Raw genomic sequence first — 57,407 nt, 5'->3', positions numbered from 1 at the left:
CTGCTGCAAGAGCACTGGTCGTACATGGACCGGTACGCGGCGGAGATGATCGCGCGTGGCCCAACCTTCGCCGACGACGGTGGCACGCCCACCGGCAGCCTGCACATCGTCGACCTGCCCGATCCGGCGGCCGCCCGCGCGTTCGCCTTCGACGAGCCCAACTACCAGGCCGGCGTGTACCGGGACGTGCTGCTGCGCCGCTGGCGCAACACGCTGGGCCGCACCATGTGGGACTTCGCCGGAGGCCGGACCGACGGCAACCGGTACCTGGTGCTCGGTCTCGGCGCGGGACAGGCCGTCGATCTCGCCGTGCCACCCGCCCGGGACGAGCTGATCGCGTACGGCCCGCTGCTGTCCGACGACGGTGCCACCTGGCTGGGTACGGCGGCGTTGCTCCGGGCGCCGGACCCGGCCGGGGCGCGCGCGGTCCTGACCGCGGACGGGTACGCCGAGATCGAGGTGCACAACTGGGCGTTCGGCGGCCGGCCGTCATGACCCACGGACGGCCCGGGTGGCCGTCGGGGACACATCTGCGGCGGAGTCGCACCGCCCCTGTGATAGACAGTCCGCGTGGTGGAGGTGAGCCAGTCCGGCGAGCGCAGTGTCGACGACGCGGTTCTCGACGCCGCCCGGGACTGCGTACTGGCCTACGGCGTACGCCGCACGACGATGACGGACGTGGCGCGCCGCGCCGGCGTGTCGCGGATGACCGTCTACCGGCGCTGGCCGGACGTGCAGTCCCTGATCGGCGACCTGATGAACCGGGAGTGGCATCAGGTGTTGATGGCCGCCGCGGACACCGAGACGGGTGGCACGGCTCGGTCCCGCCTGGTGTCGCGCGTGGTGGCGGTGGCACGGGAGCTACGGGACCATCCGCTGCTGTGCAAGATCCGCGACGTCGATCCGGAGGTGCTGCTCCCGTACCTTCTCGACCGGCGCGGCAACGGCCAGGACGAGATGCTCCAGTTCCTCGCGGCGGCGCTGGCCGGCGGTCACGAGGACCGCTCGATCCGGCCGGGCGAGCCCGAGCTCATGGCCCGCGCGGTCTTTCTGACCACGCAGTCCTTCGTGTTGTCCGTCCGCACGGTGGCCGACGACGTGCCGGTGGCCCGGTTCGACCGGGAGCTGGCCCTGTTGGTCGACGGCTACCTGCGACCGGACTAGCCCGCGATGACCCGCAGCGCCCGCGGGCGGATGCCCACGTGTACCTCGGCGGTCCGGCCCACGGGATCGCCGTCGCCGTACACGGTCATCGTGCGGTCGGCGCCGACGGTGACCGACGTACCCCGGTAGGAGAAGACGTGCCCGCGGCGTACGTGCCGACCGGTGCGCATCTGCCGCAGCGCCATCGGGAACAGCGCCTTCGGCCGGTGCCCGATCACCACGACGTCCAGGGTCCCGTCGTCGGGCTGCGCCGCCGGGGCGACCCACAGGCCGCCGCCGTAGTACCCGCAGTTGGCGACGACCACCGTGTAGGCATGCCTCTGCTCCGTCCGGCCGTCCACGGTGATGGTGTACCGGGTGCGCGGCCAGCGCAGCAGCGCCCGCAGCCCGGCGGTGGGATACACCAGCGCGGCGGGCAGACGTGAACGGTTGGCCAGTTCGTTGGCCGCCGCGTCGACACCGACGTAGACGCTGCCGACGATGGTCCGCCCCGCGACCTGGAGCACGTCGAGATGCCGTGGCTGGCCGTGCAGCAGCAGCTCGGCGACCGCCTCGGGGGAGTGCGGCAACCCGAGCTGCCGGGCGAAGTCGTTGCCGCGACCGGCGGGAATGACGCCGAGCAGACCGCCGGTGTCGGCGACCACGCCGGCGAGCAGCCGGATGGTGCCGTCACCCCCGGCGGCCACGACGACCTCACCGGAGTGCACCGCCGCCATGGCGCGCTGCCGGGCCTGCTCGGCTGTCTGCGTGTATTCGACCCGTAGGCGGGCGCCCGCGGCGCGGAGCAGATGGGCCACCGGCATCAGGCGGGACAGCCCTCGGCGCGCGGCGGGACCGAGGATCACCGCGAAGGACCGCACCTCAGGGCACCAGGATGCCGGGATTGAGGATGCCGGCCGGGTCCAGGTGCTGCTTGACGGCCCGGAGCAGGTCCACCGCGACGTCGCCGATCTCGGCGGCGTACCAGGCGCGGTGATCCGCGCCGACACCGTGGTGGTGGCTGATCGTGGCACCCGCGGCGGCGATCGCGTCGCTGGCCGCCGCCTTCGCCCGCCGCCACCGGTCGAGCGGATCCGGCCCGGGGGAGCAGATGACCGTGAAGTACAGCGACGCGCCGGTCTCGTAGACGTGGGACACGTGCGCCAGCACCAGCGCCCCGTCCGGCAGCGCATCGATGATCGCCTGCCGCACCCCGTCGTGCACGGCCGGCAGCGCCGACCAGTAGGCCGCCGTCTCCAGCGTCTCCGCGAACGCCCCCGCGTCGAGCAGCGCGTCCCGCAGATACGGGGCGTCGAAACGGTGCCGCGCCCACTGTCGACCCGGCTCCTCGCCCAGCGGCACCCCGCCGTGCGCGGTCAGCACGCCGGCGGCCGCGTCCACCGTGGGGCGTACGTCCGCGCCCTCGTACCCGGCGATCAATTGGCAGCCGCCGTCGGAGCGGCCGGATCCTGTCGCCCCGATCGCGGTCTCGACCTCGTCGGACAGTCGCAGCACCGTGGGCCTCGGCCCGTCCTGTGCCAGTCGCCGTACGGCGTGCAGGCCGTCGGCGAACGACGGGAACCGCCAGCCCTCGTAGTGCGACTCGGCCGGTAGGGGCCGGATGCGCACGGTCACGTCGGTGATGACGCCCAGCGTCCCCTCGCTGCCCAGGAACAGCTGCCGCAGATCGGGACCGGCGGCCGAGGCCGGGGCGCGGCCCACCCGGACGGTGCCTCGGGGCGTGGCGATCGTGAGCGCCATGACCATGTCGTCGAAGCGGCCGTAGCCGGCCGACGCCTGGCCCGACGACCGGGTGGCGGCGAAACCTCCGATGGTGGCGTACTCGAAGGACTGCGGCACATGGCCGAGGGTGAATCCGTGCTCGGCGAGCAGTTCGGCGGCCCTCGGGGCGCTGAGCCCCGCCTGCAGCGTGGCGGTCCGCGACAGCGGGTCGATCGCCACGACGTCGTCCAGCCGGCTCAGGTCGACGGCGACGTGGTGCGCCGCGGTCGGCGTCAGCCCGCCGACCACCGAGGTGCCACCACCGAACGGGACCACGGCCACCCCCGACCGGGAGCAGAGGTCGAGGATGGACATCACCTCGGCGTGGTCGGCCGGGCACAGCACGGCCTGTGGGGGCGCCGGCACCCGGCCCTGCCGGCGGCGTAGCAGATCCGGCGTCGACATGCCCGACGCGTGCCGTGCCCGGGCGGCCGGGGCGGTGAGCACGTGCTCGGCGCCCAGTGCCCGCCGCAGCGCGTCGAGGACCGCACCGTCCAACTCGCAGTCCGGTACGGCCGCTTCCGCCAGCGGCACGGCCGGCGGTGGGGGCGTCAGATCGAGGATCCGGGCCAGCAGGGTCGATGCGGTGTCCGGCAGCGCCCTCGCGTTCCTCGTGGTGCCCCAGCGGGCCCATCCGACGGTCGGCGCTTCCCCTCCCATATTCATGTGTGACAGAGTGACATTCAACGTCACTGCATCGCAAGGAGGCGTGTGAAAACCTCGCTGACCGTCTCCCGACGGGAACGTGACCTCGCCGAACTGGTGGCCGGCGCACCCGTCGACGTCCTGGTCGTCGGGCTCGGCGTCACCGGCGCCGGAGTGGCCCTCGACGCGGCGAGCCGCGGGCTGTCCGTGGTCGCCGTCGACGCCCACGACCTCGCCAACGGCACCTCCCGCTGGAGTTCCAAACTGGTCCACGGCGGTCTGCGCTATCTCGCACACGGCCGGGTGGGCGTCGCCTACGAGAGCGCCACCGAGCGTCACCTGCTGCTGACCCGCACCGCGCCGCACCTGACGCGCCCCCTGCCGATGCTGCTCCCGTCGACCGCGTACACCAGCCGGTGGCAGGCGAACGCCGCGGCGGCCGGCCTCCGCGCCGGGGACCTGCTGCGTACCTGCGCCGGAACCTCCCGACGGACCCTGCCCGGAACGCGCCGGCTCGGCTCGGCCGAGGCGGGCGCCATCGCGCCCGCACTGCGCGCGGAGGGCCTCCGCGGAGCACACCTGTCCTGGGACGGTCAGCTCTGCGACGACGCCCGACTCGTCGTCGGTCTGGCACGAGCGGCCGCAGCCCGTTCCGCGCGCATCCTGCCCCGGTGCCGGGCGGTCAGCCTGCACCGCGAGGGAGCCGTCATCGAGGACACCCTCACCGGGGCGCGCATGCACGTCGCCGCCCGCGCGGTCGTCAACGCCACCGGCGTGTGGGCCAGCAGCCTGACCCCACACGTACGCCTGCGCCCGTCCCGGGGCACCCACATCGTGCTGTCCGCCGCCCGGCTGGGCGGACTCTGGGCCGGCCTGACGATCCCGGTCCCCGGCGAGTTCACCCGCTACGTCTTCGCCCTGCCCCAGACCGACGGCCTGGTGTACGCGGGACTGACCGACGAACCGGTGGACGGACCCGTCCCCGACGTGCCGCAACCCACCGAAGCCGACATCGCGTTCCTGCTCGACGTCCTCAACAGCGTCCTCGACCAGCCGCTGCAACCCACCGACGTCCTCGGCGCGTACGCCGGGTTGCGACCGCTGCTGGACGACGCCGACAGCCGAACCGCCGACCTGTCCCGCCGCCACGCCGTCATCGACGACCCCGACGGCATCATCAGCGTCATCGGCGGCAAGCTCACCACCTACCGCCGCATGGCCGAGGACGCCGTCGACACCGCCATCCGCCAGCGTGGCCTCCGTGCCGGCCCCTGCCGCACCCGACGCCTCCCGCTACCCGGTGCCGCGAGCAGGGCCCAGCTGGCCCGTGTCCCCGCACCACGCCGGCTCACCCACCGGTACGGCACGGAGGCCGTCGACGTCCTGGCCGAGGCACCCGCCGAACTCCGCCAGCCGATCGGCCCCGACATCCCCGTCACCGGCGCCGAACTCCTCTGGGCCACCCGCCACGAACTCGCCCTCACCGTCGACGACCTGCTCGACAGGCGTACCCGGATCGGTCTCGTCCCGGCGCACCGCGAGGCCGCGCTGCCGACCGCGCGACACGTCCTCGCGCTGGCCGCCGAGGAGTGACCGGACCGTCCGGTCGTATCCGGGCCGAAACCGGGATTGCGGTGGTCGTTCCGGGGGATGCCCCGAGCGGAGCACGGGATGTCCTGAGGACGCGGAGGGGGTCGGCGTCGTGTTTGACGGGTTCGAGGAGTTCGACATTCCCACGTCGGGGGCGACGATCCACGGACGCCGCGGCGGAAGCGGCCCTCCGGTTCTCCTCCTGCACGGCATTCCCGAGACACACCTGATGTGGCACCGCGTGGCGCCGCGGCTCGCCGGGGACCACACCGTGGTCGTCACCGACCTGCGCGGCTGGGGCGACAGCGGCAAGCCGCCGAGCAGCGCCGATCACGAGCCGTACAGCATGCGGGCGATCGCCCGCGACCAGATCGAGGTCATGCGGAGTCTGGGCCACGAGCGGTTCAGCCTCGTCGGCCATGATCGCGGGGCCCGGTGCGCCTACCGTCTCGCGCTCGACGAACCGGATCTCGTCACCCGGCTCGCCGTCCTGGACGTCGTCCCGGTCGGCGACGTCTACAACCGTGCCGACCGGGCGTTCAGCCTCTCGTACTGGGTCTGGTCCTTTCTGGCGGCACCGGCGCCGGTGCCCGAGCGGTTCATCGACGCGGCGCCCGCCGTCCTCGTGGACTTCATGCTCGACACGTGGCCCGAGGTGAAGGACGCGTTCCCGGCCGAGGTGCGCGCCGCGTACGTCAGGCAGTTCAGCGATCCCGCTACCGTCCACGCGGTCTGCGAGGAGTTCCGCGCGGCCGCGACGGTGGACTACCAGCAGGACGAGGCGGACCGCGGCACGCGCAGGATCGAGTGCCCTCTGCTGTTCCTCTGGAGCCAGCGAGGTCAGGTCGCGAAGCTCTACGACGACCCGCTCGGGATATGGAGGCAGTGGGCCGACGACGTTCGTGGCGGGCCGGTCCCGGTGGGCCACTTCATCCCGGAAGAGGCGCCCGAGGAGACCACGCGGCAGCTCCTGGACTTCCTGAAGTAGCTCCCGGCGACGCCTGACAAGATGGCGGCATGCCTGGATCGCTCGTCCCGCTCACGCTCGGCACGTGGCCCACACCGGTCGAGCCGATGCCCCGGCTGGCCGCCGCGCTCGGGCTCGGCCGCGAAGACCTTCTCGTCAAGAGGGACGACCTCACCGGCCTCGCCGGCGGCGGCAACAAGATCCGTAAGTTGGAGTGGACCGTCGCCGAAGCGCTCGCGGACGACGCCGACACCCTCGTCACCACGGGTGGGCCGCAGAGCAACCACGCGCGACTCACCGCGGCGGCCGCCGCGCGTCTCGGTCTGCGCGCCGTGCTGGTGTTCCCGGGCGAACCGCCGGCGGCCCCGTCGGGCAATCTCGTCCTGGACGCGCTCCTCGGCGCCGAGATCGTCTTCACCGGCGTGCAGGGTCAGCCGGCGCTCGTGGACGCCGCCGCGGGGGTGTGCGAGCGGCTGCGGTCCGAAGGCGCCCGCCCCGCCCTCATCCCGTTCGGCGGGTCCAGCGCGTTGGCCACCCGCGGTTACGCGACCTGCGGCGAGGAGCTGATGGCCCAGGTGCCCGACCTGCGTACCGCTGTGGTCGCCCTCGGTTCCGGTGGCACGATGGCCGGGCTCGTCGCGAGCCTGGGCCCGGACCGCACGCTCGGTGTCGACGTCGGGGCGGTCGAGGACTCCCGGGAGCGCGTGGCGGCCTTCGCCGCCGCGCTCTCGCCGGAGGTACGCGCCGATGACCTGCGCGTCGACCGTGACCACATCGGGAACGGCTACGCGAGCCTCACCGACACGGTCCATGAGGCGCTCACACTCGTCGCCCGGCTCGAGGGGATCATCCTCGATCCCACGTACACCGGGCGCGCGATGGCGGGCCTCATCGCGGCGATCCGGCGAGGCGAGATCGCTCCGGGCGACCGGACGGTCTTCGTGCACACGGGCGGGCTTCCCGGGATGTTCGGGCACCCCGACGTTCCGGCGTTCGCCGAAAGGGTCCAGAAGCTCTGCTGAGGGGGGTGACCGGGTGGGCGCGCTGCGCCTCCTCGACGGCGGCACCGACCCGTCCAACCACCCACTGTCATGCTTCCACTACCCGTAGTGTCGTCATTCGGTGACGGTGAACGGGTAGGGCAGGGTGATCGATGACAGCGGATCGCGACGCCGGGTCGGCGGTTCCCGCGCGGAGGGATCCCGCACATCCGGCGTTCCTGGAGCTGTTCTTCGATCTGGTCTACGTCTTCGCGCTGATCTCCCTCGCCGACAAGCTGGCCGCCGACCTGACCTGGACGGGCGTCGCCGAAACGCTGGTGCTGCTGCTCGGCTTCACGTTCATCTGGGCGGTGACCGTATGGTCCGGTGACACCCTCGATCGGGCCCGGCCGGCAGTCCAGGTCAAGTTCATCGGCACGATGGCGGGAAGCCTGCTGCTGGCGGCCACGGTTCACGACGCGTTCGGCAGTCGGGGCCCGCTGTTCGCGATCACCTACGTGGCGATCCACCTCGGCTCCAGCGCCTACATCCTGTTGGTCGTGCGGGAGCCGTTCGCGCGGCGGAGGAGCCGGCGGGTCCTGTTCTGGGAGACCATCGCCGGGCTCGGGTGGATCGGTGGAGCCCTCCTCGACGGTACGGCCCGCCTGGCGCTCTGGGCGGTTGCGGTCGAGATCGAATGCCTCGCGGCCGCGTTCGGCTGGCCCGTGCCAGGCCTGGGCCGTTCGCACTCCGAGGAGTGGCGGTTGGCCGCGGAGAGGCTCTCCGAGCGGTACCGGCAGTTCGTCATCATCGCGCTCGGCGTGTCGATATTCGCGACGGCGGAGACGTTCAGCGAGAGCGACTACGCCGCCCCGCGGGTCTGGGCGCTCGTGGTCGTCTTCCTGATGGTGGTGCTGATGTGGCGCATCTACATCTACCGTGCCGGAGAACTGCTGACCGAGGCGATCGCCAAGTCGACGAGGCCGTCCCTGCTCGGCCAGTCCGGCGCGGTCACTCATGTGATCATGGTGGCCGGCATCGGAGGTGCGGCGGTCACCAGCAAACTTGTCATCGACCGTCCGTTAGGCGAGACCCCGACGTCCTGGGCCGCGATCATCCTCGGTGGGCCGGCGCTCTTCCTGCTCGGCCGTGGGGTGCTCGACTACACCGTGTTCGGCCGGGTGTCCAGGTCGCGGCTGGCGGGCCTGGTCCTGCTGGGTGGGGTGGCACCGGCGACGTACCTGCTGCCGCCGGTGGTCGTCGCCCTCCTCGCCACGAGCGTGCTGGCCCTGGTCGCCGTGGCGAACCTGCTGAGCACGCGGGTGCACCCCCGGACGGCGGCGCCCCCGGCGCTGCGCTGACCCGGTCCGGCCGTTCATCCGGCCGGCAGCGGAGCACTGGTCAGTCGCGAACGGGGGGCCACCGCCTCGACGATCAGTGTGAGCAGCAGGACCAGGTTCGCCACGATCATGATGGCCAGCGGTGACACCAATGGCATCGCGGGCGCGACGGCGCCCAGCACGACGATCCCCAGCACCCGTGGCCAGAGAATCCGACCGGTGGCCACGAAGTCGTACAGGCAGCCGCCGAGCAGGAACAGCGCGGGACCGCCCAGGGTCGCGACGATCAAGCCGGCGGGCGCCTCGCCGAACGGGCGGTCGATGACGAGCGAGTCACTCGCCGAGATGACCACCACCCCCGCCACCATGACCAGGTGGGTGTACGAGGTGGCGGTGCCCGAACGTACCCGCTCCACCATCGAGACGGCGGTCGGCGCCAACAGTTGTCGTATCCGGTGGAAGTAGATCTGGAACAGCAGCAGGGCGTTGGCGAGCGCCACCGCGCACGCGGCGACCGGGCCGACCTCGAAGTCGCTGCTGGCCAACCCCTTGCCGACCGTCAGGATCAGTTCACCGAGCGAGATGATGAAGATCTGCCGGTGTCGCTCGGACAGGTGAGCGCCGGTGAAGATCTGGCTGGCGAGTTCGGTACGACCGAGCCGGGGCGTCGGCCAACCGATCCGGGCCGAGCCGAGGTCGACCGCCACCGCGATGGACCACAGCACCAGCCTGGCCGTGCCGTCCACGAACGCGCCGGCCACCCAGGGCCCGACGGTGACGCCGAACCAGAAGAAGACGCGGATGCTCCGCGCCTGGATGGGCCGGTTCACCCGCGTGCCGGGGATGAGAACGGAGTCCCGGGCGAGGTGGATGGCGAAGTACGCGGCGACGAAGAGCCACCCGTACGCGCCGAAGGCCCGTGGGACCGCGATGGCCATCAGCAGGGTGCCGAACATGACCACGAGCACGGTGGCCTGGATCAGCGGCAGCCGCGGATTGAACAGGTCGGTGAGCCACGCCGTGAGCACCCAGACCCACCAGGCGGCGAGCAGCAGAACGGCCGTCTGCGCCGCGTTGCGAACGCTGAGATCGTTCATCAGCCCGACGGCGAGCCGGGAGAACATGAAGATGTAGACCAGATCGAAGAAGAGTTCCAGGAACGTCGGAAACTCGGGCTCGCCGCGTCGGCGGAGAATCCGGGGTAGCGGGCTCGAGGTCACGGCGTCTGCCTCCTGAAGCGACGCCCGACCGGGAGCGGAGGCGCTGGCAACCTGGTGAGGTTCCTGTCACCTCTGAACCTACAAAACAGGACACGCCCGAACAGCCAAAAGGCTCCTCCTGGCCTGCGCGTTCAGTCACGCCCGGCGAGCAGCGGTCGGTTCGCCTCGATCCTGAGGGTGGCCAGCAGCCCCGGGTGGTCGGTCGCCCCGCGCATGCTCACCGCCCGGCGGCAACAGATCCGGACGTCGGTCGTCGCCATGGCGTGCTGCAGCGCGCCGTCGTCGATCCGCAGGTAGTCCGGCGGTACACAGGACCGCACGTCGGGGGAGCCGCCGCTGCGGAGGTTGAGGTCGCCGAGCAGCACGGTGGGCGCGTACCCGGCGCTGCCGCGGATGGTCGACACGACCGTGTCGAGCAGGTGACGGCACTGGGCGAGCGCGACGGCGGCGCTGGTGGCCGCCAGGTGTGTGGTGCACGCGTGCAGCGTGCCGGCGACCTCGACGCAGAGCCAGGCACGCTCCTCGGGGTCCGTGACATCCTGCGTCGGGTAGATCCCGCTGTGCACCGTGTGCGGCGCCGTGACGCGGGCCAGCAGCCCGATGCCGTACGGCTGGCCGTTGCGGCACCGGGTGGCGGCGCCGGAAGGACGGTCGCCGGCGGCCTTGAACGCGGACACGACCCTGGCGCCACCGTGGACCTGCGAGAACGTGCGCTCCAGGGTCGTCACGTCGTCCCGGCAGATCTCGTTGAGGGTGACCAGATCGGGCACCTCGGCGGTGATGACCTCGGCGGCCCCGGTCACCGATCGGCCCGTGTAACAGCCGGCGCGCCCGCTGTTGCAGAGGTTCATCTGGAGCACCCGCAGGACCGTCGTCGCGGAGGTGTCCGCCACCGACGAACCGGCCGGCACCGTGGCGGCGGCGATCACGCACACGACGGCCAGGGCCCGGCGGAGACTCCGGTACGAACGATCGCCCAGGACAGGCGGGGTCGTCGCCGCTCGGGCACGACCCCACCTGTTCCGGGTGATCACCGACGCTCCCGTCCGCCACCTAGCCCAGTCGGGTCTCGATGGCCTCGATGATGCGTGGACGCAGCTCGGCGGCGCGGATGACCGCGTCCACGGAGCCGACCTCGACGGCGCGCTGGATGTTGTGCACGCGGTCGAACTCCGTGGCGACCTCGCCGAGCTTCTCCGCCCGGACCGACGAGCGCAGCTCGTCGAGTTCCGCGGTCAACGCCGCGCGCTCGGTGCCGGCCGCCGCGGCGACGCGGGCCTCCAGGCCCCGGACACGCGGGTCGGCCGCCGTGCGGGCGTTGACGTCGGCGGAGAACACCACTGCGGCGGCGGGGGCGCCGCCCAGCACCGAGGCGAACGAGCCCTCCAGCGCCAGCACCGTCATGTTCGGGTTCAGGGCCTTCGAGAACACCACGAACGCGCCGCCGTGGTAGCGCGAGATCACGCAGAAGACGATCGGCCCGCGGAAGTTCACGATCGCCCGGCCGATCTCGGCGCCGTACTCCAACTGGAGTTTGCGCATCGACTCCGGTGAGCCGTCGAAGCCCGACAGGTTGGCCAGCACCACCAGCGGCCGGTTGCCGCTGGCCGCGTTGATCGCCCGCGCGGCCTTCTTCGACGACCGTGGGAACAGCGTCCCCGCCGTGTAGGTGTCCGGGCCGTCGGTGGGCGGGAAGCCGCGCCGGGGCACCGACCGTGACTCGATGCCGAGCAGGCACACCGGGATGCCACCGAGGTGTACGTCCTGCACGACGGCGGTCTCCGCGTCGGCCATGCCCGCCCAACGTTCCAGCACCGGGTGGTCCTGGTCGGCGAGCGCCCGCATCACCGTCCGGATGTCGAAGGGCTTCTTGCGGTCGGGGTTGGCCGTGGCGGAGAAGATCTCGCCGACGGTGCTGAACGCGCTGCCCGCGACGTCGTGCGGGAACGCCGAGATGTCGCGGTCAACGGGGTCCGTGGTGGTCGCACGCCGGGGCGCGTCCTCGCCGGGCGCGACGTACGTGTGGTCGTAGTGCGACATGACCACGTCCCGCGCGGCGGTCAGGTTCGGCGCCCAGTACTGCGCCTGCCCGTTCGGCCCCATCACCCGGTCGTAGCCGCCGATGCCGAAGTTGTCCTCGGCGGACACGCCTCCGGAGAAGTCGAGCGACTGCTTGCCGGTGAGGACCATCGCCGAGTCCGGCGTCATCACCAGGATGCCCTTGGTGTGCATGAGCATCGTCGCCTCGGCGTTCCAGTACGGCTGCGCGCCCACGTTGATGCCCGCCACGACGATGTTGATCTCACCGCCGGCCTGGGTGAACTCGACGATGCGCTTGAGCGCCGCCGCCACCCAGTCCATGTTCTCGGTGCCGGAGGTCATGGAGATCCGCGCTCCGGCGGACAGCGCCCACCACTCCAGCGGCACCCGCATCTGCTCGGCCAGGTCGAGCGCGGCGATCACGCGTCGGCACTCCGGCTCCGACAGCGCACCCAGCGACTTCGTCGGGTCACCGAGCAGCACGACCCGGCTGACACCCTGCGGGTGCCGCTCGGTCGGCGTGGTGACCACGCCGGCGACGATCGCGGCCCGGTTGCGACCCTTCGGCCGCTCCACCGGCACCAACACGTGGTCGTCGTCGAGGTCGTGCTCGACGAAGTCGCCGAGCAGGCCGGTCAGCTCGTACGGGTACACCGTGTTGCGGCTGCTCGCCCGCAGCACCTTCAGCCGGTACTCGTCGAGCGGTTCGACGGGTTCGACGGGCGGCTCGCCGATGGTGAGCTGGGCGCCGCCGGTGGCGTCGAAGGAGATCCGTACGGCGATCTTGGTCAGCTCGCCGGTGCGGCGGTCGCGTTGCCGCGCGATGAAGAGGATCTCCTCCAGCCCTGCCCCCGCGGTCGTCGGGCGTACCCGCCCGGCGATCATCTCCATCTCCTGGCGGGTCAGCTCGCTCGGCGGCCAGACGTAGACCACGATCCGGTTGGTGTTGAAGCGCGTCTTCGACGGCCGCCGGGACTGTGCGCGGCGGATCGAGTCGAGGCAGGCGGCGATGGCGTCCTCGGTCGTCGGCAGCGCGACCAGCCGGCCGTCCTGCTCGCGCAGCTCGGTCAGGTCCCGCACCTGCGCGAACGCGACGAGACGCTCGTCGGACGGGTTCTCCCGCGCCACGCACTGGAAGAGGTAGACCTCCTCGTCCGACGACGGCAGCCGGGTCAGGTCGAACTTGTGCAGCCGCTCCAGCTGCATCCGCTGCGCGATGTACGGGTGCAGGCCGCGGATCAGCCGGTCCTCCGTCATCCCCGCGTCGGACGGGCGGAAGGTGAAGTGGTGGTGCATCACCGCTCCGCCGCGACCGGCGACGGTGGCGGTGAGCCGACGGACCTGGGGCGGCAGCGGGTGCGCGGTGATGACCTCCAGCAGCGCCGCCGCCATCGCGTCGAAGTCCTCCGGCTGGTTCTCCCACCCGAGGTAGATGTCGACGTCGACGGCGTCCTCGCCGCTCGCCAGCTCGGCGAGCCCGCGCAGCGCGTCGCCCAACGCGTCGAAGCTCACCGCCGCGGAGACCACGCTCGAATCGGCGCGCTCGGCGACGACGAACGTGCAGTCCGCGACCTCGCGGGTGCGTACGCTGGCGAGCGCCTTGTTGCCGTAGTACCGCCGGGTCAGCACCTCCAGCATCACCGCGTTGTCGAGGTGGTCACGGACGAGCCGCTGGCCGAGCAGCCGTACCAGCGGCTCGGTGCTGCGTACCATCTCGGCGATCCGCTCGGTGCGGTCCGCCGCGTCCGGGTGCGCGTCCAGGTGACGCAGGTGCCCGCGGACCTGGGCGTAGACGCGGGCGCGGTTGCGGCGCAGCAGCGGCTGGGCGAACCAGGCGAACACCACACCGCGGGCGAGGTCGGCGACCACGGGGAAGCGGACCTGCGTCGCGGCCACCAGCCGCTCCAGTGCGAGACCGGCCGGTTCGCGCAGCGTCTCGTCCGGCGGGGACTCCCGGAGCCACGCGCGCAGCAGCGTCGCGACGACCGTGGCGTCGGCGGACGCGCGTTGCTGCGCGAGGAAGATCCGGAACACGGCGGCTTCGAGGTCGCCGGAGCGCTCCAGGTCGGTGACGCCGTAGTGCCCGAGCGCCTTGGCGAGCTTGGCCTGGAAGGCATCCGGCAGCCCGGCCCGCTCGACGTCGAGGCTCTGCAGGTACGTGTGGAAGTACTCGCGGGCACTGTGCGCGTGGGCGCCGCCCTCCTCGCCCGTCGGCCGGTTGCGGCTCAGCTCGGTGAGGTCGGCGAACACGTCGACGAGGTCGAGTTCCGCGGCCAGCGGCCGGTGGCCGTCCTCGATGGCCGCCGACCGCGCGGTGAGGTAGTCGTCGAGCACCCGGTCGTCGTCGTGCGGGTCGACGTCGAAGCCGAGCAGCAGGGCCCGGAGGTCCTCCTGGCCGCGCAGCGTGCGCTGGTACGCCGGAACGTCCTCGGCGGAGGTGGGCAGGTCCAGCTCGACGGGGGCGGCGGTCGGATCGTCCGCGGTCTCGGCGCCCTCGTCGGCGAGCGGCTCCAGCCGCAGCAGCGGCGCACCGGCCTCGACCTGGCTGCCGACCGCGACGGCGCACTCCTTCAGCCGCGCCTTGAACGGCGCACGCAGCACCGTCTCCATCTTCATGGCTTCCAGCACCAGCACCGGCGCGCCGGCCTCGACCTCGGCGCCGATCTCCAGCGGTGTGGCGACGACCAGCGCCGGCATGGGGGAGCGGACGACGCCGCCCTCGTCGCGACTGACCCGGTGCGTCACGCCGTCCACCTCGACCAGGTGGGTCGGCCCGTGCGTGCCGGTGAGCAGCCGGTACCGGACGCCGTTGACGGCGATCTGGCCGGTGTGCCGGTCGAAGCGGTCGAGCTCGACGTCGGCGGTGTGCACGACCGGGCCCACCTCGATGCCGACGCGGAACCGGTGCGCGCCGACCCGCGCCACGCGCATGCGGTAGGTGACGCCGCGCAGCTTCAGGTCCAGCGGCCGGCCGCTCTTGTGCTGCACCTGGGGGCGCCCACCGGACGCCGTCGACAGCAGCCGCTGCCGCTCGACGCGCTCCTCCTCCTCGTACGCCTCGATGGCGGCGGCCGCCAGTGCGACCGCGGAGTGCCGGTGCGCGACGAGCCTGCCCTCGCCGCGGACGCGGTCGATCCAGCCGGTGTCCGCGCTGGCATCGATCACCTCGGGCTGGTCGAGCAGGTCGAGGACGAAGCTCTTGTTCGTCGCGCCGCCCTCGATGATCACCGTGGTGTTCGCCATCGCCCGACGCAGCCTGCCGAGTGCCTCGTCGCGATCGCGGCCGTACGCGATGATCTTCGCGATCATCGAGTCGAAGTCGGCCGGGATGGTGTCACCCTCGCTGACGCCGGTGTCCACCCGGATACCCGGGCCGGCGGGCAGGTCCAGCCGCGCGATCCGGCCGGGGGAGGGCGCGAAGTCGCGGTCGGGGTCCTCGGCGTTCAGGCGGGCCTCGATGGCGTGCCCGCGCTCCGCCGGCGGCTCACCGTCGAGCCGGCCGCCGGAGGCGACGTGCAGCTGGGCCTTGACCAGGTCGAACCCGGTGGTCAGCTCGGTGATCGGGTGCTCGACCTGCAGGCGGGTGTTGACCTCGAGGAACGCGAACAGCTGGTCGCCGGGGTGGTAGAGGAACTCGACGGTCGCCGCGCCGCGGTATCCGACCGCCACGGCCAGCCGTTCGGCCGATGTCTTGAGCTCGGCCGCCTGCGCCGGGCTGAGCACCGGTGACGAGGACTCCTCGATGACCTTCTGGTTGCGTCGCTGCACCGAGCAGTCGCGGACACCGAGCGCCCAGGCCGTGCCCTGCCCGTCGGCGATCACCTGGACCTCGACGTGCCGCGCCCCGGTGACCAGGCGCTCCAGGAACACGATGCCGCTGCCGAACGCGCGCGCCGCCTCCTGACTCGTGCGCTCGTACGCGTCGACCAGCTCGGCCTCGCTCCTGATCACGCGGATGCCGCGACCGCCGCCGCCCGCGGTCGCCTTCAACATCAGCGGGTAGCCGATCTCGGCCGCCGCCGTACGAGCGGCGTCCAGGGTCTTGACGGCACCGCGGCTCCACGGCGCGACCGGCACGCCGACCTCTTCGGCGATCAGCTTCGAACCGATCTTGTCGCCGAGCTGGCGCATGGCGTCCGCGCTCGGCCCGACGAACGTGACGCCGATCTTCTCGCACAGTTCCGCGAACGCCGGGTCCTCGGCGACGAAACCCCAGCCGACCCACGCGGCGTCGGCACCGGTCTCCGTCAGCGCGCGCTCCAGCACAGCCAGGTTGAGGTACGGGCGGGCGGACGCCGGACCGAGGTCGTAGGCGATGTCCGCCTCGCGCACGAAGGTGGCGGTGCGGTCGACGTCGGTGTAGAGGGCGACGGTCTCGATCCGGATGCCGGTCTCCGCAGCCAACTCGCGGACCGCGTGGATGAGCCGCATGGCGGCCTCACCACGGTTGACGATGGCGACACGGTTGAACACCCGACTGACCCCTTTGGTAGACCCATGATGCGTGTCGCCGGGAGATGACGGCTCCCGGCAGCGATCACTTTTCCGTCTGCCAGCAGCCAGCGCCATGGTGCAATCACCGAACCAATCGCCGCTCAGTTGTAGGAAACCAACAAAAGTTTTTGGCCTTCAGGTGTCGGTCTCCGGGACTGTGGTCGAGGGTAACGGGGGGACGCCGGTGGGTCAGCCGGCCGCGGCGTGGGCGTACCGGCGGGCCAGGTGCGCGAAGGCGTCCCTGAGCTCGACCGGCCCGACGACCTCGATGTCGGCGTCGAACCTGCCGATGGAGGCGGCCAGGCTGGGCCATGACCACGAGCCCAGAACGAGCCGGCAGCGGTCCGGGCCGAGTGCCTCGACCAGTCCGTCGCTGGAGTAGGGGGACACCGCCTCGGCGGGGAGGTCGAGGATCACCTCGCCTCGGCAGGGCCAGTCGCCGGAGCCCTGGAACCTGCTGACGACGTAGGCGGCCACGTCCCCTCCGGGCAGTTCGCGCGGGGTGAAGCGGGGACCGGTGGGTGTGCGCGGCGTTATCCGGTCGGCGCGAAAGGTGCGCCAGTCGCCGCGGTCGAGATCCCACGCGACGAGGTACCAGCGCCCGCCCCAGGTGACGACATGGTGCGGCTGCACCCGGCGCGGAGGAGTGTCGGCGCGCCGGCCGTCGCCCACTCCCTCCCAGACCGCGGGGGCGTAGTCGAAGCGCACCACCTCGCGGGCGTGCACGGCGGCGCTGAGCGCCACGAGTACGGCGCTGTCGGCCTGTGGGTCCGATCGGGTTCCGGGTCGTCCGACGGCGGTGACCTGGAGGGTGTCGATGCGGTGGCGCAGCCGTGCCGGCATGACCTGCCGGACGGTGGTCAGCGCCCGCTTCGCGGCCTCCTCGATACCGGCGCCCGCGGTGGTGGCGATCTGGAGTGCGACGGCGAGCGCGACGGCCTGCTCGTCGTCGAACAGCAGCGGTGGCAGTTCCCTGCCCGCGTCGAGCCGGTAACCCCCGTCGGGGCCCTTGGTCGCGCGGATGGGGTAGCCGAGTTCGCGCAGGCGATCGACGTCGCGGCGCACGGTGCGCGGGCTGACGGCGAGCCGCTCGGCCAGCAGCGCCCCCGGCCAGTCCCGGCGGGCCTGGAGCAGAGAGAGCAGCGACAGCAGGCGGGCTGAGGTGTTCGGCACGGGTCCCGATACTGCCAGGAGAAGCGGTCACAAACTGTCCTCTTCACCTGCGACCGTTGCACCGGCAAGCCGACGAGGACGACCGGAAGGATCCGAGTGCCCGCCATGACGACACCCGCCCCAACTCCCGACCCGGAGCGGGCCGAACTGCTCACCGGCCGCCGAGTGATCCGATGACCGTTCTCGCCACCCGGGCGCTCAACCGCGCGACGCTCGCCCGGCAGTTCCTGCTCGAACGCGCCGACGTACCGGTCCTGGATGCCGTCGCGCACCTCGGCGGCCTCCAGGCGCAGGAACCGCAGGAACCGTTCGTCGGGCTCTGGTCGCGGCTGCGCGCGTTCGACCCGGCGGTGCTCTCGGACCTGCTGACCGGGCGACGCCTGGTGCGCACACACCTCATGCGCCGGACCGTCCATCTCCTCACCGCCGACGACGTCCTGGCCTGGCGGGCCCGTCACGACACCATGCTGCGCCAGCGGGTGCTCGGGACCTACCGCGACGAGCTCGACGGGGTGGACCTCGACGAACTGGCCGCCGCCGGCCTGGCGGTGATGGCCGACGGCGAGCCGCGCTCGATGACCGAGTTGGCGCGGGCGCTCGGCGAGCGTTGGCCGAGGCCGGGGCGGCGTGCGCTGGGCGAGATGGTGATCGCCGCACTCGTCCCGATGGTGCAGCTGCCGCCGCGCGGGCTGTGGCGCACCAGGGCCGGCGTGCGGAACGTTCCGCTCTCCTCCTGGTTGGGCCGGGAGATCGACCCCCCGACCCTGGAGGAGGGGTCCGATCCGGTCGGGCAGACGCTGGTACGTCGCTACCTGGCCGCGTTCGGCCCGGCCGCCACGGCCGACCTCCGGGCCTGGTGCGGCCTCGCCGGACTACCGAGAGCGGTGACCGCACTGCGGGCGGAACTGGTGACCTTCCGCGACGAGCGCGGCCGTCAACTGATCGACCTTCCCGACGCGCCGCGCCCCGACCCCGACACACCCGCCCCGGTGCGGTTCCTGCCGGCATTCGACAACGCGATCCTCGGCTACCACGACCGCAGTCGGATCATCGACGACGCCCACCGCGGCCTGTCGGTCGCCGGCGAGCGCGTCGTGCTGGTCGACGGGCGGGTCGCCGCGACCTGGGGCGTCGCGGCCGGCACGGTGACCGTGACCCCGCTGGGCCGCTTCTCCCGCGCCGAGCGCGCGGCCGTCGCCGAACAGGGGCAGGAGTTGGCGTCGTTCCTCTCCGACGGGGAGAGCGACCGGGCCGTCGTCGCCGGATAGCTCCCATGTCTGCGGCAGCTCCTGTGGCCGGCGACGGCCGTGACTGTCAGCCCGGCCTCGCCGTCCCGCGCGGTGGTAGGCGTCAGCGGTGCGTCCCACCCGATGTCTCCGCAGGGCCGGCGGAGTTCTGTGCGAGCCTGACGCGCAGGTAGGCTGCGATACATCGGATGTCCGGGAGGGGGCCACGTGCCGGTTACCGACGAGGCGATCGACAAGATCAAGGCGATGATCGTGCAGGGGGAGCTGGGCCCCGGCTCTCGACTGCCCCGGGAGGCGGACCTCGCCGAGCGGCTCGGCCTCTCCCGCAACTCGTTGCGGGAGGCGGTCAAGGCGTTGTCGCTGATCCGGGTGCTGGACGTGCGGCAGGGGGACGGCACCTACGTGACGAGTCTCGAACCCGCCCTTCTTCTGGACGCCATCGGGTTCGTCGTCGACTTCCACCAGGACGACACGGTGCTGCAGTTCCTGGAGGTACGCCGTGTGCTCGAACCCGCGGCGACGGAGCTGGCCGCGATCCGGATGACCGACGCGGAGATCGCCGGCCTGCGGGGGATTCTCGCCGAGCTGGGAGAGGCGCCGACGGTCGAGGCGTTGGTGGCCAACGACCTTCGGTTCCACAACCACATCGCCGCCGGCTCCGGCAACAACGTGCTCTGCTCGTTGATCGACAGCCTGTCCGGGCCGACGACGCGGGCACGCATCTGGCGAGGGCTCACCCAGGAGGGTGCCGTGCGGCGCACCCGGGAGCAGCACGAGGCGATCTGCGAGGCGATCGAGGCGCGCCAGCCCGAGGCGGCCCGGGCCTGGGCGACGGTGCACGTCGCCGGTGTCGAGCAGTGGCTCCGCAACGCGCTCGGCGGCCCCGAGTCCGCGCTGCCACCGGCCTGACCGCCCGGTTCGCTGCTCTTCGCCGACACAGGCGGTGCTGCGGGCCCCCGCGCCGATCCATCCCGCCGGTGCCATGAGTCGGGCGGTCCTCGCTGCCCTCGCCCAGGTCATCCGATCACTTTGACCGAACTTCCCGGCGCCCTATTGCAACACGTGCGTAACTCAACTATACAACCAGGCAACAGATCCGATGTTTGGCCGGAGGTTGTCGAGTGAAGCTGCTTCGAGTGGGGGCGATCGGCCAGGAACGTCCGGTGGCGCTGGACGCGCACGGCCGGCTCGTGGACCTCTCCGACCTGGTGGTCGAGATCGACGGGGCCTTCCTCTCCGGTGACGGTGTCGAGGTGGTGCGCGCCGCGGTCGAAGGTGGGGACCTGCCCCTGGTGGCCGACCCGGAGACCCGGATCGGCGCGCCGATCGCGCGGCCCGGCAAGATCGTGTGCGTCGGGCTGAACTACTCCGACCATGCCGCGGAGACCGGTGCGCAGCCGCCGACGGAGCCGATCCTGTTCATGAAGGCGCCGAACACGGTGGTCGGCCCCAACGACCAGGTGCTCATCCCGCGTGGCAGCGTCAAGACCGACTGGGAGGTGGAGCTCGCCGTCGTCATCGGACGCACCGCGCGCTACCTGGAGAGCGACGACGCCGCGTTGGCCTGCGTCGCCGGCTACGCCATCTCCAACGACCTGTCCGAACGCGAGTTCCAGCTCGAACGCGGCGGCCAGTGGGACAAGGGCAAGTCCTGCGAGACGTTCAACCCGCTCGGACCCTGGCTGGTCACCGCCGACGAGGTGCCCGACCCGCAGCAGCTGGGCCTGCGCCTGACCGTCAACGGCACCCGCCGGCAGAACGGCAGCACCAAGACGATGATCTTCGGCGTCGCCGAGCTGATCCGCTACGTGAGCCAGTTCATGGTGCTCGAACCGGGGGACGTCATCAACACCGGCACACCGGCCGGGGTGGCCCTCGGGCAGCCGGACCCGAAGCCCTACCTGCGGCCCGGTGACGTGATCGAGATCGAGATCGACGGCCTCGGCGCGCAGCGTCAGACGGTGGGGGCGGCGGCATGACCGCGAGGATCACCGGCCTGCGGACGTACGACATCCGGTTCCCCACCTCCCGGGAGCTGGACGGCTCGGACGCCATGAACCCGGACCCCGACTACTCGGCGTCCTACGTCATCATCGGCACCGACCACCCGGACGGGCACGAGGGCCACGGGTTCGCCTTCACCATCGGGCGCGGCAACGACATCCAGACCACCGCCATCCGCGCCCTGGAGTCGTACGTCGTCGGACGCCCGCTCGACGCGACGCTGGGCGACCTCGGTGGCGTCTGGCGGGACATGGTGCACGACTCGCAGCTACGCTGGCTCGGCCCGGAGAAGGGCGTCATGCACATGGCGATCTCCGCGGTGGTCAACGCGCTGTGGGACCTGCGCGCCAAGCGCGCGGGCAAGCCACTGTGGAAGCTGCTCGCCGACTCGACCCCCGAAGAGCTCGTCGACCTGGTCGACTTCCGGTACCTGTCCGACGCGCTCACCCCCGGCGAGGCGCTGGAGATCCTCCGCCGCGCCCAGAACGGGCGGGCCGAGCGGGAGGCCCACCTGCTCGAACACGGCTATCCGGGCTACACCACCACCCCGGGATGGCTGGGGTACGACGACGCCAAGCTGGCCCGCCTCTGCAAGGAGGCCGTCGCCGACGGCTTCACCCAGCTCAAGCTGAAGGTCGGCGCCAACCTCGACGACGACGTACGGCGGATGGCCCTCGCCCGGGAGGCGGTGGGTCCGGACATCCGCATCGCCGTCGACGCAAACCAGCGGTGGGACGTCGGCCAGGCGATCGCCTGGGTACGGGAGCTGTCCCGCTTCGACCCGTGGTGGGTCGAGGAGCCCACCAGCCCGGATGACGTGCTCGGCCACGCCACCATCGCCCGGGCGATCTCCCCCGTGAAGGTCGCCACCGGGGAGCACGTGCAGAACCGCGTGATCTTCAAGCAGCTCCTGCAGACCGGCGCCATCTCGTACCTGCAACTGGACGCCGCGCGGGTGGCCGGGGTCAACGAGAACGTGGCGATCCTGCTGCTGGCGGCGAAGTTCGGGGTGCCGGTGTGCCCGCACGCCGGTGGGGTCGGCCTCTGCGAGCTGGTGCAGCACCTGTCGATGTTCGACTACCTGGCGGTGTCCGGCTCGATGGAGAACCGCGTGATCGAGTTCGTCGACCACCTGCACGAGCACTTCGTCCACCCGGTGGTCATCCGCAACGGCCACTACGTCGCCCCGACCGCACCGGGGTTCAGCGCCGACCTCCGGCCACAGACGCTGCTCGACTACGTCTACCCGGACGGCCCGGTCTGGGCGGACGGGGGAACGGCATGACCGCCGAGTTCACCGGCCTGCGCGCCGTGGTCACCGGGGGCGGCTCCGGCATCGGTCTCGCCACCGCCCACCTGCTCGCCGAGCGGGGCGCCGCCGTCGCCTGCCTCGACCTGGATCCGTCCGGTGTGCCGGCCCCGCTGCACGGCATCGTCTGCGACGTCGCGGACGCGGACGTGGTGACCCGGGCCGTCGCCGAGGCCGCGCGGCACCTCGGCGGCATCGACGTTCTCATCAACAACGCCGGTGTCGGCGCGCAGGGCACCGTCGAGGCGAACACCGACGACGAGTGGCACCGCGTCTTCGACGTCAACGTGCTGGGCATCGTCCGGGTCACCCGGGCGGCCCTGCCCCACCTGCGGGCGTCGGCCCAGGCGGCCGTGGTCAACACCTGTTCGATCGCCGCCACCGCCGGCCTGCCCAACCGTGCGCTCTACAGCGCGACGAAGGGCGCGGTGCAGTCGCTGACCCTCGCCATGGCCGCCGATCACCTCGCCGAGGGGATCAGGGTCAACTGCGTCAACCCCGGCACCGTCGACACCCCGTGGGTGCGCCGCCTGCTCGCCGCCGCCGACGACCCGGACGCCGAACTGGCCGCGCTGCGCGCACGTCAGCCCATCGGTCGGCTGGTCTCCGCCACCGAGGTCGCCACCGCGATCGCCTACCTGGCCAGCCCGCTGGCCGCGTCCACCACCGGGACCGTGCTCGCCGTCGACGGCGGCATGCACGGGCTCCGCCTCCGGCAGGCCGCCACGACGGCCGCGGACCGCGAAAATCCGTCCCTGCCAGTGAATCGAGGAAACCCATGACGATCGGTGTGACCGCCCGAGGGGTGCTCGGGCTGTCCATGGCCGTGGCGCTGGTCGCGTCCGCGGCGGCGTGCAGCAAGGACTCCGCCGGACCCGCCAGCCCGGGTGGGGGCGGTACGGGTTCGGTCGGTGTCGACCTGCCGCGCGCGGACTCCGACTTCTGGAACGCGTACGCCAGCTACATGACCCCGAAGGCCGCTGAGGTCGGCGTCGAGCTCACCGGGCAGACCAACTCGCAGAACGACATCCAGAAGCTGATCAGCAACGTCGACAGCCTGGTCACCCAGGGCGCAAAGGCACTGGTGATCGCTCCGCAGGACACCGGAGCGATCGGGCCGAAGCTCGACGAACTGGCCCAGAAGAAGATCCCAGTGGTCAGTGTGGACACCCGGCCGGACAACGGCAGCGTCTACATGGTCGTCCGCGCCGACAACCGGGCGTACGGCACCAAGGCGTGCGAGTTCCTCGGCGGGAAGCTCGGCGGCAAGGGCAAGGTCATCGAGTTCCAGGGCGCGTTGTCGTCGATCAACGGCCGGGACCGCTCCGAGGCGTTCAAGGAGTGCATGACCGCGAAGTTCCCGGCGATCACGGTCTTCGAGGAGCCGACCGAGTGGGAGGGCAGCAAGGCGCAGGCCGCCCTGGAGACCCGCCTGTCGACCGACCCGGACATCAAGGGCGTGTACATGCAGGCCGGCGGGGTGTTCCTCGACCCGACCCTGCAGGTCCTCAAGCAGCGCAAGCTGCTCGTGCCGCCGGCGGACCCGCGGCACATCTTCATCGTGTCCAACGACGGCATCCCGCAGGAACTCGACGCGATCCGCAAGGGCGAGATCGACGCGACCGTCTCCCAGCCGGCGGACGCCTACGCGCAGTACGGCCTGCACTGGGCCAAGCAGGCGATGGCGGGTGTGACGCCCACGGAGGGCCCGACCGATCACGGCAGTACCGTCATCAAGCTGCCGAACGGCTACGAGGACCAGCTCCCGGCACCGCTGATCACCAAGGACAACGTCGACGACCCCGCCCTCTGGGGCAACAAGAAGTAGCGCGGACCGCGCGACGTCGGGTGTCCCGCGGGGATGCCCGACGCCGTACGGCCCGACGCCGGGATCCGGAGGGACGGTGTGATGGTCGACGACGAGTCCAGACCCGTAGTCGAGGCGATCGGGATCGCCAAGCGGTTCGGCCCGACCGTGGCGCTCGCCGACGGAAGCCTGACCGTACTGCCCGGTGAGACGCACGCGCTCGTCGGCCGCAACGGCGCCGGTAAGTCCACCCTGGTCGGGGTCCTGACCGGGCTGCTCAAGCCGGACGCCGGCCAGGTCCGCTTCGCCGGCCGGCCGGCGCCGCCGCTGGGCGACCGCGTCGCCTGGCGGCGGCAGGTCGCCTGCGTCTACCAGAAGCCCTCGGTGGTCGGCGAGTTGTCGGTCGCGGAGAACCTCTTCCTCGACCGCCAGCCGCGCGGCCGGTTCGGCCTGCTGTCCCGGTCACGGCTGAGGCGGGCGGCGACCGACCTGCTGGAGTCGTGGTCGGTGCCGGTCGACCCGGCGACGCCGGCGAAGGAGCTGACCGTCGAGCAGCGCCAGCTGGTGGAGATCGCCGGCGCTCTGTCGCACGGTGCCCGCTTCGTCATCCTCGACGAGCCGACCGCGCAGCTCGAAGCCCGGGCCATCGCGCGGCTCTTCGACCGCCTCACCGGCCTCCAGCAGCAGGGCGTGACCTTCCTGTTCATCTCCCACCACCTGCCGGAGATCTACGAGATCTGCCAGCGGGTGACGGTGTTCCGCGACGCCCGGCACATCGTGACCGCCCCGGTGGCGGAGCTGGACCACGCCCGGCTCGTCGAGGCGATGATCGGCGACGCGCACGGGTTGGTGCAGGTCGGACAGGACCGACCGCCGGTACCGGACGAGGCCGAGCCGGTGCTCACCCTCGACGCCGTCGGGGTCCCCGACGTCACCGAGCCGATCGACCTGACCATCCGGCGCGGCGAGATCGTCGGGGTGGCCGGGTCCGCCGCGAGCGGCAAGCGGCAGTTCGCCGAGGCGGTGGTGGGGCTGCGCCCGCGTACCGGCCGGGTGCGGGTCGCGGGCGTCACGGTGAAGCCGGCCAGCGTCCCGGCCGCGCTGCGGGCCGGCATCGGGTACCTGCCGGCGGACCGGAACGCCGACGGGTTCGTTCCCGGGCTCTCGGTGGCGGAGAACGCCACGATGACCGTCGCCGACCGGCTCGGCCCGGCCGGCGTCGTGCTGCCGAAGCGACGCGACGCCCGGGGCCGTCAGGCGATCGCCGACCTCGACGTGCACACCGCCGGCCCGCACCAACCGGTCGGCGAGCTATCCGGCGGCAACGCGCAGAAGGTCGTGATGGCCCGGGCGCTCGCCCGCGATCCCCGGGTCCTGGTGCTGGTGCATCCCACGGTGGGTGTGGACGTGCGGTCGAAGGAGTCCCTGCTCGGGGTGGTGGACGCGGAGACCCGGGCTGGTCGCGGTGCGCTGCTGGTCTCCGACGAACTGGACGACCTGCGGGTGTGTGACCGGGTGGTGGTGATGGTGGCCGGTCGCGTCGTCGCCGAGCACGGTCGCGGGTGGGACGAGGCCACGCTCGTGGCCGAGATCGAAGGGATCGGTGAGAAGCATGTCTGAGACGCTGGCCGTCGGCGCTCCGGAGTCGCCGCAGCGACCGCCGCGACCCACCGGTCGACCCAGCAACCGGCTGCGACTGGCCCGGCTGCGCGACCTCGCCCTGGTGCCACCGATCATCGCGCTGCTCATCTACGGCTACACGCTCAAACCGGACGTGTTCCTCACCAAGTCCTACCTGGTCGACACCGTGCTGAAGTACCAGACCGAGCTGGCGCTGGTGGTGCTGGCGGAGGCCCTGGTGCTGATCGTCGGAAAGTTCGACCTGTCGCTGGAGTCGGTCGTGGGCATCGCACCCGCGGTGGCGGTCTTCCTCGTGGTCGGCCAGACCTCGATGCTCGGCGCGCCGTGGCCCACGTGGACGGTCCTCCCGGTGGCGCTGGCGTTCGGCGCGCTGATCGGGGTGTTCAACGGGCTACTGGTCGTACGGTTCAAACTCTCCGCGTTCATCGTGACACTGGCGATGTTGATCGCGTTGCGGGGCCTGCAACTGGCGATCGTCGGTGGCGCCACCATCTCGAACCTGGCCAACCGGATCCCCACCATCGACAACCTGGGCAGCCTGCGCATCCTCACGATTCCGCTGTCGATCTGGATCGTGGTCCTGGCGTTCGCCGTCGGCGTCGTCGTGCTCGGCTACACCCGGTTCGGGCGTTCGATCTACGCCGTCGGTGGCAACCCGGACGCGGCCCGCGCCGCCGGTATCCGCGTGGAGCGCGTCATCTGGGTGACGTTCATCGTCGCTGGCGCGCTCGCCGCCCTGGCCGGGCTGATGCTGTCGGCCCGGCTCGGTTCGGTGGCGGCCAACCAGGGCAACGGGATGATCTTCACGGTGTTCGCGGCGGCGGTGATCGGCGGGATCAGTCTCGACGGTGGCAAGGGCTCCCTGGTCGGCGCGCTCACCGGTGTCGTGCTGCTCGGGCTGATCCAGAACGTGCTCACGCTGGCCCAGGTCAAACCCGACCAGATCCAGGCCGTCAACGGTCTGGTCATCCTGGTCGCGCTGGTGCTCGCCCGGCTGACCAGCGGCAAGGCGCAGGACTGAGGCGACGATGCGGACCCAGCGGCTCGGCCGGTCATCCGTCGAGGTGACGGCTCTCGGCTTCGGCGCGGCCGGAATCGGCAACCTGTACCAGGCGGTGGACGACGACACGGCCCGCCGCGCGGTCGACGCCGCGTGGGAGGCCGGGATCCGCTTCTTCGACACCGCCCCGCACTACGGCCTCGGGCTGTCCGAGCGGCGGCTCGGCGCCGCGCTGGCGGACCGTCCCCGCGACGAGTTCACCGTCTCCACGAAGGTCGGCCGGCTGCTGGTGCCTTCACCGGGGACCGCGCACCTGACCGACGAGACCGGGTTCGACGTGCCCGCCGACCACACCCGGCGGTGGGACTTCAGCGCCGACGGCGTACGCCGGTCGCTGGAGTCCAGCCTCGACCGCCTGGGCCTGGACCGGGTCGACGTCGTGCTCCTCCACGACCCCGACGAGCACTGGCGCCCGGCCGTCGAGGAGGCGTATCCGGCGCTGCACGAGCTGCGTGACCAGGGCGTCGTGGGCGCGATCGGCGTCGGCATGAACCAGTGGCGGATGCTGGAGCGGTTCGTCACCGAGACCGACGTCGACACCGTCCTGCTCGCCGGGCGGTACACGTTGCTGGACCAGTCGGCGGCACCCAGCCTGCTGCCCCGCTGCCGGGAACGTGGGGTGTCCGTGCTCGCCGCCGGGGTGTTCAACACTGGGGTGCTCGCCACCGACGACCCGGGCCGGATGTACGACTACCGGCCGATTCCCGAGGCCCTGTACGGCCGGGCCACCCGGATCGCCGAGGTGTGCCGGTCGCACGGGGTCACGCTGCCGCAGGCCGCCCTGGCGTTCCCCGCGCGGCACCCGGCCGTCGCGTCCCTGGTGGTCGGCGCGCAGACCGCGGCGCAGGTCACCCGCAACGTCGACCTCGCCTCCGCCCGGGTGCCCGACGCGCTCTGGCCCGACCTCGCCGCCGCAGGGCTGGTGCAGCCGTGATCGTCGACGCGCACCACCACCTGTGGGATCCCGCCGTGCGCGCGTACCCGTGGTTGTCCGACGACGCGCTGGCCCCGATCCGCCGTCCCTTCACGCTGGCCGACCTGCGCGCCGCTGCCGACGAACGGGTCGCCGCCACCGTCGTGGTGCAGACCGTGCCGTCGGTGGCCGAGACCGAGGAGTTCCTCACCACCGCGCGGGAGAGCGGGGGACTGATCGCCGGCGTCGTCGGCTGGCTCGACCTGACCCGCGCCGACATCGGCGACGAGATCGACCGGCTGCGTTCCGGTCCGCTCGTGGGTGTCCGCCATCAGGCGCAGGACGAGCCGGACCCGGACTGGCTGCGGCGTGCCGACGTGACGCGGGGAATCGCCGCGGTCGGGGCGCGCGGGCTGCCGTACGACATCCTCGTGCGCGCCCCCCAACGGCCCGCCGCCCTGGCCGCCGCCCAGGGGCTCGACGGTGTCCGGTTCGTCATCGACCACGCGGGAAAGCCGGGCATCGCGGCGGGGGAGTGGGGATCGTGGGCGTCCTGGATCACGGCCATGGCCCGCTGCGAGGGAGTCGTCTGCAAGCTGTCCGGGCTGGTCACCGAGGCGGCCGGGGACTGGAGTGCCGCACGCATCCGGCCCTACGCCGAGCACGTGCTGTCGGCCTTCGGCGCCGACCGGGTGCTGTTCGGCTCGGACTGGCCGGTCTGCGAACTGCACGGCCGGTACGCCGACGTGCTCGCGCTCACCGACGACCTGCTGGCCGGCTGCACCACGAGCGAGCGGGCGGCGGTGCTGGGTGACACCGCGCGCCGCGTCTACGCCCTGCCCTGACGCGCGCCGGGCTTCTTGCACAACGGGGGTGCGCGGAGCGAGGGGGCCCCGGGCCGTCATGCCCGGGACCCCCTCAGCCGTTCAGGGTGTGAACGTCACCCTTCGAGAGTGGTACGGGTGCGGCGGAGGGCGAGCCGTGCCGCCGTGCCGGTGACGACCAGGGCGAGGCCCGTGCCGAAGAGCCACCACAGGCCGGAGCCGCTGTCACCCGTGACCGGCAGGGTCGGGGTGGCCGTGGGGGCCGGCGGCTGCGTCGGGTCGCCGGTCGGAGGCGCGGTGGGCAGGGTCGGGGACGGTGTGGGCTGCGTCGGCGTCGCCGTCGGCGTGGCCGCCAGCGGCCGCTCGCAGATCGCCTCGGCGAGGATGACGGTGCCGACGGGGATCTCCAGCAGCGGCCCGCCGGCGACGCTGCCGGTGAGGGTCAGGGTCGCCTGCACCGCGATGGCGGTGGCACCGTCGGCGGTGGTCGTCTCCACGTTGGTCAGCGTGGCGGAGAGGTTGGCACCGACGAGACCGGGAACGGTGACCGCGGCGCTGGCGGTGACGCCGGGTGTGTTCGGGAGCAGTTCGACGGGCTCGCCGAACAGTTCCAGCCCGACGAAGGTGGTGTCCGCGGTCTGCGCGCCGACCTGCGGGCAGTTCACCGCCGCCGTGATCACGTCGGCGTCGATCACGGCTGTCCCGAGGACGCCCAGGGCGACGTCGGCGATCTCGGCGCTGGCCGACGACGCGGTGTCGCCGCGGGTCGCGGTCACCTCGACCACGGTGCCGGAGGCCGTGACCCCCAGGGCACCGGGGATGGTGATCGCCAGCGCGGTGTCGGTGTCGGTGCCGCCGCCCGCCGGGGCGGTCGCGGTGCCGATGACGACGTCGGCGGTGATCACGGGTGCGCCGAGTACCGCGGCGGACAGGTCCACCACCACTCCCCGTGCGCTGGCGTCACCCGGGGCCGCAAGGGCCGGGCCGCCCGTGGACAGGGCCGCAACGCCCGCGACCGCTGTCGCGATCGCTGCAGTAGCTGAAAGTCGCCGGACTAGTTTCACGCTCTTCGCCTCTGATCAGTCAGTCCCTCCCGGCCATCGAGAAGGCGGTTCCGAGGCTAGCGACCTATAAGGTGCGTTTGTACCGATTTGCCGATATCCTTGAAGCTGATCAATGCTCGGATTCGCGCACACCAGCGATCCACGTGCTTTGTCGGTCCCTCCGGATAGCGTGCGGAGGATTCACTCTGGAGGGAGTGTCGAGATGCGTGACATCACCAGGACCCCGGATCTCCAGCCGGCGTCGCGTGCGTTGACGTCGCTGGTGCTCGGCGTGTCCGACAGCCAGCTCAACCTTCCCACCCCGTGCGAGGGGTGGGTCGTGGGCGACCTGCTCGACCACCTCGTCGGGCTCACGGTCGCGTTCCGGTTGGCCGCCGAGAAGGCTCCCGATGCCGCGCCAGGCGGCCCGGGCAACCCGACGGTCGCCAACCTGGACCCGGAGTGGCGGCACCGTCTGCCCGCGCAGCTCGATCACCTGGTCGAGGCGTGGCGTTCGCCGGGTGCCTGGACCGGTGACGCGGCGGCGGGCGGCGTCGTGCTGCCGGCCGAGGTCATGGGTCTCTTCGCGCTCGACGAGTTGCTGGTGCACGGGTGGGATCTCGCCCGAGCGACCGGTCAGGCGTACGACGCCGACCCGGAGACCGTCGCCTGGGTGCACGGTCTGGTGTCGCAACAGGAGAGCAGTGCGGGCACTCCGGGCTTGTTCGGGCCGTCGATCAATCTGCCGGCCGAGGCCGCCCTGTTCGACCGGGTCATCGGGCTGACCGGCCGCGACCCGGCCTGGGTCTCGCCGGCGGCATCGGCCACGCCCGGGACCGACCGCCGGTTCGCTGTGCCGGAGGGTCGGCAGGCAGGGGGCTAGTCGCGGGTCAGCCCTGGCGGGAGGGCGTCCTCGTCGGGTCCGACGGGTCGGGCGGCGACCAGCGGATTGCGGTGCAGGGCGGAAATCAGCGCGGGGCTGCCGCCGATGTCGGTCCAGGCATCGTCCCACAGGGCGGAGACGAGCCAGGAATGATCCGCGGGGAAGAACAGGTCGGGCAGCGATCCGTCGCCGCGCATGTGTCCTGTCCGCCAGGTGAGGGCCTGTGCGGGGCCGGCCTCGACCAGAACGTAGGGCCAGGCCGCGTAGAGGCACAGCTTCGGAGCGCGGGGGAAGACGATGTCGTGGGCGCCGGTGTCGAGGTAACCCAGCCACCACGGCTGGTCCGGGGTGTGCCGGGTGAGCTCGTCGACCACGGCGCGTTCGTGGGCTTCGAAGCTGACGCCGCCGGGTGGGTGGAAGGTGGCGTACGCCGCGAACACCGGCGGGATCGCCGTGGTGACCGACAGGCCGTGGGTGGTCTGGCCGGCGAGCCAGGCGACGTCGTCGGCCGTCCCGATCCGCCAGCTCCGCCCGTCCCTGGTGACGTCCATGTGTCCATCCAAGCCGACCAGACCCGTTTTCGGTCCGGCCGCGACACGAGTCGGCCACGATCGTGGTTCCCGCGCAGCGGCTAACCTGTGCCTATGCGAAACGCGGCGCCCTGGAGGAACCTCGATGGCTGACGCCGACGACGTCCGCCGCCTGGCGCTGGCGTTGCCGCACGTGGTCGAGATCGACAGCGCCGGCTTCGACTTCCGGGTCGCCGACAAGGGGTTCATCTGGTCCTACCCCGAGCGGACACCCGGCACCCCGCGCCTCATCCGGACCGACATCGCGGTGCTGTACGTCGGCGACGAGGCCGAGAAGCAGGCCCTGCTCCTCGGCGAACCCGAGGTCTTCTTCACCACGCCCGCGTACGGCGGGCTGCCGCTGGTGATGGTGCGGCTGGAGCAGGTGGACGTCGGCCGCCTCGGGGAACTCGTCACCGACGCGTGGCGCATGCGAGTGCCCGACTCGCTCGTCGGCGACCTCGATGCCGACAGCGGTCCGTCGAGCCGGGGTCTGAGCAGCGCCGACCAGTAGGTCGAGGTGCGGTGCCTGGTGCGGCTGCGCCTGCCCGACACGTCCCGGCCTACCGCTGTCCAACAAGGACGCCAGCCTCGGGATTGAGGCCACCGGCGGCGTTCCCGGGTCGGCCTGCCGTGCGGCGGGCCGCTGTACGGTATGGCGCGTGCCGTCCCGAGGTGCTTTCACGAGCGCGGCAGTCCGGCCGCGGAGGGTCAGGAGGAACGCGTGGTGTCCGACGACCGTTGGCTTCTGGACACTCCGATCGCGCACCGTGGGTTGACCGGCGACGGCCGACCTGCCAACTCGCTCGCGGCGTTCGAGGCCGCCGCCGACCATGGCTACGCCTGCGAATTGGACGTGCAGCTCACCCGGGCGGGCGAAGTCGTCGTGGTGCACGATTATGAATTGACCGCCCTCACCGGTGCGGCGATCCCCGTCGTGGAACTCACCCCGACCGATCGTCAGCGACTCAGGTTGGACGGCACCGACCAGCGCATTCCCACGCTGGCGGAGGTGTTGGGCGCGGTCGCCGGACGCGTCCCACTGCTGATCGAGCTCAAACGGCCGACCCTGTCACTGAATTTCGATCTCGTGGACGAGGTGTTGCGCCACACGGCCGAATATCCCGGGCGATACGCGCTCGAATCCTTCGACCCGTTACTGGTAGCGGCGCTGCGCGTCGCGGTGCGGCGAATGCCGGCCCACCGGCGGGTGCCCGTGGGTCGAATTTGCGGGCTGCTGCGCACGGCCGGGCCGCTGACGCGGATGGTCGGCCGCAGCATGGTCAGCAACGTGGTCACACGCCCGGACTTCCTGGCCTACGAGGTCGCCGGGTTCCCCTCCGGCCTGACGGCGTGGTGGCGCCGACGTGGTGTCCCGGTGATTGCCTGGCCGGTTGGTTCACCCGAGCAGGAAATCTTCGCCCGTCAATTTTCCGACAACGTCGTTTTCTCGGGCTATAGACCGTTCCCTGGCCAGGATCTAGCATCGTGACGTGTCTGTTGAGCGGGGGCAGAGCGGGGTGCTGGCCGAATCACAGAACGCGGATCCTGTCGATCCGCTGGAGGCGTACCGCGTCCTTGCCGAGGACAGCGTCACCAAACTCCGGGACCATTACGACTGGCGGGCGAGATGGCATCGCCGCCTGTTTCGCTCCAGCGGCATCCTGGTCATCGTCATCAGTGCGTCCCTGCCGCTGCTCGCCGGCTTCGGCTATCCGGGTAAGAACCTGGTGATCGCGATTTCGGGTGTGGTCATCGCGACGGCTACCGCGCTGCGGACCTTCTACCAGTGGGATCAGATGTGGGCCCTGCTGCGGCGTACACATTTCGGGCTGCTGGAGGCGAGCAACCAGTGGAGGCTCGCGTTCGGTCGGGCCGAGGCGACGGTCGATCCCGTGGAGCGTGAGCGGCGGGCCTACGAGGCCACCGAGGTGTTGCTCGCGAGGATCGAGGGCATTCGGGGTGCCGAGACGGAGATGTTCTTCAGTTCCTTGGCCTTCCCGGACGAATCCGCCCTGGGTGGCAAGCCGTTCCGTCCCTGACCGCGCGCCCCCAGGTCACGCCCTCAGTGGCGCCGGTCGACGAGCGTCACGGTGCGTCGACGACCTCGCGGCCGAGCGGCCAGAACGCGGCCGGCACGAGCTTGAAGTTGGCGATGCCGAACGGGATCCCGATGACCGTGACGCAGAGGGCGATGCCGGCGACGATGTGCGACAGCGCGAGCCACCAGCCGGCCAGTACCACCCACAGGACGTTCGCCAGCCCGGAGCCGACGCCCGCGCCGGGCCTGGGCACCAGCGTGCGGCCGAACGGCCAGAGTGAGTAGACGGCGAGCCGCAGCGACGCGACACCGAACGGGATGGTGATGACCAGGGCGAAACAGATCAGCGCGGCGAGGCCGTAGCCGATCGCCAGCACGATGCCACCGCCGAAGATGAGCCACAGGACGTTCAGTACGAAGCGAATCACTCCTCCAGCATGAGCGACGCCCACCACCCGCCGGCCGCCGATCCGATGTGGAACGTGACGAACGGGCGTGCGTCGAACGGGAGGATCGGCGGGGTCCCCTCGATGACGACCGCTTGTTAGAATCCGCCATTGATGATCATGACGGGGGAAGCATGAACGGCGGCGTTCCGGACGGTGGTGGGGTGCTGGACCCGGACGGCGCCATGGAGCGGCTCGCGGCCTGGAAGGGGCGGATCGGCAAGCTGGCGGCCGACACCAAGGCCATGAGCGAGCGCTACCAGCAACTGCGGGTGACCGCGGCCGACGGCAACAGGCTGGTCGAGGTCACCATCGATTCCGTCGGCGCGTTGGTCGATCTGCGGCTGAGTCGGCAGATCCAGCGGGTCGAGCCCGATGTCGTGGCGCGGACGATCATGAACACGATCCGGGAGGCCCGGGAGCAGTTGGCCGACCGCTCGCAGGAGATCATCGCCGAGACCGTGGGGACCGAGTCGGCGGCGGCGCGCGAGATCGCCGAGCGGGTCGGGCAGCAGTTGCGAGGCCCGAACCCAGGCCCGGAGAGCAGCGACGACGACCGAAGCTGGCGACGAGCCTGATGGACGACGGGTTCGCGGTCGAGGCGGAGGAGATCCGCACGCACGCGCAGAACATCGAGGCCCTGGCGGAGCGCTTCGCGGCCGTGAAGGCCGCCAGCGCGCACATCACGCAGGACGACTCGGCGTACGGGCTGCTGTGCGGCTGGATCTCCGGGGTCCTCGAGGGCAAGCACACCCGACAGGACGAGCTGTTCGCCGAAGTCGAGGAGAATCTGCGGCTGGCTGCCGCGGGTCTGCGCCAGACCGCCGACGGCTACAACGCGGTCGACGCGGACAACATGACTGTGATCAACAGCGTGGGAAGCCAGTTGAACCCGTGAGGACGGCGCGATGACCGACATGTCGCTGGTCGCCGATGTCACGTCGACCCGGGAGGTCTGGACCGGCGCCTCCCTCGCCGACAGCGTCGAAGGTCTGGTCGACGCGATCAGGAGTGAGGGCTGGGTCGACGACCTGCTGGCGGGCGCCGCTTTCGGGCTCGACGTCGCGGCGAGCGTCATGGACCCCTTCAGCGCGCTGCTGGCCAACGGCCTGGGGTGGGCGATGGAGTACTTCGAGCCGCTGCGGGAGATGCTCGACGAGCTCACCGGGATGCCTGACGTGGTCCGCTCGCACGCCGCCACCTGGGACAACATGGCCGCCGAACTGCACCGCATGGCCGGCGACCTGCGGGCACGCCTCGACGCAGACCTACCCGAGTGGTGGGGGCAGGCCGCGATGGCGTACCACGGGTTGATGGACCACAACGTCGAAGCCCTCGGCGGTCTCGGCGCGGTCTCCGCCGCGATGGCGGCGGCCACCGAGGGCGCCGGCAATCTGGTGGCCTTCACCCGCGACATCGTCCGCGACCTCATCGCCGACCTGGTGGCGCGCGTGGTCGTCTGGGCGGTCGAGGCCATCTTCGTCGTCACGATCCCGGTGGTGGCCGCACAGATCGTCACGGCCGTCGTCAAGTGGGCCGGCCGCATCCTCATGTACATCGGTGCACTGATCACCAGCCTGACCAACCTCACCCGCATCCTGAACGGATAAGGCGTCCCATGGCGAAGCCCGGAAAGCCCGGCGGCAGCGGTGGTACGGGCGGTGGCGGCGGCACCGGAAAGCCCCCGAAAAGCTATGGCGGTATCAACGCGGGCAACGGCATCACCAGCGCCCAGCAGGCCACCGGCCAGGCCGCGAAGCAGGGACACCCGCCCGGGGTCGCCGGCAAGGGTTCGACCGGCAACAAGCCGGCGAAGCCCACCCCGCCACCCCCGCCGACCAAGCCGCCGACGGCGGACGGCATCCACCACAGCGACGCGTCGAGGAAACACATCATCAAGGGCGACGGCGGCCGGCAGGGCGGCCACCTCGCGGGCACCGGCTTCTCCAACAAGACGGAGTTCCCGCAGAGCTGGGACGAGCCGAAGATCCTCGATGCCGCGCACCAGGTGACGCAGCAGGGCCCGCCGACGAAGGGGCCGTACCCGACCAAGGACGCGGACGGCAATCCGGTGTGGGCCTACGACTACGTCGGCGTGGTCGACGGTGTCGAGGTCAAGACGACCGTGCTCGCCGACGGCGAGATCCGCACCGCCTACCCGCCGGACAAGACCAACCCGGGCGTCATCAGCAACCCGGCAGCGCCCAACCCCGCTCCGCAGGGAATCCCGAATGCCGTGCCGCCTCGTTACAGTAATCCCGCTGTCGGTGGCGACGGCAGTTGGACCTGGGAGGGCCCGAAGGGCAACAGGATCATCAAGGTGGTCCAGGATGACCAGGGGAACGTCACGACGACCGATCTCGGCGAGTACAAGAAGAAATGAACACGATGGATGCGAAGACCTACGCGACGGCCACCGAGGTGTGCCGGCGGCTCGCCGGCCGGTTGTCCGACGACGTCCTCGGCACGGTGCGCGAGAACTATGCCGCGGGCGAGTTCGACCTGGCCGACAACACGCTCCTGCTCAGCCTGGCGTACTACGGCGTCGGCATCACCGTCGAGGAACAGACCCTGATGCGATCCTTCCTCGGTGACCCCGACGGCCCAGACCTGGCCGACGTGCCGGTCATCGCCGAGGTACCGCCACCGCCGTACCGGTTCAGCCCGGCAGGCCCCGCGGACGCCCCCGACCCGACCCAGGCCGACGCCCTCCTGTCCGCCGACGCCCCGCGCCGACACGGCCGCAGCCTGCACCGCGCGTGGCGGGCCCCTCTCGACGGCGCCCCCGACGGGGCGGCGTGGTCGTACGTGCTGCGGGTGGCCGAGGGAACGGACGAGCTTGCGGCGTACTCGGGCGCGATGGCGCAGCTGTGGATCTCGCTGAAGCAGAAGTGGCCTCTGGAGGTCATCGCCGACAACTCGCCGAGGGCGCCCTACCAGGAGGCCGCCCTGGCCGGCTCTTCCGCCGTGTGGCGCGCCTGAGGCGGACGCGAGTGCGCGAGTCCCCGCCGTCGATGTCGACGGCGGGGACCTGCGCGGTACGGCGTCGGGCTACTTCAGCGCGAGGGTCCGGGCGTCGGCGGCGATGACACTGGCCGCCTCGGCCGGCACCAGCCTGCCGGCCTGCCGGTCGACGTACGTGGCCAGCTCGGCGTACTGGGCGTGGGCCAGCTTCACGGTCATCGTGTTGATGGCGGCCGGGTCGGCGCCCGAGGTGAGGAGCAGGTAGCCGAGCCCGGCCTGGCTCACCGTCACGGTGAAGGTGCTGGCGGCCGTCGCGGTGCCCTCGGGCCCGGTCACCTCGGTGCTGATGGTGTGCCGGCCGGCGGCCAGCCTGGCCAGGTCGAGCTTGCGGCCGACGGCCGACGTCCTGCCGTCGAGCGTGACGGTGACGGTGTCCGCGTTGGTCGCGGCGACCGCGATCACCGGGGACTGTGCCCGGTCGAGCCGCGCACCGTTGGCCGGTGACGTGATCTCCACGGTCGGCCTCGCGTCGGGCCGCTGCACGAAGGCCGAGTTCCAGCCGACCAGCTCGGACGCGCGGTTGGTGATGATCGCGTCGGTGCCGATGCGCTCCAACCGCTGCCACAGGCCGGCGGAGTCCATCGTCCACGCCATCACGGCGACACCGGCGGCGTGCAGCGGGGCGACGACCTCCGGCCTGCCCAGGAGCGCGTTGCCGTCCGGGTTGTACGCGGTCAGGTGCAGGTCCTTCGCGATCGCCACCGGGTCGGCGTCGAGGCTGCTGCGGAGCAGGCCGAGCGGCAGTTCGGGGGCGAGTTCGTAGGTGTGGCGGAGGGCGTCGACCTCGAAGCTCTGGATGAACACGCGGCCCATCATCTGCTCCTCACGGATCACCCGGATGATCGTCGCGACCTCGTCCCTGGTGTGCCTGCCCTTGATCTCGACCAGCAGGTTGCCGCCCCGGGTACGCAGGTCGGCGAGCTGCTCGGCCAGGGTCGGCACCCGCTCGCCCACGTAGTGCGGGCCGAACCAGGAGCCGGCGTCGAGTGCCTTGATCTGCGCGGCGGTCAGGTTGCGGATGCTGCCCGTGCCGTCGGTGGTCCGGTCGACCGTGCTGTCGTGCAGGATGAACGGGATGCCGTCCTTGCTCGGCTGGACGTCGTTCTCGATCCAGTCGGCGCCACCCCTGCGGGCGATCTCCTGCGCGACCAGGGTGTTCTCCGGCGCGGCGGCGGACGCTCCGCGGTGGGCGATCACGGTGAACGGGCTGCCCTCGGGGCGGATGTAGCCGTTCGGGGCCAGCTCGGTGACGACGACGTCGTCGTAGGAGACGGTGCCGCCGTTGACGAAGAGCCCCTGGACGCCGTTGGCGGAACGCTGGAGGCTGTTCGTGCGCATCGCCTCCCGCCCGTCGAAGATCCAGCGGGCCTGGTTGCCGTGCACCTCGACCGCGACGCGCACGTCCCGTCCGGTGCCGGCGGCGTACGGGGCGGAGGCGGTGTTCGTCACGACCCAGGCGTTGGCGGTGGTCCGCTGGGCGAATTCGAGCCCGTTGGCGGCGGTGGTGCCGCTGCGCATGGTGGCGATCCACCACGGGGTGGCCCCGTTGGCCGGGACGTCGATGCCGAGCGAGGCCCAGCGGGTGGCGGCGGAGACCGACTCGAACCGCATGGTCGCCTCGAGCCGGAAGTCGTTCAGGTGGCGACCGAACGTGACCTTGTTGTTCTCGCCGGAGCTGGCGGAGGTCCCGTACAGGCGGCCGTTCTCCACCTTCCAGGCGCCGTCGACCGCGTTCCAGCCGGCGGGCAGCGACCCGGAGGTGAAGTTCTCCGAGACCACGACGGTGCCCGGTTCGGCGGTGGCCGGCGGTGAGGTCGCGACGGTCACCGCGACGGCAGCGCCGGTGACGGCGAGCGCGGCGACGACGGCGGCGGCCCGGGTGCGCGTCGCGACGAACCTGGTCTCGTCACGGCCGAGCGGCGATGATGCGGGAAGGACAGTCATGGCCGGAACGGTACGAAGCACAGCCGAATTCATGATCGATTGAGCGTGGCCGACGCCGGAACGCCCGGTGTACGGCCCCCGGTCGTGCTCGCCGGACTCCTCACTGTGGAGGCCGTCGCCGCCGGCTCGCGCGGGCCGGATCCCGGGCCGGAAAAGCGTAATCTGATCACGCCTGCACAGTCGGCCCTGAGCTGCGGAGATAACGCTCTCACGGATGGTGGGAGAGTGCTTGACGCAACCGTCATCCAGCCGCAACGATGCATTCACATGTCTCGTGTTCGCGGCGGCGACGGCGCGTCGGGCGAGCCGTAACCACGACCGGCACCACCCCCTACCACCACCCAGGCGTGATCGGCGCACGCCGTCCCCGCACCGCGAAAGGACCTACCGTGCGCAGATCCCTGAGATCGTGGCTCGGCGCCGTGCTGAGCGCGATCCTCGTGGTGGGCGGCATCGTCGCCGTGCCACCCACGGCCAGCGCCGCACCGTTCACCGTGCTGGTGTTCAGCAAGACCGCCGGATTCCGGCACGGCTCCATCGGCCCCGGCATCGCGGCCATCCAGCAGCTCGGCGCCGCCAACGGGTTCACCGTCGAGACCACCGAGGACTCGACCCAGTTCACCGATGCCAACCTGGACCGGTTCGCCGCGGTGATCTGGCTGTCCACCACCGGCGACGTGCTCAACGCCGCCCAGCAGGGCGCGTTCGAGCGCTACATCCAGGGCGGTGGCGGGTACGTGGGCGTGCACGCCGCCTCCGACACCGAGTACGACTGGCCCTGGTACGGCGGGCTGGTCGGGGCGTACTTCGCCTCGCACCCGGCCGACCAGACCGCCACCATCAAGGTCGCCGACCAGGTGCACCCGTCCACCGCGACGCTGCCGCAACGGTGGACCCGGCTGGACGAGTGGTACAACTACCGCACCAACCCCCGGGGCAACGCGCACGTGCTGGCCACGTTGGACGAGAGCACCTACACCGGCGGGAGCATGGGGTCCGACCACCCGATCTCGTGGTGCCAGAACTACTCCGGCGGCCGGTCCTGGTACACCGGCCTGGGCCACACCGACGGGTCGTACACCGAGGCGAACTTCCGCCAGCACCTGCTCGGCGGCATCATGACGGCCGCCGGTGCGGTCGACGCGGACTGCGGCGCCACGGTCAACAGCAACTTCCAGCAGGTGGAGCTGGCCAAGGGCGCGGCCGAGACCGGCGAGCCGATGAGCCTCACCGTCCTGCCCGACCGGGGCGTGCTGCACACCTCGCGCAACGGCGTGATCCGGCACACCGACGCGGCCGGCAACACGAAGGTCGCCGCCACGCTGCCGGTCTACACCGGGGACGAGGAGGGCCTGCAGGGGATCAAGGCCGACCCGAACTTCGCCACCAACCGCTGGGTGTACGCGTACTACGCACCGCCACTCAGCACGCCCGGCGGTGGCGCGCCGGCCACCGGCACCGCGGCCGACTTCGCCGCCTGGAACGGCGTCAACCGACTGTCCCGGTTCACCGTGAACGCGGACAACACCATCAACGTGGCCAGCGAGACGCTGGTCCTGGACGTGCCGACGAGCCGGGGCATGTGCTGCCACGTCGGCGGTGACATGGACTTCGACGCTGCCGGCAACCTGTACCTGTCCACCGGCGACGACACCAACCCGTTCGACTCGGCCGGTTTCACGCCGATCGACGAGCGGGCCGGCCGCAACCCGGCCTTCGACGCCCAGCGCACCTCGGCCAACAGCAACGACCTCCGGGGCAAGGTGCTCCGGATCAAGCCGAGCGCGGCCGGCGGCTACACCATCCCGGCGGGCAACATGTTCGCCCCCGGCACCGCGCGGACCCGTCCGGAGGTCTACGCGATGGGCTTCCGCAACCCGTTCCGGATGAGCGTGGACAAGGCCACCGGCATCGTCTACCTCGGTGACTACGGTCCCGACGCGGGCACCGCCGACCCGAACCGGGGGCCGGCGGGCAACGTGGAGTTCGCCCGGATCGACCGGCCCGGCTTCTACGGCTGGCCGTACTGCACCGCCCGCAACGACGCCTACAACGACTACACCTTCCCGTCCGGCCCGTCCGGGCCGAAGTTCAACTGCGCGGGCGGGCCGGTCAACAACTCACCCAACAACACCGGCATCACCCAGCTGCCGCCGGCCGTTCCGGCGTGGCTGCCGTACGGCGGTTCGGGCTCCCCGCCGGAGTTCACCGGTGGCGGCCTGTCCCCGATGGGCGGCCCGGTCTACCGGTACGACCCGAACAACACCTCGGACGTGGCGTTCCCGCAGTACTACGACGGGACCTACTTCGCCGGCGAGTTCGGCCGCCGCTGGATCAAGAACATCAAGCTCGACCCGGCCGGCCAGCCGCTGAAGATCAACCCGTTCCCGTGGACCGGCACCCAGGTCATGGACATGGAGTTCGGCCCCGACGGCGCCCTCTACGTCCTCGACTACGGCACCGGCTGGTTCAACGGCGACGCCAACTCGGCGCTGTACCGCATCGAGTACGCCCGCGAGGGCAGGGCGCCCCGCGCGGTGGTCTCGGCCACCCCGACCAGCGGCACGGCGCCGTTGACCGTGGCGTTCTCCTCGGCCGGCACACTCGACCCGGACGGTGACCCGTTCACCTACGCCTGGGACTTCGACAACAACGGCACGACCGACTCGACCGCGGCGAACCCGAGCTTCACGTACACCACCAACGGGACCCGCAGCCCGACGCTGACGGTCCGGGACACCACCGGCAAGACGGCCACCGCGAGCGTGGTCGTCACCGTCGGCAACAGCGCCCCGGTGGTCCGGGTGAACACCCCGTTGAACGGGCAGACGTTCAGCTTCGGGGACGCGGTGCCGTTCACCGTGACCGTCACCGACGCCCAGGACGGTGCCATCAACTGCGCCCGGGTGAAGGTGAACTACGTCCTCGGTCACGACTCGCACGGCCACCAGCTCGGCAGCGTGCAGGGCTGCACCGGGGTCATCCAGACCTCGGCCGACGGCGAGCACGACACCGCGGCGAACATCTTCGGCATCATCGACGCCGAGTACACCGACCTGGGCGGCGGTGGCCAGCCCGCGCTGACCACCCACACCCAGGCGGTCCTTCAACCGCGTGTCCGTCAGGCCGAACACTTCGGCGACTCGTCCGGCGTCCAGGTCGTCGCCGGGGCAGCCGGGCACGGCGGCGCCGCGGTGGGATACATCGACAACAACGACTGGATCTCGTTCCAGCCGTACAACCTGACCGGCGTCCAGTCGTTCAGTGCCAGGGTCGGCGCCCCGGCCGGCGGCGGCGGCACACTGGAGCTGCGGGTCGACTCGCCCACCGGGCCGCTGGTCGGCTCGGCCACCGTCGTACCCACCGGTGGGTATGCCAACTTCGCCACGGTCACCGGCGGGGTCACCGCCCCGACCGGCACCCGGACCCTGTTCCTGGTGTTCAAGGGCGCCGGCCCGTGGTTCGACATCGACGAGTTCACCCTCTCCACCAGCCCCGGTGGTCCCGGGCCGGATCCCGACCCCGACCCGCCGGGCGGAAACCTGGCCCAGGGCAGGCCCGCCCGGGCGTCCAGTTTCGAGGGTGCCTTCGTCGCCGGCAACGCGTTCGACGGCGTGGCCGGCACCCGCTGGGGCAGCGCGTTCGGTGACCCGCAGTGGATCGACGTGGACCTCGGCGCCTCCTACGCCATCAACCGGGTCAAGCTGACCTGGGAGGCGGCGTACGGCAGCGGCTACCAGATCCAGACCTCGCCGGACGGGATCAACTTCACCACGATCCGTACGGTGACCGGCGGCGACGGCGGCGTGGACGACCTGACCGGGCTCACCGGCTCCGGCCGGTACGTCCGGCTCCTCGGCACCACCCGGGGGACCGCCTGGGGCTACTCGCTGTTCGAGTTCGAGGTGTACGGCGGCACCGGCGGTCCCACCGGCCCCGGTACCAACCTGCTGCTGAACAAACCGACGCTGACGTCCAGCAACGAGGGGGCCGACGTGACCGGCGCCCAGGCGGTCGACGGCAGCCTCACCACCCGCTGGTCGAGCACGTTCTCCGACCCGCAGTGGATCCGCGTCGACCTCGGCAGTCCCACCGCGATCGGTCGGGTCAAGCTGAGCTGGGAGGCGGCGTACAGCAGCGCCTACCAGATCCAGACCTCGAACGACGGCACCACCTGGACCACCGTGAAGACGGTGCCCGGCGCCGACGGCGGCGTGGACGAGCACACCGCGCTCGGCGCCAACGGTCGCTACCTGCGGATCAACGGCACCGCCCGGGGCACCGGATACGGGCACTCGCTCTGGGAGGTGGAGGCGTACGCCAGCTGAACCACCACCGATGACGTGGCCGGCACGGATCTCCGTGCCGGCCACGTCCGTCGTTCGCCGAGAGGCGGGTGGCGCGCGGTGGGTCAGTCGTCGGCGACCGCCACCGGCTCCGAGCCGATGCAGCGCACCTTCAGCTCGTACTCGCCGGCCGACCCCTTGAACGTGACCTCGACGTCGTCGTCCGGGCCCCGGTCGACGTCTCTGACCCGGTAACCCTGCGCGGGCGCCCAGGAGACGAGGCGTACCCCACCGGGGCCGCACTCGGCCACGGCCGTGCCGCCGTCGGTGGCGAACCCCCGGCGCACTCCGGGGGTGGCGGTCGGCGCGGCGCTCACCGTGCCCCGGGCGGTCGGCGCGGCGCTCGTCGTGCCGGCGGGCAGCGGTTCCGGCGAGGCGAGCGCCCGTTCGATCTCCGCCTCGCTGCGCACCCCGCCCGGGGTTCCGGTGATGCTCTCGCCCACCAGTTGGATGGCGCCCAACCCGATGAGGGTGGCCACGGCGGCGGTGGCCACCCACCCTGCGGCGACGAGGATCGAACGACGGCCCATCGGATGACTATCCCCGATCCAGGGTTGTGGCTGGCACATCGGGACGCTAAGGCAGTGTTAACGTCCGCGCCGGTCCCGGCCGCAGCGGCTAGCCTGCCACCTGTGGCCCGCCTGCTGCTCATCGAGGACGACCTGACGATCCGTACGCCGCTGATCCGGGCACTACGGGAACGCGGTCACGCGGTGGCCGCGGCCTCGACGGCGATGGCCGGGCTCCGTGACGCGCTGGACGACCGGCCCGACCTCGTCGTGCTCGACCTGGGCCTGCCCGACCTGGACGGGCGCGAGCTGCTGCGGATGCTGCGCGCGGTCAGCTCGGTGCCGGTCATCGTGGCCACCGCCCGCGACGACGAGGCCGAGATCGTGCGGGTCCTCGACGCGGGCGCCGACGACTACGTGGTCAAGCCGTTCACCGCGGCGCAGCTCGACGCCCGCGCCCGGGCGGTGCTCCGGCGCGGTCCCTCCGGAGCCGGCGGGGCGGACCCGTCGCTGGTCGTGGGTGGGCTGCGGATCGACCCCCGGGCTCGTCAGGTCACCCTGGACGAGGCGCCGGTGGAGCTGACGCCGCGTGAGTTCGACCTGCTGCATCACCTCGCCGGCCGGCCGGGCCAGGTGGTCACCAAGCGCGAACTGCTCACCGAGGTGTGGCAGATCCCGTACGGCGGTGCCGACAAGACCGTCGACGTGCATCTGTCCTGGCTGCGCCGCAAGCTGGGCGAGAGCGCCCAGCAGCCCCGCTACCTGCACACCGTGCGGGGCGTCGGGGTGCGGCTGGAGGCGCCGGGGGAGCAGCGGTGAGGGCTCGCCTCGCGCTGCTGGTCGCCGCGGTCAGCGTGCTCACCCTGATCGCGTTCCTGGTGCCGCTGGCGCTGCTGGTCCGCACCGTCGCCGAGGACCGGGCCACGGTCCGGGCCACCGCCGACGCGCAGAGCCTGGTGCCGGTGGTCGGCACCGCGGACGCGGCGACCATCCGGCTGACCGTCGAGCAGCTCGCGGCGGAGTCCGGCCGACCGGTGAGCGTCTTCCTGCCGGACGGCACGGTGCTCGGCGCGCAGACACCCCGTACGCCGGCGGTGGCGCTGGCCGAGCGGGGGCAGAGCCTCACCGGGGAGTCGGCGGCCGGCCGGGAGGTCGTCATCGCCGTGCAGGGCAGGGCGGACGGCACCGGGGTGATCCGGACCGTGGTCCCCCGGGACGAGCTGACCAGCGGGGTGACCCGGGCCTGGCTGGTGCTGGCCCTGCTCGGAGTGGTCCTGGTGCTGATCGGGTTGGCCGTCGCCGATCGGCTGGCGCGCACCCTGGTCCGGCCCATCGGCGAGCTGTCCGCGGTGTCGAACCGCCTGGCGAACGCCGAACTGGACGCCCGGGTCGTACCGGCCGGCCCGGCGGAGCTACGCGAGGTGGCCGGGGCGCTCAACCATCTGGCGGGGCGGATCCAGGTGCTCCTGGTGCAGGAGCGTGAACAGGTCGCCGACCTGTCGCACCGGCTGCGTACGCCGTTGACGGCGTTGCGGCTGGAGGCGGAGTCGCTGCGCGACCCGGACGACGCGGCCCGGATCACGGCCGCCGCCGACGCGCTGGAACGGGCGGTCACCGGCCTGATCCGGCAGGCCCGGTGGCGGCGGTCCCCGGCGGCGGGACCGGTCGTCTCGGACGCGGCGACGATCGTCGGCGACCGGGTCGCGTTCTGGTCGGTGCTGGCCGAGGACACCGGCCGTGCCGTCACCCTCGACCTGGCACCCGGCCCGCTTCCCGTCGGTGTGCCCGCCGACGACCTGACGGCGGCCGTGGACGCCCTGCTCGGCAACGTCTTCGCGCACACCCCCGACGGGACGCCCTTCGCCGTGCGGCTCGTCCGGGAGGGCGGGCAGGTGCTGCTCACGGTCACCGACGAGGGCCCGGGTATGCCGACCGGGTCGGTCCGGCGAGGCGCCAGCGCGGCCGGCTCGACCGGCCTGGGTCTGGACATCGCCCGGCGTGCCGCACAGGCCGGTGGTGGGCGGCTGGAGCTGCGGACCGCTCCGGGAGGCGGTGCTCAGGTGCTGCTCCGGCTCGGGCCGCCGCCGCCCGAGCCGCGGCCGACGGATGGCGGGGCCGGGCCGGCCGAGAAGGGCTTAACCCGGCCTTAGCCTCCGGACAGCGCGGTGCTATCCCGATCCGGCCGATCCTCGAAGTCGACAACGAGGAAAGGTGGACACCACGATGAAGCGCAACTCTCTGCTCCTGGCGTCGGTCGGCGGGGCGGCGGTGCTCGCTGTGGGCGGGGTCGCCCTCGGCGTCAACGCCGCCGACGGCTCGCGGGCCGGCGCCACGGCACTCGCCGCCGTCACGGCCGAGCCGACGACCACCGACGCGCCGGACGACAGCGCCACCAGCGGTACGGCCCCCGCGCCGGGCAGCGGTACGCCGTCCAGCGCGGCACCGTCGGGTAACGCGCCGTCGAGTGGCGCCCCGTCGGGCGGCGGTTCTCCGGCGGCCGGGGCGGTCGACGAGCAGCGCGCCGGCGAGATCGCGCTCGCCCGGGCCGGCGGTGGCCGGATCGTCGAGGTCGAGGCCGAGCAGGAGCACGGCCGCCCGGTCTGGAGCGTCGAGATCGTGGCCGGCGACACCGAGCACGAGGTGGACGTCGACCGGGACAACGGCACGGTGGTCAAGGCCGAACAGGAGCCGGTCGACGACGACGGTGACGACAGTGACGACAGTGACGACGACGATGACGACGAGTCCGGCGACGACGACTGACCGCCGGATGGCGCCGCCGCCCACCACGGTGCGCCGTGGTGGGCGGCGGCACTCCTCAGAGGCTCGCCAGGCGCTCCTTGGGAACCGCCGGTTCCTCCTCGTCGAACTGGGTGCGGTACAGCTCCTGGTACCGGCCGCCGGCGGCGAGCAGGTCGGTGTGTCGCCCGCGTTCGACGACGCGCCCGTCCTCGATGACGAGGATCTGGTCGGCCGCGCGGATGGTGGACAGCCGGTGCGCGATGACCACACTCGTCCGCCCGGTCAGCGCCTCGGCGAGGGCGTCCTGCACGGCAGCTTCCGACGTGGAGTCCAGATGGGCCGTGGCCTCGTCGAGGATGACCACCCGGGGACGGGCCAGCAGGAGCCGCGCGATGGTGAGCCGTTGCCGTTCCCCGCCCGACAGGCGGTAGCCGCGTTCACCGACGATCGTGTCGAGCCCGTCCGGGAGTGAACGGACCAGGGCGTCCAGGCGGGCCCGCCGCAGGACGTCCCACATCTCGTCCTCGGTCGCGTCCGGCCGGGCGAACGCCAGGTTGGCGCGGATGCTCTCGTGGAACAGGTGCCCGTCCTGGGTCACCACGCCGAGGGCCGACCGGATCGACTCGGCCGACAGGTCGCGGACGTCGACGTCGGCGAGCTTCACCGCGCCGTCCTCGACGTCGTACAGGCGGGGCACGAGCTGGGCGATCGTCGACTTGCCCGCCCCGGAGGAGCCCACCAGGGCGACCATCTGCCCCGCCTCGGCGCGGAACGACACGCCGTGCAGCACCTCCTCGCCGCCGCGCGTATCGAGCTTCGCCACATCCTCCAGGGACGCGAGCGACACCTTGTCAGCCGACGGGTAGCCGAAACGGACCTCGTCGAACTCCACAGCGACCGGCCCGTCGGGAAGCGGCCGGGCGTCGGCCCTGTCGAGGATCAGCGGCTTGAGGTCGAGGACCTCGAACACCCGCTCGAAGCTCACCAGCGCGCTCATCACCTCGACCCGGGCGCTGGCCAGCGACGTCAACGGCGCGTAGAGGCGCGACAGGAGCAGCGCGAGCGCGACCACGGTGCCGGCGTCGAGGCTGCCCCTCAGGGCGTAGAGACCACCCAGCCCGTAGACCAGGGCCAGCGCCAGCGAGCCGACGACGGTCAGCGCGGTGATGAAGACCCACTGGAGCATGGCGGCGCGGATGCCGATGTCACGCACACGTCGCGCCCGGGCCGCGAACTCGGCCGACTCCTCGGCCGGACGCCCGTACAGCTTGACCAGCGTCGCGCCGGGTGCGGAGAAGCGTTCGGTCATCCGGGTGCTCATGGCCGCGTTGTGCTCGGCCGCTTCGCGCTGCAACTGGGCGAGCCTCGAACCCATCCGGCGGGCCGGGAGAACGAAGATCGGCAGCAGCACCAGCGCCAGCAGCGTGATCTGCCACGAGAAGCTGAGCATGACCGCCAGGGTCAGGATCAGTGTGACGGCGTTGCCGACCACACTGGACAGGGTGTCGCTGAAGGCCCGCTGCGCGCCGATCACGTCGTTGTTCAAGCGGCTGACCAGCGCACCGGTGCGGGTCCGGGTGAAGAACGCCACCGGCATGCGCTGCACGTGGTCGAAGACGGCCGTCCGCAGCTGGACGATCAGCCCCTCACCGATGCTGGCGGACAGGAACCGCGTCACCAGACCCAGGCCGGCCTCGGCCAGGGCGATCACGGCGATCAGCACCGCCAACCGGATCACGATGCCGCTGTCGGCGCCGTCGACGATGGCCTCGACGACCCGACCGGCGAGCACCGGCGCCGCAACGGTGAGGACCGCCGTCACCACGCTCAACAGCAGGAACCTCATGATCAAGGTACGGTGCGGCCGCGCGAACCGTGCGATCCGCTTCAGGGTGGCCCGGGACAGTGGTCGTTCGTCCTGCGCGTTCATCGCGTGGTGCAGGGACATCCACGCGGTCACTTCCATGCTCATGCCGTACCTCCGGCAAGCAGGCTAGAACCTCGCGTGAGGTTGAGGTCAAGCCGCCGCGCGGAAGGCATAGGCGATGCGGTGCCGGGTAGCTGCCGTTCATGGCGCGGTACACGAAGCCCGAACTCAGAGAACAGATCAAGGAAGAAATCCAGGCTTCCGACAAGGGCGGCAGGAAGGGGCAGTGGTCGGCACGTAAGTCGCAGCTGCTCACTCAGGAGTACAAGAGGCGCGGCGGGGGCTTCGAGGGCCCCAAGGACGAGCGGCAGAAGTCCCTGCAGCGGTGGGGAAACGAGAAATGGCAGACCAAGGAGGGCGACGCCCGGGCACGTCACGGTGGCACGACGAGCCGATACCTGCCCAAGCGCGCCTGGGAGGAGCTGTCCGACGCCGAGAAGCGCGCGACCGACGCCAAGAAACGCGAGGCGTCGCGGTCCGGGCGGCAGTACGTGTCGAACACCCAGCCGGCCAAGCGGGCGCGCAAGGACGCCACCACGGCGGAACGGCTGTCGGAGCTGCCGGTCGCCGAGGCGGCGAAGCTCGTCCGTGGGCTCGACACCCGACAGCTCAAGGCTGCCCTGCGCACCGAGCGCGACGGCAAGGCCCGCAAGACGCTCATCCAGCGGCTCGAGGCGGAACTCGACCGGCGCTGACCCACGGTGCACGGGCACCGGGTGTCTGACGTACCCGCTCAGGGTCGTCGGTGGAAGACCTGAGAACAGAATCAGGGGCCGGGCCGGGCTCTGCCCGGAGGTCGCCGGGGCACCGGCGGGCAGATGATTCCCGGCATGAGACGTGGTGCATTCTTTGTGATCGCCGGGCCTGTCGGTATCGCGGCGTACGGACTGGTGCGTCTGTGGGGCAGGTCCGACGGGGTGTACGGCCCGGGCTTCGACTGGCAGGCCGCGCACCTGCTCGGCCTCGCGGGCATGGTGTTCTTCGTCCCGGCGGTCCTCGCGCTGTCCCGTCTGCTACCACCCAGCCGCTGGCGAACGGCGGTGGTGAGCGTGACGCTGGTCGGGCTCGCCGCCACGATGGTGCAGTTCCTCGCCGACATCGTGGAAGGGCTGATGGCCGCCGACCGGGCGGAGATGTCGGCGCTCGGCGCGGACTTCAAGTCCATACCCGGCGTCGAGGTGGCCTTCTACGACGTCGTACCCCAGCTCTTCTTCCTCGGCCTGGTCGTCCTCGCGGGCATGCTCGCGGCCCGGCGGCGGCTGCGGTGGTGGAGTGCTCCACTGCTGCTCGTCGGGATCGTCCTGCCGGTGGCCACCCTCGACCTGCTCCCGATCAGTGGTCTGTGCATGCTGGTGGCGTTGGCGCCGGCCCTGCCGACCCTGCGACAGCAGGCCGAGCAGGGCGCGGCGCCCGTCGCCATCCATCCGGCGAGGACCTAGCCGATGCGGAACTGCTCGCCGTAGACGGCGAACACCAGCGGCGTGTTCAGGTCGAAGTTGCCGTTGTTGAGGAAGACCCGCTGGGCCGTGTCCACTCGGGACGTGTCGGAGTGGGCCGCCTCCTTCTTCATCTCGATGACCCGCTCGTCCAGGAACGCGTTGAGCCAGACCCGCTCGTCGCCACCCTGAGCCGGGGGCTTCGCCCGGGCGAGAGCGCGGTTACGGATCGCCCGCATGCCCTCGTACCCGTGCATCACCGCGGCGTCGTAGTAGGCGAACTGGCCGAGCGCCCGGACCTGGTCGGCCTTGCCGTCGCGTACCGACGGGTTGAAGTAGACCCGGTCCCGTTCGGACTCCTGCGCGGCCCGGAACGTGGCGTCTGTGGCCGCGGCCCGCCAGTCGCGGGGGAAGTTGGGGTCGAGGCCGGCGTGCGAGTCGGTGCCGTTGACGGCGCGCAGCGCCGGCAGGTACGCGGCGAGCACGTTGCCGGGCTTGGTGCGCGTGTACGCCTCGACCAGTTGCAGCATGTCACCGGTGCCGGAGCAGAAGCCGATGATGCCGGCGGTGTAGCCCCGCCCGTCGCCGATGTCCTCGATGTAGGAGAACTGCGCGCGCCAGTCGAGCGAGGAGTTCTCCGCCGCCGAGACGAGCTGCATGGCGACGTCCTTCTTCGCCGGGTCGTCGAGGTTGGGTCCGGCCGGGGTGGTGGGGCCGCCCCCACCGGGCAGGGTCCACTGCTGGTTGGGGGTGCCCGCGCAGCTCCAGATCTGCAACCGGGTGCCGTTGGCCGTGCTCCGGTCGGTGACGTCGAGGCACTTGCCGGAGCCGGCGTTGACGAGCGCACCGTTGCTGGCCGTCCACTTCTGGGCGCCGGTGCTGTTGCAGTCGTACAGCTGCACCTTGGCGCCGTTGGCGGTCGACGCGGCGGTGACGTCGAGGCACTTGCCGAGTGCCCGGATCGAGCTGTCGGCGTTGCCGACCGTCCACGTCTGGGCGGCGCTGCCGTTGCAGTCGTAGAGCTGGACCGGCGTGCCGTTCGCCGGGTTGGCGCCGGCGACGTCGATGCACTTGCCGCCGAGGCCGGTGATCGGGCCGGCGGTCGCGGCGCTGGCCGACGGCAGGCCGTAGCCGACCGCCGCGACGCCGATCAGCAGGGCGCCCACGACGTAGGCCGGTGTCCTCGTGCGAACCATGGTGCTCCTCGGGGAAGGGGCGGCATGCCGCCGGCCGGTGTATCGCCCCCGTGCGGCGGATCGGCCCCGAGGGGCGCCGCGAGCATCAGGAAACTCTGTTAACAAATAGCAGTGTGTCTATTGGCTGTCAAACCTGGCGGTACCCGTGGAAGTGCGTCGTTGGGTCCCGGTCCGGTCGCTGCCGTCCGACGTGGTCGGCCCGGCTCGACGGCCGGGCCGACCACGTTTCCGTCCGTCCTGGTCAGCGCAGTCCGGCGAAGAGGTCGTCCTCGGGTACCGGCGCGTCGGTGGTGTCACGGACGCGGACGAAGGTCTCCAGGCCCATCAGTTCGGCGAACCGCTCCCGCCCGAGTTGCAGGAAGAAGATGTTCTCGGTCTGGCTGGCGTGCGCGGCCAACGCGTCGAACTTCTGCGAGCTGTAGCTGCTCGTGTCCACCCAGGTGCTGATCTCGTCGTCCGGCAGGCCCAGCTCCGGCCCCGGCTCGTCGGGCTCGGCCCACTCGACGCCGAGCTCCTGCATGATCCGACCGAACTCCACGAACATCGTGCGAGGCACGGTCGTCCAGTACACCTTCGCGGGGACGTCCGTCTTCGCCACCGCGGCCATGGTGATCCGGTGGGCCTGGATGTGGTCCGGGTGGCCGTAGAAGCCGTTCTCGTCATAGGTGACGACGACGTCCGGCCGGTACTGCCGGATCAGGTCGGCCAGCCGGTCCGCCGCCTCGTCCACGGGCGTCGTCCAGAACGAGCCGGGCACCTGGTTCGTCGGCCAGCCCATCATCCCGGAGTCGGCGTAGCCGAGGGTCTCCAGGTGCGTGACCTTCAACGCGGCGCAGCTGACCTCCAGCTCGGCCCGGCGCATCGCCACGACGGCGGCCGGGTCGTGCCCCGGGTCGCCGGGCTTGACCCCTCCGGGGCCGTCGCCGCATCGTCCGTCCGTGCAGGTCACGAGCACCGTCGTGATCCCTTCCGCCGCGTAACGGGCGAGGACACCACCGGTGCTCGTCGCCTCGTCGTCAGGGTGGGCGTGCACCGCCATCAAGGTCAGAGATCGCTCAGGCATGCCCTCACCCTACGAGGGTCGTCCCGGTCGACCGCTGTCCCACCGGGAGCTTCGCCCGTTCCGGTGCGTCGGGTCACCGGTCCGGCGGTGAGGCGTGCTCCCGGTAGGTGGCCAGGTCGAAGTCGGCGTGGACTCCGTCGCCGCCGAGGTCCTGCACCCACAGGCCGAGGACCGCCCCGGTGAAGCCCCACGCCGCCGGCTCACCGTCGATGATCATCGCGGCGTGCTCGTCGGACAGGATTGTCGCGTCCAGGTCCACCGGAAGCTGCCGCCAACCGGCACCGAGGTCGTAGGCGAAGCGCACGACGGGTCCGTCGAACACCGCCCGCAGGCCGACCCGGGTGACGCCGCTGGCGTCGACGGTCAGTTCGGGGTACGGGGTGCGCCGCCCGTTGTCCGAGCTGAGCAGTTCCAGCACGGTCCGCCCGTCGTCGGCGCGGGTCAGGTAGAGGTGGTGCCAGTTGAGGGTGTTGTAGTAGGCGGTGATCCCGGCGAGCTGGCGGTGGTCGACGGGGTCGAACTCGACCACGGTCTCCAGGGCGCAGTGCGTGGCGCCGACGGGCCGGGCGACCAGGCTCGGGGCCCGCCGGCCCACCGGCGACTGCCCGCCGTGGATCCGTAGGTGCGACGGGCGGGACCGCAGGTCGAGCCAGTCGGCAGTGGCTGGCCGCCGCAGCGTCGACCAGCAGGGGCTCAGCTCAGGCGTGTCGAAGTGGTCCGTGGCCGGCTCTGGTGGCCACGGGTGCGGGGGCAGGTCGGGAGCGGCCACCTCCTCCGCGGGCACACCTCCGGGGACCCGGGGCCAGCCACCGGACGGCCAGTCGACCCGCTGGATCGCGGTCTCCCGGCCCAGTACGCAGTTGCCGAGTGGCGAGTAGGGGCGGCCGACCAGGTGCGCCAGGTACCACCCGCCGTCCGGGACGCGGACCAGGCTGCCGTGACCGGCCTTCTGCAACCGCAGCTCGGGTCGGTCGACGGAGGTGAGCAGGGGCCCCTCCGGGCTCACCTCGTACGGCCCGAACAGATCCCGTGACCGTGCCACGGTGACCTGGTGCTCCCAGCTGGTACCGCCCTCGGCGGTGATCAGCCAGTACCAGCCGTCGTGGCGGTACAGGTGCGGGCCCTCGGTGACGCCGACCGGGGAGCCGGTGAACAGGATGCGGGGCTGGCCGACGAGACGGCGGGCGGCGCGGTCGTACTGCTGGATCTCGATGCCGCCGAAGCGGTCCCGACCGGGTCGCCAGTCCGCGCTCATGCTCAGCAGCCAACTGGCCCCGTCGTCGTGGAACAGCGCGGCGTCGAAACCCCGCCCGTGCAGCTTCACCGGGTCCGACCAGGGGCCGGCGATGTCGGGGGCGGTGATCAGGTAGTTCTGCGGGTCCCAGTAGCCGCTGGCGAAGCTCGCCACGTCGCTGTAGACGAGATGGAACTCCCCGTCGTGGTAGGTCAGGTCGGGTGCCCACACCCCGTTCGAGTCGCCGCAGCCGCGCAGGTCCAGCAGGCGACGCTCGGTGATGATCCCGCCCAGGGAGCGCCAGTGCACGAGGTCGCGCGAGTGGTGCACGCGCACCCCCGGGTACCACTCGAAGGTCGAGGTGGCCAGGTAGTAGTCGTCGCCGACGCGCAGGATCGACGGATCCGGGTGGAACCCGGCGAGGACGGGGTTGCGGATCGACCCGGCAGCGGTCGCCACGTCAGCGGTGTCGGTCGACACGAGGACTCCTCCGGACGGCTTTTCGGAAACTTCCGGAACTTGCGCCGTGCGTAGCAGCGGCACCGCTGACTACGCTAGCCGTTCTTTTCGCGATAGGACAGAGCTATTGACCCGGGTGGCGACGGCTCGTAGCGTGCCGCCCATCGATCGGTATTACCGCCGAAGCACCGAAAGTTACGAAGGCGGTTCGAACCAGCGCGCGAACCAGGCGAAGGGGGCGGATGGTGGGCACCGACAACGGCCGGAACGTCACCATCGCCATGATCGCGCGGCTGGCCGGCGTGTCCGTGCCCACGGTCTCGCGAGTCGTCAACGGCCGCTCCGACGTCGCCCCACAGACCCGGAAACGGGTCGAGGAACTGCTCACCCGCTACGGCTACCGCCGCCGGTCGCCGACCCGCCAGACGGCCGCCGGCCTTATCGACCTGGTCTTCAACGACCTGGACAGCCCGTGGGCGGTGGAGATCATCCGTGGGGTGGAGGAGGTCGCCAGGAGCAGCGGCGTCGGCACCGCCGTCTCGGCCATCCACTGGCGAATCTCCTCCGCCAAGCAGTGGCTCGACAACATGCGCGCCCGCTCCACCGAGGGCGTCATCCTCGTGACCTCGATGGTGAACCCACCGTTGCACGCGGAGTTCTGCCGGCTCCACATTCCGGTCGTCATCATCGATCCCGCCGGGGTCGACCCGCGGGAATCACCCACCATCGGCGCCACCAACTGGGCGGGCAGCCTGAGCGCCAACCAGTACCTGCTCGGCCTCGGCCACCGCCGCATCGGATTCATCGCCGGACCACCGCACCTGATGTGCAGCCGGGCGCGGCTGGACGGCTACCGGGCTGCCCTCGGCGCCGCCGGTGTCCCCGTCGATCCCGCCCTCGTCCGCCCCGGCAACTTCCACCCCGAAACCGGCTATCTCGCCGGTACGCAGCTGCTGGCCCTGCCCGACCCGCCCACCGCCATCTTCGCCTCCAGCGACCAGATGGCGCTTGGTGTCTACGAGGCGGTCCGCAAACGCGGCCTCCGGGTGCCCGGCGACATCAGCGTGGTCGGCTTCGACGATCTGCCCGAGGTCCGCTGGTGCTCCCCTCCACTGACGACGGTGCGCCAACCCCTGGCCGAGATGGGCATGCTGGCCGCACGGACCGTGCTGCGGCTCGCAGGCGGCGAGAAGACCGACAGCGAGCGCCTCGAACTCGCTACCGAGCTCGTCATCCGCGACAGCGCTGCGCCACCCCGGCGCCGCTGACGGCGAACCCGGCGTGCGGTTCGACCTCAGCCGTTGCGGAGGGCGTCCTCGATGCCCGTCTCACGGCGGCCGAGATGCGCCGGATCCCGGCCGGACAGCAGATCCAGCGCGGCCTTGAGGCAGGCGCCGTGCTCCCGCGAGGAGCTGACCCGCCACGTCCGGGCGTACCGCTTCACGGTCTCGTCGCCCACGCCGCTGGCGTCGATGCCGAGGCGCCTGCACAGCGCCACGGCGCGGGGGAGGTGGAAGGACTGGGTCACCACGGTCGCCCGTGTCACCCCGAAGATCTGCTCGGCCCGCGCGCAGGAGTCGTACGTGTCGAAACCGGCGTGGTCCAGCACCACCTTCCGCGCCGGCACGCCCCGGTCGACCAGCCATCGCAGCATCGCGGCGGGTTCGTTGTAGTCGGCGTTCATGTTGTCGCCGGACACCAGGATCGCCCGGACCTTGCCGCCCACGAACAGTCGCCGCGCGATCTCCAGCCGCGCAGCGAGGAACGGCGACGGCGTGCCGTCCGCGTCCACCCTGGTGCCCAGGACCAGGGCGACCGGCGCCTCCGGCACGTCGGCCTCGCTGTAGAGGTGGCCGTCCGCGGCACCGCGAACCCACGTCACGCTGGCCACCGTGCCGCCCGTCAGCAGGACCGCGCCAGCCACCAGCGCGAGGAGCGTACGGCGGACGAACCGCCGGTGCTCCCCGTACCACCGCTTGACCGCACCGGATCGTCCCCGCATGCCGGGGGATTATTCCCGCTCCCGTCGCAGCGGTCGGGCCCGGTCCCGGGCTTGAGTTGGTCGAACGACCCGTGACATTCTTGGCCGTCGATGACATGCCGCGCGCGGGGCTGACGCCCGTCCAATGGGCAACCGGGATCCGACCACGGATTCCCGGGCGGACGGGGACACGAGCGATGGACCAACGAGCGCCATCCGTCCACGAGCCTGCCCGTCGCCGCGCCGCACCCTGACCGGCCGGGCGACTCATCTCCGCGAAGGAACCCAGCCCATGCAGAAACCGAAAGCCCGGACGGCAGTCCTGGCGAGCCTGCTGCTCGCCGTGGGCGCGTTCGCCGGCGTCAACCCACCGACCGCCAACGCGGCACCCGACCCGGTCGCCGTGACCGTGAACGCCCGCGCGGGGCTGGCCACAGTGCCCGACACCGCCCTGGGCGTCAACCATGCCATCTGGGACCAGCACCTCGGCAGCGCCGAGACCTCCGATCTGCTGCGCGACGCCGGTGTGCGGATGATGCGCTATCCCGGCGGCTCGTACGCCGACATCTACCACTGGAAGGACCACACCGCGCCCGGCGGGTATGTCGCACCGGGGACCGACTTCGACACCTTCATGGCGGCGGTCCGGCGGGTCGGCGCGCAACCGATGATCATCGCCAACTACGGCACCGGCTCGCCCGCCGAGGCCGCCGACTGGGTCCGGTACGCCAATGTGACCAGGGGCTACGGCGCGCGGTACTGGACGGTCGGCAACGAGAACTACGGCAACGGCCACTACGGGTCGGCCTGGGAGGCCGACGACCATCCGGACAAGAGCGCGACCCAGTACGCGCGGCTGGTCGTCGAGTACGCCGACGCGATGAAGGCGGTCGACCCGGGCATCAAGGTCGGCGCGGTGCTGACGATGCCGGGCAACTGGCCGGACGGGATCACCGCCGGCAGCGACCCCGGCCCCTGGAACCAGACCGTGCTCTCCCTCGCCGGCTCGAAGATCGACTTCGTGGACGTGCACTGGTACCCGGGTGGCACCGCCGCGGAGTCGCTGGCCCGGACCAGTCACATCCCCGACGCCGCCTACCTGCTCCGGGAGCAGCTCACCCGGTACGCCGGCCCGAACGCCGCACGCATCGGCATCAGCTTCACCGAACTGAACGTCGACGCGGGCCGCACCACGCAGCCGGCGGCGCTCTTCCTGGCCGACGCCTACAGCGCGCTGCTGGAGAACGGCGCCTTCACCGTCCACTGGTGGAACGTCCACAACGGCATCGGCACCGTGTCGGAGGTGGCGGGCCAGACCGACTACGGCGACTTCGGCATGCTCTCCAGCGGCGCCTGCACCGAGGACGGCTCGGTCTGCGAGCCACCCCTGAACACACCGTTCGCGCCTTACCACGGGCTGACCATGATGAAGCACTTCGCCCAGCCCGGCGACCAGTTCGTCCGCGCCGGCACGGACGAGCCGCTGGTCACCGCGCACGCCGCCCGCCGGGGCAACGGTGACCTCGCGGTGCTGCTGGTCAACAAGGATCCGGACACGGCCCACCCGGTCACCATCGACTACGCGGGGTTCGCCCCGTCGGCCGATGCGCCGACGGTGTCCACCCTCACCAACGGCGCCACCGGTATCGCCACCGGCCGGTCCGGCACCGCCACCAGCCGTACGCTGCCGCCGTACTCCCTGACCACGCTCGTGCTGCGCCCAGCCGGCACGACCGCCGGCCGGCCCGCCGCGCCGGGCCAGCCCACCGCCGGCGGCGTCACCGACCGGGCGGCGACGATCTCCTGGCCGGCGGCCGCACCGGGCGGCAGCCCGATCGCCAAGTACGAGGTGTACCGGCAGAACGGTGCGATCAGCGAGCAGCTCGGCGAGACGAGGGCCACCTCGTTCACGGCCGGCAACCTGGTGCCCGGCACCAGGTACACCGTCAACGTGCTGGCCCGTGACACCGCCGGCCGGGTCTCCTGGTCCTCGCCGCCGCTCACCTTCGTCACCGGCAGCCCGGCCGCCAGCGCGTGCAGCGTCCGCTTCACCACCAGCGGTGACTGGGGCAACGGCTACATCGGTGGCATCGAGATCACCAACAACGGCACGAGCCCGATCAACGGCTGGACACTCACCTGGACCTGGCCGACGGCCTGGCAGCAGGTGAGCAGCGGTTGGAGCGCCGGTTGGGAGCAGGTCGGCACCGCCGTGCGGGTCACCCCGACCGACGACAACCGGCGGATCGCCGCCGGCGGCAGCGTCAGCGCGGGCTTCGTCGGCGCGTACAGCGGTCCCAACGTGCTGCCCACCGCGTTCAGCCTCAACGGCACCGTCTGCACGAGCGGCTGACGTCGGCGGCGGGGGGGGGGGGGGGGGGGGGG

The 57,407-nt window shown here is 71.7% G+C and carries 49 protein-coding genes (1 of these 49 running past the window's edge); 33 read left to right on the top strand and 16 right to left on the bottom strand.

The genetic code is table 11. The features are described from left to right. Both ACTWLT_RS28625 and ACTWLT_RS28620 read left to right on the top strand, forming a co-directional pair. Positions 1-495, top strand: partial view of a YciI family protein gene (locus tag ACTWLT_RS28625; protein WP_445321041.1) — the 3' portion only. It extends 57 nt beyond the left edge of the window; only the last 495 of its 552 coding nucleotides appear in the window; its start codon lies beyond the left edge, outside the window; its stop codon occupies positions 493-495. A 75-nt stretch (positions 496-570) separates the two neighbouring features. After that, the gene (locus tag ACTWLT_RS28620; protein ID WP_445321040.1) at positions 571-1,164 is read left to right on the top strand and encodes a TetR/AcrR family transcriptional regulator; all 594 of its coding nucleotides are present in this window, start codon (positions 571-573) and stop codon (positions 1,162-1,164) included. Here the strand turns inward: ACTWLT_RS28620 and ACTWLT_RS28615 are convergent. Together ACTWLT_RS28615 and ACTWLT_RS28610 are read right to left on the bottom strand one after the other, a co-directional pair. Continuing rightward, positions 1,161-2,024, bottom strand: a complete 864-nt coding sequence (locus ACTWLT_RS28615; protein ID WP_445321039.1) for a diacylglycerol/lipid kinase family protein — start codon at positions 2,022-2,024, stop codon at positions 1,161-1,163. The two genes, ACTWLT_RS28620 and ACTWLT_RS28615, sit on opposite strands and share 4 nt — an antisense overlap. A 1-nt stretch (position 2,025) precedes the next feature. Further along, the gene (locus tag ACTWLT_RS28610) at positions 2,026-3,591 is read right to left on the bottom strand and encodes an FAD-binding oxidoreductase (protein ID WP_445321038.1); all 1,566 of its coding nucleotides are present in this window, start codon (positions 3,589-3,591) and stop codon (positions 2,026-2,028) included. Between the two features lie 45 nt (positions 3,592-3,636). Between ACTWLT_RS28610 and ACTWLT_RS28605 the strand changes: the two genes are divergently transcribed. The 4 genes from ACTWLT_RS28605 (at position 3,637) to ACTWLT_RS28590 (ending at position 8,468) form a co-directional block, all read left to right on the top strand. After that, complete coding sequence (locus ACTWLT_RS28605) at positions 3,637-5,163, top strand: glycerol-3-phosphate dehydrogenase/oxidase (RefSeq protein WP_445321037.1); 1,527 nt, start codon at positions 3,637-3,639, stop codon at positions 5,161-5,163. Between the two features lie 109 nt (positions 5,164-5,272). Further along, positions 5,273-6,148 (top strand): alpha/beta fold hydrolase, encoded by an 876-nt coding sequence (locus tag ACTWLT_RS28600; protein ID WP_445321036.1) that lies wholly within the window; start codon positions 5,273-5,275, stop codon positions 6,146-6,148. A gap of 29 nt (positions 6,149-6,177) precedes the next feature. Beyond that, on the top strand, positions 6,178-7,149 hold the full coding sequence (locus tag ACTWLT_RS28595) for a D-cysteine desulfhydrase family protein (protein WP_445321035.1): 972 nt from the start codon (positions 6,178-6,180) through the stop codon (positions 7,147-7,149). Between the two features lie 131 nt (positions 7,150-7,280). Beyond that, positions 7,281-8,468, top strand: coding sequence for a low temperature requirement protein A (locus tag ACTWLT_RS28590; RefSeq protein WP_445321034.1), 1,188 nt, complete (start codon positions 7,281-7,283; stop codon positions 8,466-8,468). 14 nt (positions 8,469-8,482) lie between these two features. On the opposite strand, the gene ACTWLT_RS28585 is transcribed toward ACTWLT_RS28590, so the two are convergent. From ACTWLT_RS28585 to ACTWLT_RS28570, 4 genes are all read right to left on the bottom strand, one after another. Continuing rightward, complete coding sequence (locus ACTWLT_RS28585; RefSeq protein WP_445321033.1) at positions 8,483-9,667, bottom strand: low temperature requirement protein A; 1,185 nt, start codon at positions 9,665-9,667, stop codon at positions 8,483-8,485. 131 nt (positions 9,668-9,798) lie between these two features. After that, complete coding sequence (locus tag ACTWLT_RS28580) at positions 9,799-10,596, bottom strand: endonuclease/exonuclease/phosphatase family protein (protein ID WP_445321032.1); 798 nt, start codon at positions 10,594-10,596, stop codon at positions 9,799-9,801. Positions 10,597-10,720: 124 nt separating this feature from the next. Further along, positions 10,721-16,180 carry an ATP-binding protein gene (locus tag ACTWLT_RS28575; protein ID WP_445321031.1) on the bottom strand — a complete coding sequence of 1,820 codons (5,460 nt, stop codon included), beginning with the start codon at positions 16,178-16,180 and terminating at the stop codon, positions 10,721-10,723. Between the two features lie 210 nt (positions 16,181-16,390). Further along, positions 16,391-17,374 carry a helix-turn-helix transcriptional regulator gene (locus tag ACTWLT_RS28570; protein ID WP_445321030.1) on the bottom strand — a complete coding sequence of 328 codons (984 nt, stop codon included), beginning with the start codon at positions 17,372-17,374 and terminating at the stop codon, positions 16,391-16,393. A gap of 173 nt (positions 17,375-17,547) precedes the next feature. On the opposite strand from ACTWLT_RS28570, the gene ACTWLT_RS28565 reads away from it, so the two are divergent. The 10 genes from ACTWLT_RS28565 to ACTWLT_RS28520 all read left to right on the top strand — a co-directional run bounded on the left by ACTWLT_RS28565 (position 17,548) and on the right by ACTWLT_RS28520 (position 28,200). Then, entirely contained in the window at positions 17,548-18,642 is a 1,095-nt protein-coding gene (locus ACTWLT_RS28565) for a winged helix DNA-binding domain-containing protein (RefSeq protein ID WP_445321029.1), read from the top strand. A 186-nt stretch (positions 18,643-18,828) separates the two neighbouring features. Further along, the gene (locus ACTWLT_RS28560) at positions 18,829-19,530 is read left to right on the top strand and encodes a FadR/GntR family transcriptional regulator (protein ID WP_445321028.1); all 702 of its coding nucleotides are present in this window, start codon (positions 18,829-18,831) and stop codon (positions 19,528-19,530) included. Between the two features lie 212 nt (positions 19,531-19,742). Further along, positions 19,743-20,600, top strand: a complete 858-nt coding sequence (locus ACTWLT_RS28555; protein WP_445321027.1) for a fumarylacetoacetate hydrolase family protein — start codon at positions 19,743-19,745, stop codon at positions 20,598-20,600. After that, positions 20,597-21,910: an L-fuconate dehydratase gene (locus ACTWLT_RS28550; protein WP_445321026.1), complete on the top strand. Its 1,314-nt coding sequence runs from the start codon at positions 20,597-20,599 to the stop codon at positions 21,908-21,910. The genes ACTWLT_RS28555 and ACTWLT_RS28550 overlap by 4 nt, the downstream gene beginning before the upstream one ends. Then, on the top strand, positions 21,907-22,716 hold the full coding sequence (locus ACTWLT_RS28545; protein ID WP_445321025.1) for an SDR family NAD(P)-dependent oxidoreductase: 810 nt from the start codon (positions 21,907-21,909) through the stop codon (positions 22,714-22,716). Before ACTWLT_RS28550 ends, ACTWLT_RS28545 begins: the two co-directional genes overlap by 4 nt. Beyond that, positions 22,713-23,762: a sugar ABC transporter substrate-binding protein gene (locus ACTWLT_RS28540; protein ID WP_445321024.1), complete on the top strand. Its 1,050-nt coding sequence runs from the start codon at positions 22,713-22,715 to the stop codon at positions 23,760-23,762. The genes ACTWLT_RS28545 and ACTWLT_RS28540 overlap by 4 nt, the downstream gene beginning before the upstream one ends. Positions 23,763-23,843: 81 nt before the next feature. Beyond that, positions 23,844-25,361 (top strand): sugar ABC transporter ATP-binding protein, encoded by a 1,518-nt coding sequence (locus ACTWLT_RS28535; protein ID WP_445321023.1) that lies wholly within the window; start codon positions 23,844-23,846, stop codon positions 25,359-25,361. Continuing rightward, a complete protein-coding gene (locus tag ACTWLT_RS28530) occupies positions 25,354-26,403 on the top strand; it encodes an ABC transporter permease (protein ID WP_252415131.1) in 1,050 nt (349 codons plus the stop codon). The genes ACTWLT_RS28535 and ACTWLT_RS28530 overlap by 8 nt, the downstream gene beginning before the upstream one ends. A gap of 7 nt (positions 26,404-26,410) precedes the next feature. Beyond that, positions 26,411-27,376, top strand: a complete 966-nt coding sequence (locus ACTWLT_RS28525) for an aldo/keto reductase (RefSeq protein WP_445321022.1) — start codon at positions 26,411-26,413, stop codon at positions 27,374-27,376. Next, the gene (locus ACTWLT_RS28520) at positions 27,373-28,200 is read left to right on the top strand and encodes an amidohydrolase family protein (protein ID WP_445321021.1); all 828 of its coding nucleotides are present in this window, start codon (positions 27,373-27,375) and stop codon (positions 28,198-28,200) included. Before ACTWLT_RS28525 ends, ACTWLT_RS28520 begins: the two co-directional genes overlap by 4 nt. Positions 28,201-28,295: 95 nt before the next feature. Here ACTWLT_RS28520 and ACTWLT_RS28515 read toward each other — a convergent pair whose 3' ends face one another. After that, positions 28,296-29,117 carry a hypothetical protein gene (locus ACTWLT_RS28515; RefSeq protein ID WP_445321020.1) on the bottom strand — a complete coding sequence of 274 codons (822 nt, stop codon included), beginning with the start codon at positions 29,115-29,117 and terminating at the stop codon, positions 28,296-28,298. Between the two features lie 328 nt (positions 29,118-29,445). On the opposite strand from ACTWLT_RS28515, the gene ACTWLT_RS28510 reads away from it, so the two are divergent. Beyond that, positions 29,446-30,105, top strand: a complete 660-nt coding sequence (locus ACTWLT_RS28510) for a TIGR03086 family metal-binding protein (protein WP_445321019.1) — start codon at positions 29,446-29,448, stop codon at positions 30,103-30,105. Here the strand turns inward: ACTWLT_RS28510 and ACTWLT_RS28505 are convergent. After that, positions 30,102-30,656 (bottom strand): hypothetical protein, encoded by a 555-nt coding sequence (locus ACTWLT_RS28505; protein WP_445321018.1) that lies wholly within the window; start codon positions 30,654-30,656, stop codon positions 30,102-30,104. The two genes, ACTWLT_RS28510 and ACTWLT_RS28505, sit on opposite strands and share 4 nt — an antisense overlap. Before the next feature lie 124 nt (positions 30,657-30,780). Between ACTWLT_RS28505 and ACTWLT_RS28500 the strand changes: the two genes are divergently transcribed. The 3 genes from ACTWLT_RS28500 (at position 30,781) to ACTWLT_RS28490 (ending at position 32,716) form a co-directional block, all read left to right on the top strand. After that, on the top strand, positions 30,781-31,188 hold the full coding sequence (locus tag ACTWLT_RS28500; RefSeq protein WP_445321017.1) for an MmcQ/YjbR family DNA-binding protein: 408 nt from the start codon (positions 30,781-30,783) through the stop codon (positions 31,186-31,188). A 210-nt stretch (positions 31,189-31,398) separates the two neighbouring features. Next, complete coding sequence (locus ACTWLT_RS28495; RefSeq protein WP_445321016.1) at positions 31,399-32,166, top strand: glycerophosphodiester phosphodiesterase family protein; 768 nt, start codon at positions 31,399-31,401, stop codon at positions 32,164-32,166. 28 nt (positions 32,167-32,194) lie between these two features. Further along, entirely contained in the window at positions 32,195-32,716 is a 522-nt protein-coding gene (locus tag ACTWLT_RS28490; RefSeq protein ID WP_445321015.1) for an SLATT domain-containing protein, read from the top strand. Between the two features lie 46 nt (positions 32,717-32,762). Here the strand turns inward: ACTWLT_RS28490 and ACTWLT_RS28485 are convergent, their stop codons facing one another. Beyond that, positions 32,763-33,143, bottom strand: coding sequence for a YccF domain-containing protein (locus tag ACTWLT_RS28485; protein WP_445321014.1), 381 nt, complete (start codon positions 33,141-33,143; stop codon positions 32,763-32,765). 152 nt (positions 33,144-33,295) lie between these two features. Between ACTWLT_RS28485 and ACTWLT_RS28480 the strand changes: the two genes are divergently transcribed. The 5 genes from ACTWLT_RS28480 to ACTWLT_RS28460 are packed head-to-tail and all read left to right on the top strand — an operon-like array spanning position 33,296 to position 36,143. Continuing rightward, the gene (locus ACTWLT_RS28480; RefSeq protein ID WP_445321013.1) at positions 33,296-33,739 is read left to right on the top strand and encodes a YbaB/EbfC family nucleoid-associated protein; all 444 of its coding nucleotides are present in this window, start codon (positions 33,296-33,298) and stop codon (positions 33,737-33,739) included. Then, positions 33,739-34,059, top strand: a complete 321-nt coding sequence (locus tag ACTWLT_RS28475; RefSeq protein ID WP_445321012.1) for a type VII secretion target — start codon at positions 33,739-33,741, stop codon at positions 34,057-34,059. The genes ACTWLT_RS28480 and ACTWLT_RS28475 overlap by 1 nt, the downstream gene beginning before the upstream one ends. Before the next feature lie 10 nt (positions 34,060-34,069). Further along, positions 34,070-34,771, top strand: a complete 702-nt coding sequence (locus ACTWLT_RS28470) for a WXG100 family type VII secretion target (RefSeq protein WP_445321011.1) — start codon at positions 34,070-34,072, stop codon at positions 34,769-34,771. Positions 34,772-34,779: 8 nt separating this feature from the next. Further along, positions 34,780-35,544 carry an EndoU domain-containing protein gene (locus tag ACTWLT_RS28465; protein WP_445321010.1) on the top strand — a complete coding sequence of 255 codons (765 nt, stop codon included), beginning with the start codon at positions 34,780-34,782 and terminating at the stop codon, positions 35,542-35,544. Next, a complete protein-coding gene (locus ACTWLT_RS28460; protein WP_445321009.1) occupies positions 35,541-36,143 on the top strand; it encodes a hypothetical protein in 603 nt (200 codons plus the stop codon). The genes ACTWLT_RS28465 and ACTWLT_RS28460 overlap by 4 nt, the downstream gene beginning before the upstream one ends. A 69-nt stretch (positions 36,144-36,212) precedes the next feature. On the opposite strand, the gene ACTWLT_RS28455 is transcribed toward ACTWLT_RS28460, so the two are convergent. Next, on the bottom strand, positions 36,213-38,129 hold the full coding sequence (locus ACTWLT_RS28455; protein ID WP_445321008.1) for a glycerophosphodiester phosphodiesterase: 1,917 nt from the start codon (positions 38,127-38,129) through the stop codon (positions 36,213-36,215). Positions 38,130-38,518: 389 nt separating this feature from the next. On the opposite strand from ACTWLT_RS28455, the gene ACTWLT_RS28450 reads away from it, so the two are divergent. Then, positions 38,519-42,457, top strand: coding sequence for a ThuA domain-containing protein (locus tag ACTWLT_RS28450; protein ID WP_445321007.1), 3,939 nt, complete (start codon positions 38,519-38,521; stop codon positions 42,455-42,457). A gap of 83 nt (positions 42,458-42,540) precedes the next feature. Here ACTWLT_RS28450 and ACTWLT_RS28445 read toward each other — a convergent pair whose 3' ends face one another. Further along, a complete protein-coding gene (locus tag ACTWLT_RS28445; protein WP_445321006.1) occupies positions 42,541-43,005 on the bottom strand; it encodes a septum formation initiator in 465 nt (154 codons plus the stop codon). Positions 43,006-43,107: 102 nt separating this feature from the next. Here ACTWLT_RS28445 and ACTWLT_RS28440 point away from each other — a divergent pair, with 102 nt between their 5' ends. The 3 genes from ACTWLT_RS28440 (at position 43,108) to ACTWLT_RS28430 (ending at position 45,747) form a co-directional block, all read left to right on the top strand. After that, complete coding sequence (locus ACTWLT_RS28440; RefSeq protein WP_445321005.1) at positions 43,108-43,803, top strand: response regulator transcription factor; 696 nt, start codon at positions 43,108-43,110, stop codon at positions 43,801-43,803. Further along, on the top strand, positions 43,800-45,134 hold the full coding sequence (locus tag ACTWLT_RS28435; protein ID WP_445321004.1) for a HAMP domain-containing sensor histidine kinase: 1,335 nt from the start codon (positions 43,800-43,802) through the stop codon (positions 45,132-45,134). The genes ACTWLT_RS28440 and ACTWLT_RS28435 overlap by 4 nt, the downstream gene beginning before the upstream one ends. A 61-nt stretch (positions 45,135-45,195) precedes the next feature. Beyond that, complete coding sequence (locus tag ACTWLT_RS28430; RefSeq protein WP_445321003.1) at positions 45,196-45,747, top strand: PepSY domain-containing protein; 552 nt, start codon at positions 45,196-45,198, stop codon at positions 45,745-45,747. 55 nt (positions 45,748-45,802) lie between these two features. Here the strand turns inward: ACTWLT_RS28430 and ACTWLT_RS28425 are convergent, their stop codons facing one another. After that, positions 45,803-47,698, bottom strand: coding sequence for an ABC transporter ATP-binding protein (locus tag ACTWLT_RS28425; protein ID WP_445321002.1), 1,896 nt, complete (start codon positions 47,696-47,698; stop codon positions 45,803-45,805). Positions 47,699-47,796: 98 nt separating this feature from the next. On the opposite strand from ACTWLT_RS28425, the gene ACTWLT_RS28420 reads away from it, so the two are divergent. Together ACTWLT_RS28420 and ACTWLT_RS28415 are read left to right on the top strand one after the other, a co-directional pair. Continuing rightward, positions 47,797-48,348, top strand: a complete 552-nt coding sequence (locus ACTWLT_RS28420) for a DUF5872 domain-containing protein (protein WP_445321001.1) — start codon at positions 47,797-47,799, stop codon at positions 48,346-48,348. Between the two features lie 135 nt (positions 48,349-48,483). Further along, complete coding sequence (locus tag ACTWLT_RS28415; RefSeq protein ID WP_445321000.1) at positions 48,484-49,092, top strand: hypothetical protein; 609 nt, start codon at positions 48,484-48,486, stop codon at positions 49,090-49,092. Here the strand turns inward: ACTWLT_RS28415 and ACTWLT_RS28410 are convergent. From ACTWLT_RS28410 to ACTWLT_RS28400, 3 genes are all read right to left on the bottom strand, one after another. Beyond that, the gene (locus ACTWLT_RS28410) at positions 49,089-50,285 is read right to left on the bottom strand and encodes a chitosanase (protein ID WP_445320999.1); all 1,197 of its coding nucleotides are present in this window, start codon (positions 50,283-50,285) and stop codon (positions 49,089-49,091) included. The genes ACTWLT_RS28415 and ACTWLT_RS28410 overlap by 4 nt on opposite strands. Positions 50,286-50,526: 241 nt before the next feature. Continuing rightward, complete coding sequence (locus ACTWLT_RS28405) at positions 50,527-51,348, bottom strand: PIG-L family deacetylase (RefSeq protein WP_445320998.1); 822 nt, start codon at positions 51,346-51,348, stop codon at positions 50,527-50,529. Between the two features lie 73 nt (positions 51,349-51,421). Further along, positions 51,422-53,062 (bottom strand): glycoside hydrolase family 43 protein, encoded by a 1,641-nt coding sequence (locus tag ACTWLT_RS28400; protein ID WP_445320997.1) that lies wholly within the window; start codon positions 53,060-53,062, stop codon positions 51,422-51,424. 221 nt (positions 53,063-53,283) lie between these two features. Here ACTWLT_RS28400 and ACTWLT_RS28395 point away from each other — a divergent pair, with 221 nt between their 5' ends. Next, positions 53,284-54,309, top strand: coding sequence for a LacI family DNA-binding transcriptional regulator (locus ACTWLT_RS28395; RefSeq protein ID WP_445320996.1), 1,026 nt, complete (start codon positions 53,284-53,286; stop codon positions 54,307-54,309). Between the two features lie 26 nt (positions 54,310-54,335). Here ACTWLT_RS28395 and ACTWLT_RS28390 read toward each other — a convergent pair whose 3' ends face one another. Beyond that, the gene (locus ACTWLT_RS28390; protein ID WP_445320995.1) at positions 54,336-55,043 is read right to left on the bottom strand and encodes a SanA/YdcF family protein; all 708 of its coding nucleotides are present in this window, start codon (positions 55,041-55,043) and stop codon (positions 54,336-54,338) included. Between the two features lie 271 nt (positions 55,044-55,314). On the opposite strand from ACTWLT_RS28390, the gene ACTWLT_RS28385 reads away from it, so the two are divergent. Next, positions 55,315-57,375, top strand: a complete 2,061-nt coding sequence (locus ACTWLT_RS28385) for a cellulose binding domain-containing protein (protein WP_445320994.1) — start codon at positions 55,315-55,317, stop codon at positions 57,373-57,375. The last annotated feature ends 32 nt before the right edge of the window (positions 57,376-57,407 follow it).

The organism is Micromonospora yongxingensis, from assembly GCF_052601155.1.
Note: the sequence above shows the minus strand (reverse complement) of the source record. Positions and strands in the feature narration are given on the sequence as shown.

Excerpts from the sequence above, each read along its gene's own strand:
- ACTWLT_RS28475 (WP_445321012.1), top strand. The coding sequence starts at position 33,739 with ATGGACGACGGGTTCGCGGTCGAGGCGGAGGAGATCCGCACGCACGCG.
- ACTWLT_RS28395 (WP_445320996.1), top strand. The coding sequence starts at position 53,284 with ATGGTGGGCACCGACAACGGCCGGAACGTCACCATCGCCATGATCGCG.
- ACTWLT_RS28595 (WP_445321035.1), top strand. The coding sequence starts at position 6,178 with ATGCCTGGATCGCTCGTCCCGCTCACGCTCGGCACGTGGCCCACACCG.
- ACTWLT_RS28460 (WP_445321009.1), top strand. The coding sequence starts at position 35,541 with ATGAACACGATGGATGCGAAGACCTACGCGACGGCCACCGAGGTGTGC.
- ACTWLT_RS28530 (WP_252415131.1), top strand. The coding sequence starts at position 25,354 with ATGTCTGAGACGCTGGCCGTCGGCGCTCCGGAGTCGCCGCAGCGACCG.
- ACTWLT_RS28550 (WP_445321026.1), top strand. The coding sequence starts at position 20,597 with ATGACCGCGAGGATCACCGGCCTGCGGACGTACGACATCCGGTTCCCC.
- ACTWLT_RS28545 (WP_445321025.1), top strand. The coding sequence starts at position 21,907 with ATGACCGCCGAGTTCACCGGCCTGCGCGCCGTGGTCACCGGGGGCGGC.
- ACTWLT_RS28410 (WP_445320999.1), bottom strand. The coding sequence starts at position 50,285 with ATGGTTCGCACGAGGACACCGGCCTACGTCGTGGGCGCCCTGCTGATC.
- ACTWLT_RS28405 (WP_445320998.1), bottom strand. The coding sequence starts at position 51,348 with ATGCCTGAGCGATCTCTGACCTTGATGGCGGTGCACGCCCACCCTGAC.
- ACTWLT_RS28470 (WP_445321011.1), top strand. The coding sequence starts at position 34,070 with ATGACCGACATGTCGCTGGTCGCCGATGTCACGTCGACCCGGGAGGTC.
- ACTWLT_RS28535 (WP_445321023.1), top strand. The coding sequence starts at position 23,844 with ATGGTCGACGACGAGTCCAGACCCGTAGTCGAGGCGATCGGGATCGCC.
- ACTWLT_RS28425 (WP_445321002.1), bottom strand. The coding sequence starts at position 47,698 with ATGAGCATGGAAGTGACCGCGTGGATGTCCCTGCACCACGCGATGAAC.
- ACTWLT_RS28445 (WP_445321006.1), bottom strand. The coding sequence starts at position 43,005 with ATGGGCCGTCGTTCGATCCTCGTCGCCGCAGGGTGGGTGGCCACCGCC.
- ACTWLT_RS28480 (WP_445321013.1), top strand. The coding sequence starts at position 33,296 with ATGAACGGCGGCGTTCCGGACGGTGGTGGGGTGCTGGACCCGGACGGC.
- ACTWLT_RS28510 (WP_445321019.1), top strand. The coding sequence starts at position 29,446 with ATGCGTGACATCACCAGGACCCCGGATCTCCAGCCGGCGTCGCGTGCG.
- ACTWLT_RS28500 (WP_445321017.1), top strand. The coding sequence starts at position 30,781 with ATGGCTGACGCCGACGACGTCCGCCGCCTGGCGCTGGCGTTGCCGCAC.
- ACTWLT_RS28505 (WP_445321018.1), bottom strand. The coding sequence starts at position 30,656 with ATGGACGTCACCAGGGACGGGCGGAGCTGGCGGATCGGGACGGCCGAC.
- ACTWLT_RS28420 (WP_445321001.1), top strand. The coding sequence starts at position 47,797 with ATGGCGCGGTACACGAAGCCCGAACTCAGAGAACAGATCAAGGAAGAA.
- ACTWLT_RS28610 (WP_445321038.1), bottom strand. The coding sequence starts at position 3,591 with ATGAATATGGGAGGGGAAGCGCCGACCGTCGGATGGGCCCGCTGGGGC.
- ACTWLT_RS28455 (WP_445321008.1), bottom strand. The coding sequence starts at position 38,129 with ATGACTGTCCTTCCCGCATCATCGCCGCTCGGCCGTGACGAGACCAGG.
- ACTWLT_RS28390 (WP_445320995.1), bottom strand. The coding sequence starts at position 55,043 with ATGCGGGGACGATCCGGTGCGGTCAAGCGGTGGTACGGGGAGCACCGG.
- ACTWLT_RS28525 (WP_445321022.1), top strand. The coding sequence starts at position 26,411 with ATGCGGACCCAGCGGCTCGGCCGGTCATCCGTCGAGGTGACGGCTCTC.
- ACTWLT_RS28590 (WP_445321034.1), top strand. The coding sequence starts at position 7,281 with ATGACAGCGGATCGCGACGCCGGGTCGGCGGTTCCCGCGCGGAGGGAT.
- ACTWLT_RS28465 (WP_445321010.1), top strand. The coding sequence starts at position 34,780 with ATGGCGAAGCCCGGAAAGCCCGGCGGCAGCGGTGGTACGGGCGGTGGC.
- ACTWLT_RS28540 (WP_445321024.1), top strand. The coding sequence starts at position 22,713 with ATGACGATCGGTGTGACCGCCCGAGGGGTGCTCGGGCTGTCCATGGCC.
- ACTWLT_RS28565 (WP_445321029.1), top strand. The coding sequence starts at position 17,548 with ATGACCGTTCTCGCCACCCGGGCGCTCAACCGCGCGACGCTCGCCCGG.
- ACTWLT_RS28385 (WP_445320994.1), top strand. The coding sequence starts at position 55,315 with ATGCAGAAACCGAAAGCCCGGACGGCAGTCCTGGCGAGCCTGCTGCTC.
- ACTWLT_RS28415 (WP_445321000.1), top strand. The coding sequence starts at position 48,484 with ATGAGACGTGGTGCATTCTTTGTGATCGCCGGGCCTGTCGGTATCGCG.